The sequence below is a fragment of the Nonomuraea sp. NPDC051191 genome, from assembly GCF_044455665.1.
Taxonomy (GTDB): domain Bacteria; phylum Actinomycetota; class Actinomycetes; order Streptosporangiales; family Streptosporangiaceae; genus Nonomuraea.
The window spans coordinates 40,720-98,390 of the sequence record NZ_JBITEZ010000029.1 but is presented as its reverse complement, the minus strand read 5'-3'; the positions used below and the strand labels follow the sequence as shown (position 1 = coordinate 98,390).

The following is a 57,671-nucleotide window of genomic DNA, read 5'->3' as shown; positions in this document are numbered from 1 at the left end:
ACACGCCGCGCAGGGCGGCCAGGCCGTCGGCCGGGGCGCGGTCCCAGGCGCCGGGGCGGCGGGCCGCGCGGGCCAGCGCCGCGGTCAGGACGCGGGTGGGCCGGAGCGACGGGTGCGGGGGGCCGCCGTCCAACCGGATCGTGCCCTCGGCGGCCACACCGGCCAGGTCGCGGGTGTCCACGGTCCGGTCGGCGAGGGTGACGCTCTGCCACGCGGTGTCGGCGACGTCATCGCGCCGCCGCGTCCGGGCCGCGACGTACGTGCCGCTGCCGGGACGGGTGACCACCAGGCCCTCGGCGGCGAGCGCGGCGATCGCCCGCGCCACGGTGGCGGGGCCGACCTTGAAGCGCCGGATCAGCTCCCGGCTGCCCGGCAGGCGGTCGCCGGGCGACAGCTGGTCGATCATCGTACGCATCCTGGCCGTCAGCTCGGCCGAACTGCTACTGCCGGACATGAGAGAGGACAATAGCGCTTCCACTCGTGGGCGGACCCGCTTCTGGACCTCGCGGCCTGGCGCGCCGACGCTCCGGGCGCCGCGCGACGGGTTCCGACGGCGACTTACGGCGGTTCCTTCCATACATGTCCCAACTTGTGGCGAAATTCGCCAGAAGATCTAGACGTACGGGATTACGCGGGTGACAATCCGTTCGTCAATCGAAGATCGCCTGGTCCCGCGCGGACCTCTGGTCGACATGCGAGGACCGATGCGGGTTGTGCGTGGGCTGGTCGCGGCCGTCTTGGCATTCACGATCCCGGCGGTGCCGCCCGCCGGCGCGGAGCCGCCGGAGGCAGGCGCGCCTCCGGCGGCGAGCGCGCCCCCCATGTCGGAGACGGCCGCCACCACGCTGGCCAGGCGTACCGGGAAACCGGTCGAGATCGAGTCGATGCGCAGCGAGACCCGCCAGGTCTTCGCCCGTCCGGACGGCACCTTCGCCCTCGAACTGAACGCCCGCCCCGTCCGCGTCCGCCAGGCCACCGGCTGGGTGCCCGTCGACACCACCCTGCGCCTGCGCCCCGACGGCGCGGTGGAGCCGGTCGCGACGGCGGCCGGGCTGACCTTCTCCGGCGGAGGCGGCGGGCCGCTCGCCCGCCTGTCGCGCGGCGGCAAGGCCCTGGAACTGGCCTGGCCGGGCACGCTGCCCACGCCCACCCTCGACGGCGACACCGCCACCTACCCCGAGGTGCTGCCGGGCGTGGACCTGCGGGTCACCGCCGACGTGGACGGGTTCTCCCACGTCCTGGTGGTCAAGACGCGGGCCGCCGCGAGCGCGCTGCCCGACCTGGACTTCCCGCTGTCGGTCAGCGGCCTGTCGCTCAGCTCCGACAAGGCGGGCAACCTGGAGGCGGTCGACCGCACCGGCGGCACGATCTTCATCGCGCCCACCCCCACGATGTGGGACTCGACGGGCGCCACCACCCAGGCCGCGGTCAAGGAGGGCCGCGCGCCCGAGGCCCGCCAGGCCACGATGGGCGTCTCGCTCGAAGGCAGGAAGCTGCGGCTGCGGCCGGACCGGGCGATGATGAACGACCCGAAGACGCGGTACCCGGTGTTCCTGGACCCGTACTTCTCGGCCGCCCGGGGCGCCTGGACCGCCGTGTGGAGCAACTGGCCCAGCTCCAACTACCTCAACTCCAGCGACGTCGCCCGCGTCGGGCACGTCAACTCGCAGACCAACCGCTCGTTCTTCCAGATGAACACCGGCTCCACGATCCACGGCAAGCAGATCATCAAGGGCACGCTGCGCACGTACGAGACGTGGTCCTACTCGTGCAGCGCCCGCCAGGTCGAGGCGTGGTCCACCAACACGATCAGCAAGAGCACCACCTGGAGCAACCAGCCCAAGTGGGTCAAGAAGCTCTCCACCGTGAACGTGGCCAAGGGCTGGGGCGCGTCCTGCCTGCCCGGCGGCGTCGAGTTCGACGTCACCTCGCAGGTCGCGGACGCCGCCGCCAACAAGTGGGCCAACATCACCGTCGGCCTCCGCGCCACCAGCGAGACCGACCAGTACGCCTGGAAGAAGTTCCGCAACAACCCGAGCCTGGTCATCGAGTACAACTCGCTGCCCGCCGACCCGGTGGCGGCCGACGCCTGGTCCGACCCGGGCGGCCCGTGCGTCTCCGGCGACGGCCGGCCGGTCATCAGCACCCCCACGCCCAAGCTCTGGGGCCGGCTCAAGGACGTCGACAACTCCGTCAGGGGTCGCTTCGAGTGGTACCGGGCCGACGGGACCAAGGCCGGGGAGTACCTGACCCCCGTGGGCTCGACCGGCACGGCCTTCTCCGCCCTCGTCCCGCAGAGCCTGTACGCCGACGGCGCGCTGCTCCGCTGGCGGGTCCGCGCCGAGGACGGCAAGGCCAACAGCGCGTGGAGCCCCTGGTGCGAGGCGACCGTGGACGCCACCGCCCCCGGCCGGGAGCCCGAGGTGTCCTCCGAACGGTTCACCGAGAACGCCTGGAGCGACGGAGTCGGCCTGGCCGGCGGGTTCACCTTCGCCCCCAACGGCGTCACCGACGTCGCCGCCTACGTCTACGGCCTGGACACCACCCCCAAGACCGAGGTCCCGCCCGCCCAGGACGGCACGGCCGCGATCACGCTCACCCCGCGCCACGACGGCCCGAACGTCCTGTCGGTGCGCAGCAAGGACCGCGCCGGACAACTCGGCCCGATCCGCACCTACGTCTTCAACGTCAACGCCGGACGGGGACCGGCCGGTCACTGGCCGCTGAACGAGGGCCAGGGCGCCACCGCCGCCGACGCCGCCGGCACCCACCCCGCCACCCTGTACGGCGCCACCTGGACCTCGGGCCGCACCGGCGGCGCACTGCGGCTGGCCAACGCCTACGCCCAGACCGGCGGCCCGGTCGCCGACACCGGCCGCAACTTCGCCGTCAGCGCCTGGGTCCGGCTGACCGGCACCGCCGCCTCCGCCACCGCCGTCACCCAGGAGGGCGGCAGGACCGGCGCGTTCTCCCTGCAGTACAGCAAGACCGACAACCGCTGGGCGCTGGCCGTCACGAGCGCCGACGCCGACGCGGCCACCACCGTGCGCGCGCTGTCGGCCGCCGCGCCCCGGCTGAACGAGTGGACCCACCTGACCGGCGTCTACGACTCGGCGGCCGGCCAGATCTCCCTCTACGTCAACGGCCGGGCGGAGTCCACGGTCACCGTCCCCGCGCCGTGGAACGCCGCCGGCCCGCTGACCATCGGCCGCGGCAGGACCGGCGGCGCGGCGGCCGACTTCTGGCCCGGCGACGTGGACGACGTGCGGCTCTACGGCCGGGCCATGTTCGCCGACGAGGTCGCCGACCTGGTCAACAGCGCCGCCACGCTGGTCGGCCACTGGAAGCTGGACGATGAGGGCGGGCTGTCGGCCGCCGACTCCTCGGGCCGCGCCACGCCCGCCACCCTGGCCGGCGCCGCCACCTGGACCGACGGCTGGCTGGACGGCGCCCTCGCCCTTGACGGCGCCACCGGCTACGCCCAGGCCGCCGGGCCCGCGGTCGCCACCGGCTCCGGCTACACCGTCGCCGTCTGGACGCAGCTCGACTACCTGCCCGCCAAGGACACCGCCGCCGTCGCCCAGCCGGGCGCCAGGGCGGCCGGGTTCCAGCTCGGCTTCGACAAGGAACAGGGGCGGTGGACCCTCGGCATGGCCGCCGCCGACACCGACACCGCCGCCCTCGTCCGCACTCGCTCCGACGCCATCCCCGCCCCGCTGGAATGGACGCACGTCGCCGGCGTGTACGACGCCCTCGCCGGCGAGCTGCGCGTCTACGTCAACGGCCGTCTGTCGGCCACCACCGTCACCCCCCACGTGAGCACCTGGACCGCCACCGGCCCCCTGCAACTGGGCCGGACGAAATCCGCGGGCGTCTTCACCGGCTACTGGCCGGGGACCGTCGACGACGTCCGCACCTATGACGGCGTACTCAGCGCCGAGCAGATAGCCCAGCTAGCCGCCCAGTAGCCCCTCCCTGGGAGAAACCGTGGACAGTGAGTTAGATCTGCCAGAGCCCAACTGGAATCGTTTTCAGCAACCCGCCGAGGAACCCGACGCCCCCGACCCCCGCTGGAACCGCTTCGAGGGCGCCAAGCCCGAGAGCGCCTGGCCGCGCAGGCTGGCGACCGTGCTCTCGGTCGTGCTCCTGGCGCCCATGGCGTACGCGTTGCCCGCCTCGGCCGCGCCCCGCAAGGCGCCCGCGGTGCAGAAGGAGACGCCGGTCAAGGGCGGGAAGGTGCCCGTCCTGCCGCCGCTCGCCGATCCCGCGGCCGAACAGGCGTGGAAGGCCCCGCCCGCGGTCGCCTGGCCCGCGCCGCGGACGGCCGAGCTGGGCGGCGGCGTCAGCACGCTGGCCGCCGGGTTCCCGGTGCGCCTGGCCCCCGCCGACAAGAGCGCCGACAAGAGCGCCGACAAGAGCGCTGACAAGGGCGTGGCCGCGGCCGACGCCACCCCGGTCAAGGTCGAGCTGCTCAAGACCGACCTGCTCGGCGTCGCGATGCGCGTGTCGCCCGGCCAGGGCGTCGCGGCGGCCAAGGCGTCCGGGAAGACCCGGCTGGAGGTCGACTACTCCGGCTTCCGCTACGCCTTCGGCGGCGACTACGGCGCCCGGCTGCGCATGGTCAAGCTCGACGAGTGCGCGCTCGACGCCAAGGCCACCGCCTGCGCCGCGCCGCAGCCGGTCAAGAGCGACAACGACGCCAAGGCCGGCACGCTGACCGCCGAGGTCGAGACCACCGGCCTGTACGCCGTGACCGCCGCCGCCTCCGGCCCGTCGGGCGACCACGCCGCCACCTCGCTGGCCCCCTCGGCGAGCTGGAGCGTCGGCAACCAGTCCGGCGACTTCTCCTGGAGCTACGACCTGCGCATGCCGCCCGCCCTGGGCGGCGACGAGCCCGACCTGTCCCTCGACTACTCCTCCCAAAGCGTGGACGGCCGCACCGTCTCCACCAACAACCAGCCGTCCTGGGTGGGGGAGGGCTTCGACCTGAACCCCAGCGGCTACGTCGAACGCCGCTACAAGGCCTGCATGATCGACGGCAAGAAGACCGGCGACCTGTGCTGGGACCAGGACAACGCGACCCTGTCGCTCGGCAACTCCGCCGTCGAGCTGGTCAAGGACGCCACCACCAAGCAGTGGCGGCCCAAGCGCGACGACGGCACCCGCATCGAGTACCTCACCGGCGCCACGAACGGTGACAACAACGGCGAGTACTGGCGGGTCACGACCGCCGACGGCACCCAGTACACCTTCGGCCTGAACCGCCTGCCCGGCTGGGCGACCGGCAAGGCCGAGACCAAGTCGGTGCAGACCGTGCCGGTGTTCGGCAACAACAGCGGCGAGCCGTGCTACTCCAGCACCCCGGCCGACGCCTGGTGCCAGCAGGCCTACCGGTGGAACCTCGACTACGCGGTCGACACCCACGGCAACGCCACCACGTACTGGTACGAGAACGAGAAGAACTACTACGGCCGCAGCATGAAGCCCGAGCAGGGCACCGTGTACGTGCGCGGCGCCTACCTCACCCGCATCGACTACGGCTACCTGAGCAACGAGCTGTTCACCAAGGCCCCGGCCTCCCGGGTGGTCTTCGACGTGGCCGAGCGCTGCCTGCCGTCCGGCACCGTCACCTGCGCCGCCGACCAGCTCAAGAAGGAGACCGCGGCGTCCTGGCCGGACGTGCCGTTCGACCAGATCTGCGACTCCGGCGTCAAGTGCACCGACCGGCTGTCGCCGACGTTCTTCTCGCGCAAGCGCCTGGCCAAGGTCACCACGCAGATCCTGAACGCCTCCGGCCAGTACAGCCCGGTGGACTCCTGGACGCTGACCCACCAGTTCCCCGCCACCGGCGACGGCCTGAGCCCGTCGTTGTGGCTGGCCGCGGTCCAGCAGAGCGGCCACGTGGGCGGCACCCTCACCATGCCGAAGATCACCTTCAGCGGCGTGCAGCTGCCCAACCGGGTGGACGCCAACGAGGGACGCGCCCCGCTGGTCAAGTGGCGCGTGCAGGCCGTGAACAACGAGACCGGCGGCGAGCTGCGGATCAACTACGCCGCGGCCGACTGCAAGCCCGGCGACGTGCCGGCCGCGGCCGACAAGAACAACCGGCTGTGCTTCCCGCAGCGCTGGGCGCCGCCCGCCGAGGGCGAGGTCACCGACTGGTTCCACAAGTACGTCGTCACCCAGACCGTCGAGGTGGACCGCGTCGCCGGCTCGCCGAACGTGGTCACCGACTACGAGTACCTCGACGGCGGGGCCTGGCACTACGCCGACAACATCCTCGTCAAGCCCGAGCACCGCACCTGGTCGGAATGGCGCGGGTTCGGCCGCGTACGGGTCCGCGAGGGCGACGGCCAGGACACCAGGCGCACGCTCACCGAGTTCAGGTACTTCCGCGGCATGCACGGCGACAAGCAGGCCGACGGCTCCAAGCGCACCGCGCAGGTCGTCGACACCGAAGGCGGCAAGCTGGACGACCTCGACCAGCTCTCCGGCTTCGAACGGGAGGAGATCCTCTACGACGGCGACAGCGCCACGGTGCTGACCGCGACCGCCGAGGAGCCGTGGTCGCTCAAGACCGCCGAGTCCACGCAGGGCGGCGTCACCAAGACCGCGTACGTGGTCGAGCCCAAGTCGATGGTGACCCGCACGGCGCTGGCGGCGGGCGCGTGGCGTCGTACGGGCGAGGAGCGCTCGTACGACGCCAAGGGCCTGCTCACCCAGGTGGAGGAGAAGGGCGACCTGGCCACCGCCGACGACGACCAGTGCACCCGCTACACCTACGCCCGCAACGACACCGCCTGGATGCTCGACTACGCCAGCAGGGTCCAGAAGGTCGCCGCGGGCTGCGGCACCGCCGTCTCGGCCCTGGCCGCCGGCGAGGTCATCTCCGACGAGCGGGTCCAGTACGACAACAAGGCCTACGGCCAGGCGCCCACCAAGGGCGACGTGACCACCGTCCAGCAGCTCGGCGCGGCCGACGGCTCGACGATCACCGACAGCGTCCACACCTACGACGTCTACGGCCGTGAGACCAGCGAGAGCGACCCGGCCGGGACGAAGTCCATCACCACCTACAGTCCGGCCACCGGCGCCCCGGCCACGGAGATCGTCGAGACCAACCAGCTCGGCCACGTCGAGCGCACCCTCATCGAGCCCGCCTGGGGCGAGCCCGTCGCCGAGATCGACGCCAACGGCCGGCGCGTCGACATGGAGCACGACGCGCTGGGCCGCCTGGTCAAGGTCTGGCAGCCGGACCGCAGCAAGGCCGCCGGCCAGTCGCCCAGCACCGAGTACGCCTACACCATGCGCACCGACGGCCCCAGCATCGTCACCACCAAGACGCTGCGCGCCGACGGCGGCTACACCACCAGCCACGAGCTGTACGACGGCCTGATGCGCGAACGCCAGACGCAGGAACCGGCCCCCCGCGACGACCAGACGCAGGACCCGGCGCTGCGCGACGGGCGCACCATCACCGACACCTACTACAACTCGCTCGGCGAGGTGAGCAAGTCCAACACCGGCTACTTCGCCACCGGCACGCCCGCCACCGAGCTGCTCGCGGTCGCCGACACCGACGTGCCCACCCAGGTCGTGTCGGTCTTCGACGGCGCGGGCGAGGTCAACGCCCAGATCCTCAAGGCCAAGGGCGTGGAGAAGTACCGGGTCTCGGCCACCCAGCAGGGCGACCGCGTCAACGTGACGCCGCCGCCCGGCGGCACCGCGACGACCCGCATCGGCGACGCCGACGACCGGCTCATCGAGCTGCGCCAGTACAAGGGCGCCACCCCGACGGGCGCGTACGAGTCCACCAAGTACACCTACGATCCGGCCGGGCGCCTGGCCACGGTGACCGACCCCGCGGGCAACGTGTGGCGGCACACCTACGACGTGCGCGGCCGGGAGACCAAGTCGGAGGACCCCGACAAGGGCGTCACCACGATGACGTACAACGACGCCGACGAGCTGGTCAGCACGACCGACGCCCGCGGCAAGACCCTCTGGTACGTCTACGACGACCTCGGACGCAAGAAGGAGCTGCGCGACGGCTCGGCCACCGGCACGCTGCTGGCCGAGTGGAAGTACGACGGGCTGGCCAAGGGCCACATGAACGCCACCATCCGGTACGCGGGCGGGCAGGCGTACAAGGCGGAGATCAACGCCATCGACTCCGACTACCGCAGCCTGCGCGAGACCGTGACCATCCCCGAGCGGGAGGGCAAGCTCGCCGGGTCGTACGTGCTCAACACCCGCTACACCCTCGACGACCAGGTGCAGTCGGTCAGCTTCCCGGCCGCGGGCGGGCTGGAGGCCGAGTCGGTGGTCTACTCCTACGACGAGCTCAGCCAGCCGACCAAGGTCACCGGGCTGTCGTCGTACGTGACCGCGACCCGTTACTCCAAGCTCGGCGAGACCCTCCAGTACGAGCTGGGCTCCGGCGGCAAGAAGACCTGGCTCACCTACACCCATGACGAGTCCACCCGCAGGCTGACCAGGATGAGGCTGGACCGGGAGGGCGCCGCCGCGACCGACCTCGACCTCAACTACTCCTACGACGCCGCCGGCAACATCACCAAGATCGCCGAGAAGGCGGGCGGCCGCGACACGCAGTGCTTCACCTACGACCACCTGCGCCGGATGAGCTCGGCGTGGACGGCCACGGACGACTGCGCGAGCGGCACGCCGGCCTCGGACAAGATCGGTGGCGTGGCCCCGTACGCGGTCAGCTACGCCTACGACGCCACCGGCAACCGGGTCAAGGAGACCAAGCCGGCCTGGGGCGGCGCGCCCGAGAGCGTGCGCACCTCCGTCTACCCGGCGGCCGGCGGCAAGCAGCCGCACGCGCTGCAGAGCGTCGGGACCGACCTGTTCACCTACGACGAGACCGGCAACACCACCCGGCGCAAGGTCGGCACCTCCGACCAGGCCCTCGTCTGGGACGCCGAAGGCAACCTGGAGTCGGTCACGGAGGCGGGCAAGACGACGTCGTTCGTCTACGACGCCGACGGCGCCCGGCTGCTGCGCAAGACGCCCACGGACGCCACCCTGTACGTGGACGACATGGAGCTGCGCTTCGACTTCGCCAAGGACGCCGTCGAGCAGACCCGCTACTACACGATCAACGGCGAGCCGATCGCGGTCCGCACGCCCGACAACCAGGTCTACTTCCTGGCCGCCGACCACCAGGGCACCGCGCAGGCGGCCGTGAACGGCGGCACCGGGGAGCTGGCCGTACGGCGGATGACGCCGTTCGGCGAGGACCGGGGGTCGCCACCGCCATGGTGGCCGGGACAGCGGTCCTTCGTCGGTGGCACCAAGGACCCGACCGGGCTCGTCCACCTGGGCGCCCGCGAGTACGACCCGAAGAACGGCCGCTTCCTGTCGGTCGACCCCATCATCGACGAGGAGGACCCGCAGCAGCTCAACGCCTACGCCTACGCCAACAACAGCCCCGTCAGCATGAGCGACCCCGACGGCCAGCTGTTCTGGATCGTGGTCGGCATCGCGGCGCGGATCGCGGCGCGGATCATCGCCAGGAAGCTGGCGCAGGCGGCGGCCCGGCGGGCGGCGCTCGCGGCGGCGCGGGCGGCGGCGCGGCGCGCGGCCATCGCGGCGGCCAAGCGGCGGGCGGCTGCACTGGCCAGGAAGAAGGCGCTGGAGGCGGCCAAGAAGAAGGCCGCGGCGGCGGCCAAACGCAGGGCACTGGCCGCGGCCAAGAAGAAGGCGGCGGAGAAGGCCAGGAAGGCGGCCGCCGCGGCGGCCAAGCGACGGGCCGCCGCGGCGGCCAGGAGAGAGGCACGCAAGAAGGCCGCCGAGGCGGCGGCCAAGCGACGGGCCACGGAAGCCGCCAGGGCGCGCAACCGCTACCGGGCGGCCCAGGCCCGGCGCGCCCAGGCCGCGCGCCGACCGGCGAGCCGGCCGACCAGCCACAGGGCGGTCCAACGCCAGTCGCCGCCGAAGGCCACCAGGCAGCCGGCGCAGCCGAGACCCAGCCACGTCTACCGGAACGACGGCACCAGGCAGCCGACCCAGTCCTACTCCGTCTACCGCGACGGCAAGATGTACCCGGACGGGCCGCCGCCGCCCAGCCTGACCAGGCCCGGCGGCTCGGGGCAGGCTGAGAAGCAGATCTTCAGACCGGAGAAGATCGAGCCGGAGAACACCCGGACGGGCACGATCGCCGAAACCGGCGCCCGCGTCACCCGCTGGATCGACCAGAGCGGCCTGGACGACTTCCTGGGCGGCCTGTTCTGACCCCGGGCCCTGGGCGCGCGGACCGCATCCGGCCCTCGCGCCCAGGGCTCACCCCGCCGTCGCGGCCTGCGGCCCGTCGTGGGCCGAGGCGAAGGCGAGCAGGGACGCAGCCGTCCGGGCCGGGTCCTCCAGCATGGGGGAGTGCCCGGTCCCGGGCAGCAGTTCGACGGTCGCGCCAGGGACCGTCCGGTAGTCGGCGGCCGAGGACGAGCGCCATCTCCGGTCGTCCTGGCCGAAGAGCACCAGCAGCGGCTTGCCGAGATACTGTCCCCGCCTGCCCACCCCGCGGGCTTGTACGAATGTTCCCGGTAAGGCGGGGTCCCGGCCGGTTGGCCGTCCGGCGGGGTCCCGGCCGGTTGGCCGTCCGGCGGGGTCTCGGCCGGTTCGCGATCAGGCGGGGTTCGGGCGGTCGCGGTCAGGCCACGTCCCGGCGCAGCGGTCTCAGGACGGCGGCCGTGCTCGCCAGCGCCGCGTACGCCAGCAGGACCAGCGCCCCGGCGGCCGGTGACAGCAGCCGGACCGGCTCGCTGGACAACTGCGCGGCCAGCGCGTCGGCCACGGCGGTGAAGTCGGTCAGCGCCGAGGTGGCGCCGCCGGGCAGCCACGGGTACAGCTCCCGCACCCCGGGGATCATGATCAGCGCCAGTTCGCCGCCGTACAGGTAGCCGATCACCACGCACAGCGCGGCGACCTGGTTGCGGATCAGCGCGCCCAGGCCCACGCCGAGCACCACGTAGACCGCCATCGCCACCCCCAGCCGGGCCAGCAGCGCCACGATCGTCCCGGCCGGCAGCCCCAGCTCGACGCCGCGGGCCGCGGCCACGCCGAACAGCGCCGCCCCCGCCGTGAGGGCCAGCACCAGCCCGTACGCCAGGCCCGCCACGGCGTGGGCGGCGAGCTTGGCCACCAGCACCCGCCAGCGGTCCGGCGCGAACAGGAACGTGAAGTTCACCGTGCGATGCCGGTACTCCGACGTCACGGCGAGCGTCCCGGCGGCGGCCGGCACGAAGGCCGTGAACCCCAGGAACCCCAGGACGGCCCGCACCCCCGCCTCGGTGTCCAGCCCCGGCATCGGTGGCTCGAAGTTCTCCGGCCCGACCACGGCCAGCAGCCCGATCAGCCCGCCGCCGAGCAGGACGGCCACCAGCGGCATGCCCCACCACATCCGCGTGGCCAGCAACCGGCGGAACTCGGCCCGCACGAAACCCCTCACACGCCCGCCCTCCCACTCGCGCCCCGCTCCCGCGGGCCCGCCCCTGCACTCCCGTCGGCCCGCTCTCCCGGGCCTGTCCCTTCGCTCCCGTCCGCCCGCTCCCGCGCCCCCTCGCCGGTGAGTCCGAGGAAGAGACGTTCCAGGGTCGGGCGTTCGGTGGTCAGGCCGTGGACCGGCAGGCCGTGGGCCGCGGCCAGGGCGGCGACCCGCGCCGGATCGAGGCCGCGGACCCGCAGGTCGTGCGGCCCGGCCGGCTCCACCAGCTCGGCCTCGCCCGCCAGGACCGCGCGCAGGGCGGCGGCGTCGGGGGTGCGCACCAGCACGTCCGGCTCGGCGCCGCACAGCTCGCGCAGGCGGCCGGCGGCCAGCAGCCGCCCCCGCCCGATGACCACCACGTCGTCGGCGACCTGCTCCACCTCGGCCAGCACGTGACTGGAGACCAGGACGGCACGGCCCTCGGCGGCCATGCCGCGCAGGAACGAGCGCAGCCACGCCGCGCCCTCGGGGTCCAGGCCGTTGCCCGGCTCGTCGAGCAGCAGCACGCGGGGGTCGCCGAGCAGGGCGGTGGCCAGGTTGAGCCGCTGCCGCATCCCGGTGGACAGGGCGCCGGTCGCCCGCCCGGCGGCCCCCGCCAGGCCCACCAGGCCCAGCAGGTCGCCGACCCGGCGATCGGGATGGCCGCCCATCGCGGCGTAGATCCGCAGGTGGTCCCTGACCGAGTGCCGGGGATGGAAGGAGGCGGCGTCGAACGTCGCGCCCACCACGGTGGTCGGGCGCGGGAGGTCGCGGTAGCGCCGGCCGCCGATCGTCACGACGCCGCGGGTGGGGGTGACGTGGCCGACCATCATGCGCATCGTCGTGGTCTTCCCGGCGCCGTTGAGGCCGAGGAACGCGGTGACCGCGCCCGGCCTGACCGTGAAGCTGAGGTCGTCGACGGCGGTCAGCTCGCCGTACCGCTTGGTCAGGCCGCTGACCTCGACGCCGGTCACGTGACCACGGCCTGTACGGCGGCGGCGACCCGTCCGGCGTCGGGGACCGAGACGACCACCTCGTCGAACTCGCCGCCGGCCCCCGCGCGGTCCAGCAGCAGGTGCACCGCAGGCGTGTCACGGGTGACCGACACGAGCTGCCGCCGCCCCCCGAACAGCCCCCACACGCCGATCTTGACGTGGCCCGCCACGCTCAGCCCCTTCCGCGCGCCGCGCGGGACGCGCAACGGCTCACCGGCGACCCGCGCCTCCCGCACGGACGCGAGCGGGAACGTGTACCGGCCGTGACCGGTGAGGAACCGCTCCCAGGGACCGAAGACGATCGTGACCAGACCCTCGTTGACCATTACCGTTGCCACAGCTCAGCCTTCCTTCAGAGGGAGCAGGACCGTCGCCAGCAAGCGCGGCGTACGCCCCCCTCCCGGCTCGTTCGCCAGCAGGGGCCGCACCAGTTCGGCGAATCCCTGGGCGAAGGCGACGAACTCCTCGTCGTCCAGGTGGAGCACCATCTGCTGGTAGCCGGCGCCGTCGGCGGCCAGATCGACGCGCTCCCGGTCGAGATAGCGGGAGAACTCCGACAGCAGGGTCCCGGCGAACGCGGTGAACCACCGGGCGTGGTCCTCCGCCGTCGCCGTCGCCAGCGCCTCGGGGGACGGCGTCAGGCCGCCCTCGGGCACCGCGTACACCCGTTCGGTCGCTCCGCCGACCTTGTGCTCCTCGACCACCTCCAGCATCCCGGCCTTGGCCAGCGTCGCGATCTGCCGGTAGAGCGTCGCCTGCGGCACGTCGGGCAGCAGGCCCGCCAGGCCGGAGGCCGTACGGCGGCCCCCGGCGACGGCGCGCAGGATGCGGATCCGCACGGGATGCAGCGCCAGCTCGGCCCAGCGCTCTGTCGAGGTCGTCACACGCAAGACGTTATCACTATCGAGAATGAGAATGACAACTCTGTCGTGTTTCCGCATGTCACAGGCCCGGTGGGGGTAGATGGCGGCTGAGGGGGACCCGTGATGGGAGCGTCGGTCGACTACCAGGCGGCATTCGAGGCACTGCCGTGTCCCTGCATGGTGCTCACCCGCGGCCGGGTCGTGCTCGCCGTCAACGACGCCTACCTGCGGATGACCGGCCAGGACCGGGCGGAGGTCATCGGCCGCGCCCTGCTGGGCGAGGCCCCGGTCCTGGCGGACCTGAGCGCGTCCGGGGCGGCGAAGGTGCGTGCCTCGCTGGCGCGGGTGGCCGGGGCCGGCGTCGGCGACGTCGTGCCGCTGCTGCGGGACGACTGGGACCCGCCCGACCAGCGCCACTGGCGCCTCACACAGGCCCCGGTGCTCGACCCGGCGGGGGACGTGAAGGAGATCGTCGTCGTCTTCGGGGAGGTCAGCGGCCCGCTCGAATCCCGGCGTGCCGCGCCGGGCCCCACCGGCGGCCGGGTCTCCGGGCCGCTGAAGCCCAACGCGCTGCTCCACCAGGCCTACCGCCAGGAGCAGCAGAAGGTCTCGATGCTGCACGAGACGATCGAGCACCAGCAGCGGTTCGTCTTCGACGCCGCCCACGACCTGCGTAACCCGATCGCCGGCCTGCTGACCGAGTTGGAGGAGGCGCTGTCCGATCCCGGCGCCGACCTCCGCCGCACTCTGCACAGCCTGCACCGCGACGCCGAACGCCTCAACGACATCGTCGGCGACCTGCTCGCCCTGGCCCGCCTCTACACGGCCCCGCCGCCCGGCGCCGACCTCGTCGACCTCGCCCGCCTGGTCGTGGAGGAACTGGACGCCCATCCGCCGAGCGCGTCCGTCCTGACGCGGCTGGAGGAGAACGTGGTGGTCCGCGCCTCGCGGGTGCGGCTGGCACGGCTGCTGTCCAACCTGGCGGCCAACGCCGAGCGCCACACCACCAGCAGGATCGAGTTCGTGGTCGCCGCCGCGCCGCCGTACGCCGTCCTGGAGGTGCTCGACGACGGGCCCGGCATCCCGCCCGAGGAGCGGGAACGCATCTTCCACCGGCTGTACCGCGAGGAGCAGGCGCGCTCGCTGGACGCCGGCGGCTCCGGCTTCGGCCTGCCCATCGCCCGCGAGATCGCCCACGCCTACGGGGGCGACCTCTTTGTGGCCGACCATCAGGGCGGCGCCCGCTTCGTCCTGAGGCTCCCGCTGGCGACCTGACCGTCCGCGGACCCCAGGACTTATGCCGACGCACGGTCATAAGTCAGTCTCCAGCCGTCGAAGATAGACTTGGGGTCCTCTGAAGTGGCTGCCGTCATCGGCGGAGAGGCTGGTGTTGACTCTGGACACGCTCAACGGCGCGACGGCGGGGGCCGGCGCGCTGCTCTCCCTGCTGCGGGAAGGGCCTCCGCGCACCCGGACCGAGCTGGTCCAGCTCACCGGCCTGGCCAGGTCCACCGTGTCCCTGCGCCTCGACGCGCTGCTGCGGCACCGCTGGGTGCTGCCCGCCGACGACGTCGTCTCCTCGGGCGGGCGGCCGGCGGCCATGTTCGCCTTCAACCGCACCGCGCGGCTCGTCCTCGCCGCCGACCTGGGCGTCATGCACGAGCGGGTCGCGATCACCGACCTCGGCGGCACGGTGCTGGCCGAGCGCACCGCCGACGCGCCGATCGACCGGGGCCCGGAGGCGGCGCTCGGGCGGCTCGCCCGGACGTTCACCGACCTGCTCGACGAGAGCGGGCGCGACCTGGCCGACGTGTGCGGGGCGGGCATCGGCCTGCCGGGCCCGGTCGAGTACTCGACCGGGCGCCCGGTCAACCCGCCGCTCATGCCCGGCTGGGACCGCTTCCCGGTGCCGGAGTGGCTGGGGGAGCGGCTGGGCGTGCCGGTCCTCGTGGACAACGACGTCAACATCATGGCGCTCGGCGAGCACCGCGCCGGGCGGCAGCAGACCGGCCAGCTCGTCTTCGTCAAGATCGGCACGGGCATCGGCTGCGGCGTGATCTCCGACGGCCGCCTCCACCGGGGCGCCCAGGGCGCGGCGGGCGACATCGGGCACATCCGCGTCGCCACCGCCGACGACGACGTGCTGTGCCACTGCGGCAACGTGGGCTGCCTGGAGGCCCTGGCGGGCGGGGCCGCTCTGGCCGCCCGGATCGCCGCGACGGGCGTGCCCGCCACCGGCGGCCGGGACGTCGTCGCGCTGCTGCGCGCGGGCAACCGCGACGCCGCCCAGCTCGTCCGGCAGGCCGGGCGGGAGATCGGCGACGTGCTGGCCACGATCGTGAACTTCTTCAACCCGGCCGCCATCGTGATCGGCGGCGACCTGGCCGACGCCGGTGAGCACCTGCTCGCGGGCGTCCGCGAGGCCATCTACAAACGTTCGCTCCCGCTGGCCACCCAGCACCTGCGCATCCAGGTCAGCGAGCTGGGCGACCGGGCCGGCGTCATCGGGGCGGCCGTCATGGTGCTGGAGCACGTCCTGGCCCCGGAGGCGGTGGACAGCGCCCTCGCCGGCTGACGTCCACGCCCGAAGCCCCGCCCCGCGTCCGTCGCGCAGGGCGGGGCTTCGCCGTTCCGGCCAGGGCGTCAACCCGTTACGTCTAGGACTTAACAGACTTTCGTTGACAATCATCAAAAGTGAGATCTAATGTCCCGAGCTACGAAGGTTCTTCGATCGTCCGCCAATGGAACCCTCCTTCCCGGCCCACCCCCCACGGAAAGGGAACCTCCGCGATGCCCCCCAGCGGATCCACCCGCCTGTCCCGATGGACGGCGCGGACCAGCGCCCTGATCCTGGCCATGTCGGGCACGGTCGTGCTCACCGTGGCCGCCCCGCCCGCCCAGGCCCACGCCGCCATCGACCCCGCCGACTACCAGCGCGTCGAGCTGGCCAAGGGCGTCGCCGAGATGGGCGAGCCGATGACCATGGCGGTGCTGCCCGACCTGTCGGTGCTGCACACCGCGCGCGACGGCACGCTGCGCCGCACCGACGCGCGGGGACAGACCGGCGTGGTCGGCACGCTGTCCGTCTACACCCACGACGAGGAGGGGTTACAGGGCGTCGCCGTGGACCCCGGCTTCGCCACCAACCGGACCATCTACCTCTACTACGCCCCCCGACTGAGCACGCCGTCCGGCGACGCGCCCGCGACCGGCACCGACTGGTCGGCCTGGCAGGGCGTCAACCGCCTGGCCAGGTTCACCGTCAAGCCCGACTGGACGCTCGACCTGGCCTCGCAGCGGACCGTGCTCGACGTGGCCGCCGACCGCGGCATGTGCTGCCACGTCGGCGGCGACATGGACTTCGACGCCCAGGGCAACCTCTACCTGTCCACCGGCGACGACTCCAACCCCTTCGACTCCTCCGGCTACGCCCCCATCGACGAGCGGCCCGACCGCAACCCCGTCTACGACGCCCAGCGCAGCGCCGGCAACACCAACGACCTGCGCGGCAAGATCCTGCGCATCAAGGTCGATCCGGCGGACGGCACCTACACGATCCCCTCGGGCAACCTCTTCCCGCCGGGCACCGCGAGGACCAGGCCCGAGATCTACGCCATGGGCTTCCGCAACCCGTTCAGGATGACCGTGGACAAGGCCACCGGCGTCGTCTACGTCGGCGACTACGGCCCCGACGCCGGCAGCAGCGACCCGGGCCGCGGGCCCGCCGGGCAGGTCGAGTTCGACCGCGTCACCGGCCCCGGCAACTACGGCTGGCCGTACTGCACCGGGACCAACACCCTGGCCGAGACCTACAACGAGTACGCCTTCCCCTCAGGGCCCTCCGGCCAGAAGTACGACTGCGCCGCCGGCGGCCCGGCCAACGACTCGCCGCGCAACACCGGCCTGGCCAAGCTCCCGCCCGCCAAGCCCGCCTGGATCAGGTACGGCGGCGACGCCGGCTCGCCGCCGGAGTTCGGCAGCGGCTCGGAGTCGCCGATGGGCGGCCCGGTCTACCGCTACGACGCCGCCCTGAACTCCGCCGTCAAGTTCCCGCAGGACCTCGACGGGCACTTCTTCGCCGGCGAGTTCGGCCGCAAGTGGATCAAGGCGATCGACCTGGCCGCCGACGGCACCCGCGGCGAGATCGCCGCCTTCCCCTGGACCGGCACGCAGGTCATGGACCTGGCGTTCGGCCCCGACGGCGCCCTCTACGTCCTCGACTACGGCTCCGGCTACTTCGGCGGCGACGCCAACTCCGCCCTCTACCGCGTCGAGTACATCAAGGACAGGAACCGCTCGCCGGTCGCGGTCGCCACGGCCGACAGGACGTCCGGGAAACTTCCGCTCACCGTGGCCTTCTCCAGCGCCGGCTCCGCCGACCCCGAGGGCGGCGCGCTCACCTACGCCTGGGACTTCGGCGACGGCACCACCTCCACCGCCCCGAACCCCACCAAGACCTACACCGCCGAGGGACAGTTCTCCGCCACGCTCACCGTGCGCGACCCCCAGGGCAACTCCGGCACGGCCGGCGTGGTCGTCACGGCCGGCAACACCGCCCCCACCGTGACCATCGGCGCGCCCGCCGCCGGGACGCTGTTCACCTGGGGCGACACCGTGCCCTTCACGATCGGGGTGACCGACCCCGAGGACACCACGGTCGACTGCGCCAAGGTCCGGATGACGTACGTGCTCGGCCACGACAGCCACGGCCACCAGATCACCTCCAAGAACGGCTGCGCGGGCGAGCTGACGATCCCGGTCGACGGCGAGCACGACGACGCGGCCAACATCTTCGCCGTCTTCGACGCCGAGTACACCGACAAGGGCGGCCTGACCACCCACACCCAGAACGTCCTGCAACCGCGCCACCGCCAGGCCGAGCACTACACGACGATGTCCGGCGTCTCGCAGATCTCCAAGGCGGCCGCCCACGGCGGCAGGACGGTCGGCGACGTGCACAACGGCGACTGGATCGCCTTCAGGCCCTACCGGCTCGACGACGCCAGGACGTTCCGGGCCCGGGTCTCCTCCGGCGGCGTCGGCGGCTCCATCGAGGTGCGCGCCGGCTCGCCGACCGGGCCCCTGCTCGGCAAGGCCGCCGTCCCGGTGACGGGCGGCTGGGAGACCTTCACCGACGTGCAGGCCCCGCTGACCGGCGCGACGGCCGCGACCACCACGCTCTACCTGGTCTTCACCGGCGGCGCCGGGGCGCTGTTCGACCTCGACGACTTCACCCTGGCCAAGGAGGCGATCGCCACCGGCCCGATCCACGCCGCCGACGGCAGATGCGTGGACGTCGCCGGAGCCGCCACCGCCGACGGCACCAAGGTCCAGCTCTACTCCTGCAACGGTACGAACGCCCAGAACTGGACCATCGACGGCCAGACCGTCAAGGCGCTCGGCAAGTGCCTGGACGTGGCCGGGGCCGACAGCGCGGACGGCACCAAGGTGCAGATCTACACCTGCAACGGCACCGGCGCGCAGAAGTGGACCGCCGAGGGCGGCGCGCTGAAGGCGCTCGGCAAGTGCCTCGACGCCACCGACCCGGCCCAGCTCGTCATCCGGACGTGCAACGGCGGCGCGCCGCAGAGGTTCACCACGGCCACCCCGGCCGCCGGTGGCTCCGCCGTCCTGGTCTTCTCCCGGACGGCCGGGTTCCGGCACGACTCGATCGCGGCGGGCGTCCAGGCGATCAGGGACCTCGGGTTCGCCGTGACCGCCACCGAGGACCCGGCGGCGTTCACCGCGGCGAACCTGGCCGCCTACAAGGCGGTCGTCTTCCTCAACACCACCGGCGACGTGCTCGACGCCACGCAGCAGGCCGCGTTCGAGGCGTACGTCAAGGCGGGCGGCGGCTACGCCGGCATCCACGCGGCGGCCGACACCGAGTACGACTGGCCCTGGTACGGCGGCCTCGTCGGCGCCTGGTTCGCCGCCCACCCGGCGGTGCAGAAGGCCACGGTCAAGGTCGAGGACCGGGCGCACCCGGCCACCGCCCACCTGGACGCCTCCTGGCCGCGCACCGACGAGTGGTACGACTACCGGACCAACGCCAGGACCGGCGCCCACGTCCTGGCGACCCTGGACGAGTCGACGTACTCGGGCGGCACGATGGGCGCCGACCACCCGATCGCCTGGTGCAAGCCGTACGACGGGGGACGCTCCTTCTACACCGGCGGCGGGCACACCGCGGAGTCCTTCGCCGAGCCCGCCTTCCGGCAGCACCTGCGCGGCGGCCTCGCCTACGCCACGGGCCAGGCCAAGGCCGACTGCCGCCCCGAGACCGGCTACACCACCCTCTACAACGGCTCGACCACCGGCTGGGAGCAGGCCGGGCCGGGCGGGTTCGCCAACTCCGGCGGCACGCTGACCTCGCAGGGCGGCATGGGCCTGTTCTGGTACAAGGCCAAGGAGTACACCGCCTCCTACTCGCTCAAGCTCGACTGGAAGCTGGCCGGCGACGACAACTCCGGCGTCTTCGTCGGCTTCCCGCCCTCGACCGACCCGTCCTCGGCGGTGAACAACGGCTACGAGATCCAGATCGACGCCACCGACGCCCCGGAGAAGACCACCGGCTCGGTCTACGGCTTCAAGGCCGCCGACACCGCCGCCCGCGACGCCGCGCTGAACCCGCCGGGGGAGTGGAACACCTACGAGATCCGGGTCGAGGGCGAACGCCTGCAGGTCTTCCTCAACGGCGTGAAGATCAACGACTTCACCAACACCGACCCCGCCCGCTCGCTGAAGAACGGGCACATCGGCCTCCAGAACCACAGCGACGGCGACGAGGTGTCCTTCCGCAACATCCGCGTCAAGGACCTCGGGCCGCCCACCGGGGACTCCGTCGTCCAGGCGGAGACCTGGACGCAGGCGTCCGGCGTGGCCACCTACCCGCACACCCCCGCGCACGGCGGAACCGTGCTCGGCTACGTCAACCCGGGCGACTGGGCGGCCTACGACGTGGATCTCACCGGGGTCACCGCGTTCAGGGCCCGGGTCGCCTCGCCGGGGCCGTCGGGCGGCTTCGAGGTCCGTTCCGGTTCGCCGACCGGGCCGGTGCTCGGCGCGGTCACGGTCCCGAACACCGGCGGCTGGGAGTCCTACGCCGACGTCTCCACGGCGCTGACGGGCGTCCCCTCCGGCGCGGCCCGGCTGTACCTGGTGTTCACCGGCGCGAACTTCGACGTCGACGACTTCACCCTGGTCCGCGGCCCGGCCGGGAAGAAGACCGGACGGGCCGCCGGATAGCCGCCGGGCCGGTGGCCGCCATGGGGGACGGCCACCGGCCCGGTCAGGTCAGTTCAGGCCGGGGTCAGGTCAGCGCGTAGCCGAGGACCTGCTCGTGGATCAGGCCCTCGCAGCCGGCCTGGTCCGTGACGAGGTGGTCGCCGCTGGCGGCGCGGCACCGGTGCAGCGCGACCGAGCCGGGCACCTGGCTGGTGTAGATGTGGCCGACCGGGCCCATAGGGAACTGCCCCTCGCAGCCCGGGTCGCGGGTGAGCAGGGTGTGCGCGCCGACCTTGCACTCGTACAGGGGCACGGTGCCGGACGCCTGGTTGCGCAGCAGCTTCCAGACGCGTTCCTGGGTGAAGCCGGGCGGCAGCAGCCGGGAGCTGGCCACGTGCCCCTTGCTCGCCTGGTAGCCGCGCCGGAGCTGGGTGTGGGGCAGCAGCTCGAAGCCGCACGACAACTGCGGGGGCGACAGGTCGTTGCGGTTGGCCAGCGCCCACGTCGACCAGGCCGGCTTGGCCGAGCCGTCGGTACGGCGCAGCCCCACGCCGAGACCGGCGGCCGTCTCGTCCGGGTGGTCGCTCATGCGGTGCCAGACGTAGCTCTCGATGCCCGGCGTGCCGAGGACGTTGCGGAAGGAGTTGCACAACTGCGACGCCTGCGCGGCCTCGGACGAGGGCGACAACGAGTTCACGCCGCTCTCGGTGAGCTGCACCTGCCAGGCCGACGGCGTGTTCGGGAACTGCTGGCGCAGCCACCCGACCAGCACGCCGATGTTGCCGTAGGTGACCTTCGGGAAGTCGTCGGCGGAGAACTGCGGCGCCAGCAGGTTCGGCGGGTAGGGGTGGTAGGCCACCCGCCAGGCCCGGTTGCCGGCCCGCGCCGCCAGGCCCTTGAGCACGGTCATGCCCGACAACATCGCGTCGGAGGCGGCCGGCTGGTCGTAGGCGGTGCCGAAGTGGTGGTCGAGCGAGGTGAGCACCTTCGCGGTGGGCTGCTGGGCCATGACCGCGTCGTAGGCGGCGTTGTAGTTCGCGGCGATCGCGTCCAGCCAGGCGGTCGTGCCGCACGCCGTGCCCTGGCCGCAGCCGATGTCGAACCAGGTGTTGCTGTTGACCTCGTTCATGGCGACGAAGTCGGCGATGCGGCCGTTGCCGTGCTGCCCGTCGTAGCGCTGGGCCAGCATGCCGGCGAAGCGGCCGTAGTCGGCGGGGTTGTCGGGGACGCAGAACTTCTCGAACCCGGCGGCGGCGGGCGTGCAGGGACGGGCTCCGCGGGCCCAGGCCGGGGTGCCGTAGACGACGGCGGTGACGACGAGACCGCGGGCGGTCCAGTCCTTGATGGCGGCGTCGACGGCGGAGCCGACGGTGAAGCAGTGGCCGTCGAACTCCTGCGCGCCCGCCGCGCACGGCGGCGTCTTCACGCTGGGCTCCCACTCGGCCCAGATGAGGTTCATGGCGACGCCGCCGGCGTTGTTGCCGGCGATCTCGTTCTTGTCGGGCCAGAAGTCCGGTTGCAGGCCCTTGATGCGGTAGTCGGACCTGACCGGGTACGGCAGAGCGGCCGCCGCGGCGGCGACGGCCGGCGCGGCTGGGAGGAGAAGTAACAGGACGGCGGCGAGACGGGCAACCCAACGCATGGGACCTCCTGGGATTTAAACGTCTCAACAATGAGGCCCAGAAGGCGGCCAGGCAAGACCCGATTTCCTGCGGTAGGCCGAATTGAAACGTCACTGAGGGACGGTCGACGCCCTGACCATGAGCTCCGGCTGGAAGACGATCTCCTGGTGCCAGTGGTTGACGTCGCCCCGGGCGTCGGTGAGCAGCAGCTCCGCGGCCGCCTGGCCGAGCTGGTGCTTGGGCTGGCGGACCGAGGTCAGCGAGGGCGACAGCAGCTCGGCGAACTCGACGTCGTCGTAGCCCATCACCGCCATGTCGTGCGGGACGCGCACACCGCGCCGCTCCAGCCCGCGCAGCGCGCCCAGCGCCACCGTGTCGTTGACGCAGAACAGCGCCGTCGGCCCCTTGCGCGCGGGCAGCCGCCCCAGCGCCGCCTCGCCCTCGCGCGGGGTCAGCGCGGGCAGCGTGACCTCGGTGATCACCTCGTCGGGGTCGAGCCCGGCGGCCCGCACCGCCCTGGTCAGCCCCTCCCGCCGGTCGGCGCACTGGCGCACGATGTGCGGCCCGTTGAGGAAGGCGATGCGCCGGTGGCCGAGCCCCAGAAGGTGGGCGCCGGCCAGCTCGCCGCCCCTGACGTTGTCGACCGCCACCGCGCAGAGCTGGGCGTCGGCGCCCGGCCGGTCGAGCAGCACCATGCCGACCCCGCGCCTGCGCAGCTCCACCAGATGGGAGATGTCGGGCCCGGCGGGCGTGATGAGGATGCCGGGCACCCGGTGCTGCTCCAGGATCTGCAGGTAGTGGGCCTCCTTCTCGGCCGAGTCGCCGGAGCTGCACAACACCAGCAGCAGCTGCTCCTGCGACAGCCGGTTCTCGATGCCCGGCAGCACCTCGGTGAAGAACGGGTTGCCGATGTCGCGCACCAGGACGCCCACCGAGCGGCCGGAGCCGCCGCGAAGCTGCCGGGCGGGCGCGCTGGGCACGAAGCCGAGCGCCTTGATGGAGGCGCGCACCCGGCGCAACGTGCGCTCGGCCACCAGTTCGGGCCGGTTGAGCACGTTGGAGACCGTTCCCACGGACACGCCGGCATGGGCCGCGACGTCGACCATGCTGAGCCGCCGGCGCTCGGCCGGCTTGTGGATGTCGGTCACCGGTGGGCAGCCCTTCTGGTCACCTGGCAGAGAGAGCCAGTCTACTGGTTGAAATGTTTCAGCCAAACGACCCTGGCCTGCACATCTGGAACAGAGGCATTGACGGAAGTACCTCGGGGTGCCTACCGTGCGCATTGCTTGAAATGTTTCAACTAGCTTGGAGCCCCCTTGATGCATCTCGCCGTGACCGACCTGCGTGTCGAAGGACTGGCCGAACCGCTGGGCCTCGACGTGAGCGCGCCGGAGTTCTCCTGGCGGATCACCGGTGCCGGGCGAGGACGGTCGCAGAGCGCGTACCGGCTGGTCGTGGCCCGGGAATGCGATCCGGCCGGTGACGAGGCCGAGCTGGTCTGGGACAGCGGCGTGGTCGCCTCCGCGGCGACCTTCGACGTCCCCTACGGCGGCGCCGGGCTGCGGCCCCGGACGCGCTACCAGTGGCGGGTCAAGGTGGCCGACGAGAGCGGCCAGTGGTCCGGTTGGAGCCCCGCGCACTGGTTCGAGACCGGGCTCGGCGAGGCCGGCGGATGGATGGCGGGCTGGATCGGCACCCCCGTGGTGCCCGGCTCCGAGCGGTTGCCGTCCCTGGAGAACGTGCCGCGCATCTGGGTCGCCGGCCCGCTCGGCCCGTCGGCGTCGCCGGTGGGCGCGTTCCGGACGCGGTTCTCGGTGCCGGGCGGGGCCAGGCCGCTGTCGGCGTGGCTGGTGATCGGCGGCGGCGACGGGGTCGAGGCGTACGTCAACGGGGTGCGGGTCGCCGGGGAGCTCCGGGAGGGGGCGTTCGTGGCCGACGCGGGCGACCTGGTGGCCTCGGGGGAGAACGTGCTCGCGATCAGGGCTGCCGGGTCCGGGCTGTGCGTGCGGCTGGAGGTCGTGGTCGAGGGACGGCCCGCGCTGCCGCAGCTCGTCCCCGTGGCGGGCGAGGGCACGGTGACCGTCACCTCCGGCGGCCGGTGGCGGGCCGAGGACGGGCCGGTCGAGGGCTTCGAGCAGCCCGGCCACGACGACGCGGGCTGGCGGCTGGCCGAGGAGGTCGGGCTGCACGGCGACCCGCCGCTGGGCCGTGAGCCGGTCGGCGACCGGCCGAGCCCGTACCTGCGGCGCGAGTTCGGCGTGCCGTCGCCGGTGCGCCGGGCCAGGCTGTACGCCACCGCGCTCGGCGTCTACGAGATCCACCTCAACGGCGCGCGGGTCGGCGCCGACCACCTGGCCCCCGGCTGGACCGACTACCGTCACCGCGTCGCGTACCAGACCTATGACGTGACGGCGCTGGTGTCGGAGGGGCGCAACGCGATCGGCGCGGTCCTCGCCGACGGCTGGTACGCCGGCAACATCAGCTGGTTCGGCTCCTTCCAGTACGGCCGCCGCCTGGCCTTCCGCGCCGAGCTGGAGATCCTGCACGAGGACGGCTCCCGCACCCGGCTGCGCACCGACGCCGACTGGCGCGCGGGCTCCGGCGCGATCCGCTACGCCGACCTGCAGAACGGCGAACGCCAGGACCTGGCCGCCGAGCCGCTCGGCTGGACGGCCGCCGGGTTCGACGACTCGGGATGGGCGCCCGCGGTGCCGGTGAGCCCCCCGGCGGGCCGGGTGGCCGCCTCCGTCGCCCCGCCGATCCGGGTGCACGAGGAGGTGGAGCCGGTGGCGGTGTGGGAGTCCCGGCCCGGTGTGTGGATCGCCGACTTCGGCCAGAACCTGGTCGGCTGGGTCCGGCTCACCGGCCGCGCCGGCCGCGACCGCCCGGTGGTGCTGCGGCACGCCGAGGTCCTCGACCACGAGGGCGGCCTGCACCTGGCCAACCTGCGCTCGGCCCGCGCCACGGACGAGTTCCTGCCGCGCGGCGAGCAGGCCGAGACGTTCGAGCCCAGGTTCACCTTCCACGGCTTCCGGTACGCCGAGGTGTCGGGCCTGCGCGCCGCCCCGGAGTCGATCACCGCCAGGGTGGCCCACGCCGCGATGGAGCCGGCCGGCGAGTTCACCTGCTCCGACGAGCGGCTCGACCGGTTGCAGCGCAACATCGTGTGGGGGCAGCGCGGCAACTTCCTGGCCGTCCCCACCGACTGCCCGCAGCGGGACGAGCGGCTCGGCTGGACCGGCGACATCTGGGCCTTCGCCCCGACCGCGCTGTTCAACTACGACGCCGCCGCGTTCCTGCGGAGCTGGCTGACCGACGTGGTCGACGCCCAGGGCGACGACGGCGCGGTCACCCACGTGGTGCCCGACGTGCTGTCGGGCCGCGGCCTGTCGCCCAACCCCAAGGAGGCCGGCTCGCCCGGCTGGGGCGACGCGCTGATCATGCTGCCGTGGGCGCTGCACCGGCTGCGCGGCGACGCCGGCGTGGTCGCGGCCTGCTTCGAGCCGATGCTGCGCTGGCTGACCTACCTGGACCAGCGTTCCGACGGCGGCATCTTTCCGGAGGAGGGGTTCGGCGACTGGCTGTCGATCGGCGCCGAGACCCCCAAGCGGCTCGTCGGCACGGCGATCTTCGCGCTGTCGGCCCGGCAGCTCGCCGGGCTCGCCGCCGCGCTCGGTCGCGACGCCGACGAACGCACCTGCCTGGAGCTGTACGAACGCGTGCGCCGGGCCTTCCGCGCGGCCTTCGTCGAGGGGCCCGGCGTGGTGGCGAGCGGCACGCAGACCGCGTACGTGCTGGCCGTGACGGCTGGGCTGCTGGAGGAGCACGAGCTGCCCAGGGCCGCGGCCCGGCTGGCCGGGGACGTCGAGGCGCGCGGCGGCCACCTGTCGACCGGGTTCCTCGGCACGCCGTACCTGCTGGACGCGCTCACCTCGACCGGACGGCTGGACGTGGCCTACCGGCTGCTGACCCAGGACACCTTCCCGTCCTGGCTCTACCCGGTCGTGCACGGCGACGCGACGACCATGTGGGAGCGCTGGGACTCCTGGAGCCACCACCGCGGGCTGCACGACCCCGGCATGAACTCCTTCAACCACTACGCCTACGGCGCCGTCGGCGACTGGATGTACCGGACGGTCGGCGGGCTGGCCCCCGGCTCGCCCGGCTACGCCGACATCGTCGTGCGCCCCCGCCCCGGCGGCGGGATCGGCTGGGCGCGGACCGCCCACCGCACCCGGCACGGCCAGGTGGAGATCTCCTGGCGGCTCGCCGACGACGGCTTCGCCCTGGACGTCGTCGTGCCGCCCAACACCCGCGCCGAGGTGCACGTGCCCGCGCCGCCGGAGCGGGTGACCGAGGGCGGCCGGCCGGCGGGCGAGGCGGAGGGCGTAACCTTCGACCGCCTCGACGACGGGGCCGCGGTCTACCGGGTCGGCTCGGGCTCGTACGCGTTCCGCACCCTGTGACGGCTGAGAGGCATTGACGATCGTGACCAGCACAAAAGCGCGCCGCCGGATCCCTTGGGGCGTCTACCTCGTCCTCCTTCCCACCTTCGCACTGCTCGCGGCGTTCGCCTACTACCCCGCGCTCAACGGCATGCTGCACTCGCTCTACGAGTGGCGGCCGGGCTTCCAGTCGCCGTTCGTCGGCCTGGAGAACTACCTCACGATGCTCGGCGACGACCTGTGGTGGGCCTCCTTCCGCAACGCCGGGATCATCTTCGTCTGGGCCGTCACGCTCATGTGGGTCTTCCCGCTGCTGGCCGCCGAGCTGGTGATGTCGCTGTCCAGCGAGCGGCTGAGGTTCGTCTTCCGCACCCTGCTCATCCTGCCGCTGGCCTTCCCGGCCGTGGTCAACGTGCTGCTGTGGCAGTTCATGTACGACCCGCGCGACGGCGTCGTCAACAGCCTGCTGCGCGCGCTCGGCCTGGACGGGCTGGCGGGCAACTGGATCGGCGACCCCGCCACGGCGCTGGCCGCGCTGATGACGATCGGCTTCCCGTGGGTGGCGAGCCTGCCGTTCCTGGTCTTCCTGTCGGCGTTGCAGAACGTGCCGGCCGAGATCTACCAGGCCGCCGAGGTGGACGGCGCCGGCCGGCTGCGCCGCTTCTGGAGCATCGACCTGCCGATGATGTTCCGCGACGTCAAGCTGCTGTTCGTGCTGGCGGTGATCTCGGTGCTCCAGTACGGCATGCAGGCCCACATCATGACCAAGGGCGGCCCCGACAACGCCACGCAGGTGCCGGTGCTGCGCATGCTGGACGCCGCCTTCGTGGACACCAGCTGGGGGTACGCGGCCGCGCTCGGCACCGTGCTGTTCGCGCTGACCCTCGGGGTGAGCCTGGTCGCGCTGGCGCTCGGCAGGAGGTCCGCGTCGTGAACCGGACCCGCAGGACCGATCTCGTGGCCGGCGGCGTGCTGGCGGTGCTGGCCTTCGCCGGGCTGTTCCCGTACCTGTTCATGCTCGCCGCGTCGCTCAAGGACAACGAGCAGTTCTTCGCCAGCTACTGGTCTCCGGCCTGGCCGGTCCACCTGGACAACTACGCGGCGGCCTGGGAGCAGGTCAGCCCGTACCTGTTCACCTCGTTCGTGGTGGCGGCGCTGGCCATCGCCGGCACGATGCTGCTGGCCCCGGCGGCGGCGTTCGTGTTCGCCCGCTACCGCTTCCCGGGGCGCAACGCGCTGTTCGGGCTGGTCGCGGCGCTGCTCATGGTGCCCTCGATCACCAGCCTGATCCCGCTGTTCGTGCTGATGCGCGACCTCGGCATCCTGGACAGCCGGCTGGTGCTGATCGTCCCGCACGTCACCGCGAACACCGTCTTCGGGATCGTCGTCATGCGCACGTACATGGCGCAGATCCCCGAGGAGATCTTCGAGGCGGCGCGGGTGGACGGGGCCGGCGGCGTCCGGCTGTTCGCGGGCTTCATGCTGCCGCTGGCCCGGCCGGTGATCGGCACGGTGGCGCTGATGACGGTGCTGGGCGTGTGGAACGACTACTTCTGGCCGCTGCTCACCGTGCAGACCGATGCCTACCGGACGATCCCGGCGGGGCTGGCCTTCTTCGCCAACCAGAACGTGCAGCAGTGGGGCCCGCTGTTCGCCGGTTACGTCCTGGCCAGTCTCCCCTTGGTGGTGCTGTTCACGTTCCTGTCCAAGTGGTTCCTGGCGGGCATCCAGGGCGGCATCGTGTCCGGCAAGTGAGCCGCCGCCGCGATTGAAACGTATCAATAAGGAAAGGACCCCTACCCCGATGAGAACACCCCCCAAGAGCGGGCTGGCGGCCTCGGCCATGCTGCTCGCGCTGACAGGCTGCGGCCTGCTCGGCACCGGCGGCACGTCCGCCCAGGACGGCGGCGGCAAGGTGACGATCACCCTGGCCGGCCCCAACCAGTGGAACGCCAGCGGCAGCAGCTTCGGACCTGCCTGGGAGGCGCTGGTCGACTCCTTCGAGAAGCGCGAGCCCGGCATCGAGGTCAAGACGCAGGTCCTGCCCCTCGACGGCTTCATGCAGACGATCACCACCCAGCTCGCCGCCGGCACCGCGCCCGAACTGGTCTTCAACCAGCCGCCGCACAAGGCCCACGAGGTGCACGCACTCGACGACGAGCTGCAGAAGCCCAACCCGTACGTGCCGGGCAACCAGCGCTGGATCGACGTGTTCAGGAAGGAGTACTACGGCCCCGCCGTCTCCAAGGCGCTGAGCAAGGAGAGCGGCAAGCTGGAGTACATCCCCTTCAACCTGGTCGCCATCGGCCTGTTCTACAACAAGGACGCCTTCGCCAAGGCGGGCCTCGACAAACCCCCGGCCACCTGGGCGGACTTCAAGGGCGCCTGCGCCAAGCTCAAGGCGGCCGGCTTCGACCCCGTCGCCCTCGACAAGGGCGGCCTGGCCACCGGCTGGACGTGGGAGGCGGTCAGCACCCAGCTCATCGACAAGTACCACGACGACTGGAACTTCTTCGACGCCACCGGCAAGCCGGGCAAGGCGCCGACCGTGACCGAGAAGTCGATGAGCAAGGCCATCAAGGAAGGCACGCTCACCACCAAGACGCCGGAGGTCGCCGAGTCCCTGAAGATCTACAAGGAGTTCTTCGACTGCGGCACCCCCAACTGGACGGGCGTGGCCGACGGCGGTGCGACCGTGGGCTACCGCGACTTCGTCTCGGGCAAGGCCGCCATGTCGTGGGGCACCGACTTCGCCGTCGAGGCGTTGAAGACGGACGCCAAGTTCGCGCTCGGCACGATGCCGTTCCCGACGATCACCAAGGCCAGCACGCCGCTGTCGTCGGAGGCCCCGGCCCGTTACGGCGCCTCGATCGGCGGCACCAGCTACATGATCCCCTCGACCGTCAAGGGCGAGAAGTACGCGGCGGCGGTCAAGTTCCTGCAGTACATGAGCTCGCCGGCGATCAAGCCCTGGCTGGACGCGACCGGCGGCCTGCCCGCCGTCGAGGGCGTGCAGCCGTCGGCCGAGACCGCCGGGCTGCTGGAGGGCGAGTGGGGCAAGCCGTTCCGGGTGGTGGCGCTGCCGGGCGGCCCGGAGGGCACCTCCTTCCGCGACGTCTTCGACGGCTACCTGCTCGGCCGGCGCTCCCTGGAGGAGGAGCTGGCCGACCTGGACAAGTGGTGGAAGCGCGGCATCGAGGCCGGGATCAAGAAGAACGCCTGGGGCGACGAGGACTGGGCCAAGTAGGAGGAGATGACATGCGATTGTTGATGGCTCTGGCGCTGGCCGTCCCGATGCTGGCCGTCCCGGCGCAGGCCCCGCCCGCGCGCGCGGCGGCGGCCGGTGGGGTGAGCGGCGTCGAGGTCGGCGGGAGCACGATCACCGTCACCGGTGTCGCCCCGGGCCCGGCCGAGCTGTACGCGCTGGACACCTGGCAGGACTCGACCACGGGGGAACGGCCGGTCGCGACCGTCGAGGCGGGCCCGTTCCGCGTCGAGGTGCCCCGGATGGACGGGGACCAGGACCGGCTCTACGACAAGTTCCTCGCGGTGGGCGCGGACGGCCCGCTGGGAGAGGTGCACTACGCCGACGAACTGAGCTTCGCGTCGGCCACCCAAACCCCTTATCCCGAAATGTCGGGCAAAAAGGGGTTGCAGGTTCAGATGACCGACGACGCCGAGGAGATCGGCGTCCAGCACGCCGGCATCAACCTGGCCCTCGACTCGGTCATGATGGCCGGGCCGGGCGCCCCGGGCAACACCATCGAGTTCGTCTCGCAGGGCAAGACGTACTACTTCGACCGCGGCGCCGTCGCCGGGCTCGACGCCCAGGTCAAGCCGCTGTCGGACAACGGCGTCCTGGTCAACATGATCGTGCTGGTCTACAACAGCGGCGCCCCCAACTCCGCCGCCCGCACGCTCATCCACCCCGACGCCGAGCTGGGCAAGGGCACGGTGTACGCGTTCAACACCAAGACGGCCGAGGGCGAGGCGCACTTCACCGCCGCGATGGAGTTCTTCGCCCAGCGCTACAGCCAGGCCGACGGCCGCTACGGCCGGGCGTGGGGCTGGATCGTCGGCAACGAGATCGACGCCCAGCAGTTCTGGTACAACATGGGCCGCCAGGACCGCGACGTGTTCCTCGACCAGTACGCCCGCGCCATGCGGCTGACCTGGCAGGCCGTGCGCAAGGCCGACGCCGCCGCCCGCGTCTACACCTCGCTGACGCACTTCTGGACGGGCGCCGCCAACGACGACCCCAAGTACACCTACAAGGGCCGCGACGTGGTGGACGGGCTCAACGCCCTCACCAAGCGCCAGGGCGACTTCGACTGGAACATCGCCTACCACCCCTACCCGGAGAACCTGTTCAACCCGGCGTTCTGGAACGACAAGACCGCCACCGACAGCTTCGACACCCTCCGGATCACGTTCAAGAACATCGAGCTGCTGCCGCGCTACCTCGCCCAGGACCAGCTGACCTACAACGGGCAACGGCGGCGGGTGATCCTCTCCGAACAGGGCCTGAACTCCCAGGACTACTCCGCCAAGGAGCTGGAGCTGCAGGCCGCGGCCTACGCCTACGCCTACTACAAGATCGCCTTCGCCGACGGCATCGACTCCTTCATCCTGCACCGGCACGTCGACCACAAGCAGGAGGGCGGCCTCCGGCTCGGCCTGTGGACGTGGGACGAGGAGCACAGCGCGCCCTCCAACGCGGGCGAGCGCAAGCCGCTGCACGAGGTGTTCGCCGGCATCGACACCGACCGGTCGCTGGAGGTGACCGAGTTCGCCAAGAAGATCATCGGCATCTCCGACTGGAAGGACGTCATCCCCGGCTTCGACCCCGCCGAGCTGGCCGTCAGGAAGCCGCCCGCCGTGGCCGGCACGCAGCTCGACGCCAAGCCGGTGGCCGAGCGGGTGATCTCCGGCTTCGAGACCGACACCGGCGGCTGGCGGCCCTCGGACAACGCCGCCGCCGTCGAGCGGACGGCCGTGGACGGCGGGCACGCGCTGCGCGTGCGCTTCGACCGCGACCTGCCCGGCTGGTCGCGGTACGCCAAGTCGTACAAGGGTGCCGACGTGCTGTTCGACAAGCCGCTCGACGCCTCGCGCACGCCCTCGCTGTCGGTGTCGATCCGGGTGCCGGCCGAGGCCGACGACGGCTTCAAGCCGGGCAACGTCTTCACCGCCAAGGTCCGCGCGTACGGGCGCGGCGGCGCGGTGGCGGAGGGCGTCGGCACGATCGACCCCGCGCTCGGCTGGAACCGGCTCACGCTGGACCTGTCCCGCTGGGCCCCGCGCGCCGCGATCTCCCGGGTCAAGGTGTGGGTACGCGGCTCGGTCGGCTCCGACTGGGCGGGCTCGTACGACATCGACCGGCTGAGCCTCGCCGCGGCCGCGGTGCCCGGTCTCGCCCGGCGCAACGTCGAGGTGAGCGCGTCCACCGCCGAACGCGGCAGGATCGGCTCCAAGGTCACCTTCACCGTCACCAACCGGGACGTGCTGCCGATGGCCGGACGGGTCACGCTGTCGGCCTGCGACGGCGTGGGCGTCGATCCGGCCGCGCTGCGGGTGACCGGCCTGCGCACCGGCGAGAGCCGCACGTTCGAGACCGCGCTGACGGCGTACGCGCCCGCGAACCAGGAGTATCCGGTCGTGTGCGCGTCCTACCTGGGGCACACGGACCGGGTGACGTTCCGGCTGCCGCCGCAGGCCGCGTACGTGCCGCCGGCCCCCGACGCCTTCGCCAACCAGGAGCTGGCCGACGGCTTCGACCGGGCGGGCGACTACCAGGCGCACCGGGTGCTGCCGGAGGACAAGGAGCTGCCGCAGGTGACGTACGCGGACGGCGCGCTGTCGGCCGGGCACCCGTCGGCGTCCTGGTTCGGGCTGATGTCGTCGGGCGTCTCGCCGCGCAACCCGGCGTTCGCCACGGCGATCACGATCAGGAAGTTCCAGGGCGACTCCGCCGACATGGACACCGTCTACACGGGCCTGGTCAAGGACGGCAAGACGGACGTGGTGGCGTTCTACGTCAACAGCCAGAAGTTCGCCGGTTTCGAGGTGCGCGGCCCGCAGGTGCCGGGCGGGCTCGCGGTCTTCGGCGTCAAGCAGGGCGTGACCGTCCCCGACGGCGGCCGCTTCGCGCTGTCGCTGGTGGGCGAGCGGGCCGCCATGTACGCCGACACCGGCTCCGGCTGGGAGCTGGTGACCGCGGCCACGCTGGAACACCTGCCGGCGCTGTCGGACCCGGAGGTCAGGGCCGGTTACCGCTACGGTTTCGGCGTCCGCGGCGACCCCGGCTCCAGCCCGCTGGTGCTGGACGCCGTGGAAGGCCGCAGCATCTCCTGACGCCCATCGGCCCATCGGCCCATCGGCCACCGGACCGGCCCGTCGCGCGTCGCCGCGGCGGGCCGGTTCGCGTCCGGAGGCGGGCCGACCGGCGGAACCGGAGGGTTCAGGGCCACATGTCCTGGGGGAAGCCGGTCCAGCGGAGGTCGGCCGGCAGGTGGCTCAGGTCGTTGTACATCACCATCGTGGGCGGCAGCCCGGTGCGGTACTCGATGATCGTCAGCCCGGTGTTGGCGCTGTTCAGGCCGAGCCAGCGGGGCAACGGCGCGTCCAGCGCGTGCCGTACCAGCCACGCGATCTGACCGGCGTGCGTCACCAGCACCTCGTGCACGTCGGAGGCGGGCCCGTCGGGGGCGTGGGCGAAGCGGGCGACCAGGGCGTCGGCGAGCGCCCGCCCCGAGGCCGCCTCCGCCCGGTCGAAGCCGTCGAAGTACCCGGCCCAGGAAGCGGGCGTCTCGGCGGGCGCGGGGACGTACGGCACGTGGTCGACGAGCTCGGCGGCCTCGGCCACGGGGACGTCCGGAAGGCGCCGGGCCAGCTCGCGCGTGCTCTCGGCGGCGCGCGCCAGCGGTGAGTGCCACACGGCGTCGATCGGCATGCCCGCCAGCCGGTCGCCCAGCAGGGCCGACTGCCGCCGTCCCGCGTCGGTGAGCTGCCCGAACGCGTCGGCCGCGCCGTGGCGGGCCAGGTAGAGGTGTCGCGTCGTCATCGATGTCCGGGAAGCGCGCCCCGCGGGGCCGGCTCCCCTCTCCTCTCAGGTGTTCGGTCAGGCGGCGGTGACGGTGCCGGCGGTGCCGTCGACGGTGACGAGCGTGCCGTCCAGGAGCCTGCCGGTCGCGTCCGGGACGCCCAGGACGGCCGGGATGGCGTGCTCCCGGGCCACGATCGCGGCGTGGGAGAGCACGCCGCCGGTCTCGGTGACGACGCCGGCGGCCATGCGCAGCAGCGGCGTCCAGGCGGGGTCGGTGAAGGGGCAGACGAGCACGTCGCCCGGCAGCACGCGGGCGAAGTCGGCCGGCCCGCGCACGATCCGCGCGATGCCGGTCACGGCGCCACGGCTGCCCGGCGTCCCGACGAGCGCCCCGGCCGGTCCATCCGCGGCGCGGGTGAGCGGGTCGGCGAGCGGGGGAGCGGCGGTGACCGGGCGGGCCTGGAGGATCCAGACGCGGCCGTCGGCGACGGCCCACTCGACGTCCTGCGGCCCGCCGCGCAGGGCGGCGATCTCCGCGCCCAGCCCGGCGAGCCGGACGGCGGTCGCGTCGTCGATCGCCGCCCGCCCCCGGACGCCGGTCGGCACGTCACGGACGACGAGCCGCGCGCCCTCCCGGTCGAGCCGGGTGCGTTTGTCGGCGACGGCGCGTTCGACCGATCCGTCCCCGGCGACGCGGTAGGAGTCGGGGGTGACCGTGCCGCCCACGACGCTGGGCCCGAGCCCCCAGGAGGCCTCGATCCTGGTGGGCTCGTCCGGCCCGCCGGGGGTGAACATCACCCCGGACACCGCGGCGTCCAGGTGCCGCTGGACGACGACGGCCATCATCGGGTCGCCGCCCGACCGGTCGCCGACGGCGGCGCGGGGCGAGAACAGCGAGGCCCAGCAGGCGCGCACGGCCTCGGTGACCCCGGCGACCCCCCGTACGGCGAGGAAGCTCTCGTACATGCCGGCCGCGGAGGTCAGGCCGGTGTCCTCGTCGGCCGCCGACGACCGCACGGCCACCGGCGGGTCGCCGAGCCCGCCGAGCGCGCGCAACCCGTCCGCCAGCGCCGCCACCACCCCGGCGGGGACCGGCCGCCCCTCGATCGCCTGCCGCGCCGCGGCGAGCCCGTCCGGTCCGGCGGCGTGCCGCGCGAGGTCCAGGTCGCCGACCGCGGCGAGGTAGGCGGCGAACGGGAGCACGAAGCCGCCGGGAACCGGCAGCCCGGCCCGGATCAGCGCGCCGAGCGCGCCGCCCTTGCCCCCGCAGGTGTCGGCCACGGCCTCCTTGAGGGGTACGATCATCCGCCCCGCCTTTCAACAAAATGTTGACGATGTTCCGCCGATTGTGAATCATGTCCCGCATGGAACGCAACCACGACCAGGCTCACACCACGCGGGCCGACCATCTCCAGGCCCAGAGGGAGAGGGAGGCGCGCCGGCGTCTCCTGGACCTGGGCGCCGACCGGCTCGAACCCCGTCCCTGGCAACCGCCGCCCGTCCCGCCGTCGGCGGTCGACCTGGCCCGGTTCGCCGTCTGGCGCAACGCCGACCTGGACCAGCAGGACGCCCTGAGCGCGCTCGCCCTGCTGCCCGCCGCGCGCGCCGAGGTCGAGGCGATCGAGTCCGCCCTGCTGTTCACCGCCCGCAGCGCCGGGCTGACCTGGGCGCAGATGGCCGAGGCGATGGGGTTCAACTCGCCGCAGGCGTGCCAGCAGCACTACACCCGCCTGACCGCCCGTCAGGAGGCCGGCGCATGACCAGGAACTCCGCGCCCGACCTGCTGGTGCTGCACGCCGTACGCGTCACCGGCTTCGCCGACACCCCCGTGCTCGCCCGGCGGTACGCGCTCGGCGTGGCCGAGACCGAAGAGGAGCTGCGCGACGCCGAGGCGCGCGGCTGGGTGAGCCACACCGCGTTCGCCGGTACCGGCGGCTGGTCGCTGACCGAGTCCGGCCGGGCCGAGGACGAGCGGCGGCTCGCCGCCGAGCTCGAACTCGTCGGCGGCGCCGAGGAGGTCCACGGCGTCTACCGCGAGTTCCTCCCGCTGAACGCCCTCCTGCTGAAGGCGTGCACCGACTGGCAACTGCGCCCGGACGGCCGCGACCGGCTCGCCGCCAACGACCATTCCGACCCCGCCTGGGACGCCCGGATCCTGCACGAGCTCTCCGTCGTCGGCCGCGCGCTCCAGCCGCTCGCCGAACGGCTCACCGGCGTCCTGACCCGGTTCGGCGGGTACGACACCCGCTTCGCCGCCGCCCTGGCCCGGGCCCGCAACGGGGAGGGCGCCTGGGTCGACCGCACCGACGTCGACTCCTGCCACCGCGTCTGGTTCGAGCTGCACGAGGACCTGATCGCCACCCTCGGCATCGACCGCCACGCCCACTCCTGACCGCCGCGCCGGACGTGCCGGTGCCGTCAGGGTCAGTCGTCGGCCTCGGTGATGGTCAGGCCCGCTTCGGCGGCCGCCGCGTAGGCGTCGTCGATGTGCACGACGCGGTGTCCGGCGCGGGCGAGCAGGCTGGTCGCGGCGGCGGCCCGGTAGCCGGAGCCGCAGTGCGTCCACACCGTGCCGGCGGGCACGTCGGCGAGGCGGTGCGGCAGGTCGGGCAGGGGGATGTGGGTGGCGCCCTCGACGTGGCCGGCCCGCCATTCGTTGGTCATGCGCACGTCCAGCACGACGTCCGGGGCGGGCAGGTGCGCGGGGGCGCGCCCGGCCCGGACGGCGGCCAGATCGGCGAACGTGGCCACCGCCAGCTCGCCCAGCCGGTCGTCGTGGCCGCCGGCCCACTGATCCGGGTCGCCGGTCGCGGCGGCGGCCGGGCGGTCGACGCCGATGCGGGCCAGCTCGCGCTGGGCGGCGGCGACCTGCCCGGCGTCCTCGCCCAGGAGGGTGATCGGCGCGCCCCAGGGGGCCATCCAGGCGAGCCAGGTGGACATGGGGCCGTCCAGGCCGAAGCTGAGGGTGCCGGTCAGGTGGCGGCTGGCGAACGCCTTGCGGGAGCGCAGGTCGACCACCCATTCGCCGGCCTCGATGCGCTTCCTGAGCTCCTCGGGGTCGGCGGTCCGGACGGGCGTGAGGTCGATCGGGTCGCCGCCCTCGGAGTTGCGCGGGCCCATGTGGGCGTAGTACGCGGGGTAGGCGTCGAGACCGGCGAGGGTCTGGGCGACGAAGTCGTCGGCCTCCAGGCGCAGCGCCGGGTTGGCCTGCCTCTCGCGGCCGATCGTGGAGGCCGGGGCGTCGGCCTGCGTCGCCGAGCAGAAGCTGCCGAAGCCGTGGGTGGGCCACACCTGGGCGCCGTCGGGCAGCAGGTCGGCCAGGCGGCGCGCGGAGGTGTGCTGGCTGTGGGCCAGGGTGTGGGCGTGCTCGGCGCCGAGCAGGTCGGTGCGCCCGGTGGTGCCGAAGAGCAGCGAGCCGCCGGTGAAGACGCCCGCGGGGCCGTCCGGGCCGGTCAGGATGTACGACAGGTGGTGGAAGGTGTGACCGGGGGTGGCCACCGCTCGGACGGTCATCGCGCCGGACAGCGTGACCTCCTCGCCGTCGGAGATCGGCCGGCGGTCGAACCGCACGCTCTCGTCGGCGGCCACCAGATAGGCGGCGCCGGTCACCCTGGCCAGGGCCAGACCGCCCGAGACGTAGTCGTTGTGCAGGTGGGTCTCGGCCACGTGGGTGATGCGCACGCCGAGACGTCCGGCCAGGGCGAGGATCCGGTCGATGTCGCGCTGCGGGTCCACGACCAGGGCGACGTCTCCGTCGTGGGCCAGGTAGCTGCGGTCGCCCAGGGAGGAGGTCGCCACCACCTCGATGTGGATCGTGCTCATCGTCTTCGCCGCCTTCGTGTCGTCACGGTCGGTTCCCGGTCGGGGACGTTTCTAACCGGCGATACCCTAGGGGGTATACGTCAGGCAAAAACAAGGGCATACTCCGGCGTACGGCCCCCGCCGTCGCCTTCGGATGCCCTTGGGTGGGATCAGGACAGGGCCAGGAACAGCTTCTCCAGCCGCTCCGGCGTGATCGACGGCTCCTCGCCGCGCTCACGCGCCATCTGGCACTGCTGCAGGCCGGTTGAGATGATCTTGAATCCTGCCCTGTCCAGGGCTTTGGAGACCGCCGCGAGCTGGGTCAGCACCCGCTCGCAGTCGTCGCCGTTCTCGATCATGGCGATCACCCCGCCGAGCTGGCCGTGGGCCCGCTTGAGCCGGGTGAGCGCGTCGGCCAGGACGGCCGCGTCCATGTCCACTCGCTCCACCTCCACCGCCAATATACCCCCCGAGGTATTGTGCCGCGCACGCCCGGCCGCCGGCGGGACGGAGACGGTCACAGGGTGGAGGTGAGCCCTTCGGCGATCCTCCTCAGCTCGGCGGTGACGGCATCGGCGTCGCCCAGCTCACCGGCGTACACCGGGCTGATCATGATCTCCGCCCACTGCCGCTCGCCCATCTTGAGGAACAGGGTCGGCGTGCCCTTCATGCCGTCCTCGCCGACGTCCTGGACGACCAGGTATCCGGTGCGGTCGCCGACGGTCACCTCCTCGCCCTCCCCCTCGTCGCGGTGGGCCGCGATGCGGTCGGCGACCTCCTCGACGGTCGCCTGCTCGTACATGTAGATCTGCACGCGGTAGAAGCCCGAGTCGTCGCCCTCGTAACCGTAGGCAGTCGAGTACTTGTCGCCGAAGTTCACCGACCAGCGGGACCAGATCAGCCGCTTGGGCAGGTACCCCACCTTGACGTGCCCGAACGCCTTGCCGTCGCCCAGGTCGCCGAGGGTCGGCGGTTCGGATGGCTGGGGCGGGACGTCGTCGATGGCGGGCGGCTCCGGCGTCGCGGAGATCGTGACCTCGCCGCCCGTCGTCGTGGCCGAGCCCATCCCCAGGTACGCGACCGGCGCGGCCACGACGGCCACGGACGCCGACAACGCCGCGATCCGGCTCCGCGTCCTCCTGCGCCGGGACCCGCGCACCACCCGCTCCACCAGGTCGGGCGCGGCGTGCAGGCGCGCGGTCTCCTCCGTCATGAGCCGGAGGAGCTCCTCCTCAAGCGTGGGCATTCCTGATCACTCCTTCCACTGTCTCCCGTCCGAGGGCCGACCGAAGCTTGGCCATCGCCTTGGACGCCTGACTCTTGACCGTGCCGGTCGAGCAACCGAGGACCTCGGCGGTCTGCGCCTCGCTGAGGTCCTCCCAGTACCGCAGGACGATCACCGCCCGCTGCCGTGGCGGCAGGGCGCGCAACGCGTCCATGAGCACCTGGCGCAGGTCGGTGTCCGTCGCGCGATCCGGTGTGTCCGGCGGGCTGTGCATCGGGATGATCCGCAGGATCGCCCGGCGGCGGGCCCGGCTGATGGCGGCGTTGACGATGACCCGGCGCACGTACGGTTCGAGGCTGTCGTGGCGGACCCGGTCCCAGTTCCGGTAGGTGCGCTCCAGCGCGGTCTGCAGCAGGTCCTCGGCCTCGGCCTCGTCGCCGCAGGCGAGGTAGGCGACCCGCAGCAGGCTCGTGGCACGTGCGGCCACGAAGGCGCCGAAGTCGTGTTCCGAGGCGCTCATGGCTGTCTGTCCGAATTCACGCTTCCTTATACGCCTGGGCTTTCGCGGCGGTTGCCCACGGGGGCAGGTGAATGCGGCGGGCAACCGTTCGGGGGGCTCAGGCGTATGGAGGGGCATGACTTCGCATTCACGGGCAGGGACGGTGACGTTCCGCCGACTGATCATCTTGGGCGCCGGGCTGGCCGTGGGCGCCGCCCTGGGCGCGCCCGCGCCCGTCGTGGCGGCCCCGCCGGAGGGCGCCTACTGGCACGTCAAGGAACTGCTCACCATGCCGCAGCCCCGCCTGTTCGGCACCAGCTCCAACTCGTACTCGCTGGTCAAACGGCAGATCACCGAACGGTGGACCACCCCCGACGGCCGGGCCTGGTACGCCTACCGCGAACTCGGGACGACACCGGGCAGCGCGGCCGACAAGAAGGCGTGGCAGCGTGACGGCTCACCCAGCAGGTGGGGCAAGTCGATCGACGGGCAGACCGTGCGGTTGTCCACCGAGCCGACCAAGGGCCACCTGGGGAGCGTGCGCGAGCGCAACCAGTTCGAGCTGGCCGGGCAGTGGCTGACCTACGACGAGATCCAGCGCCTGCCCGCCGACCCCGCCCTGCTGAAGGACTGGCTCACCAGGGCGGGCCGGGTCGCCCAGATCCCCGAGACCGCCCTGCCCGGCTGGGTCGCCCAGACGTTGCCCCAGCTCCTGCACGTCCTGCCCGCGCCGAAGGAGGTGCGCAACGCCGCCTACCAGGGGATGCTCACCATGCCGGGCGTGCGCGCCGACGGCGTCGCCAAGGACGAGCTGGGCCGGTCGGGCGCCGCCGTCGTGATCGACACGGTGAACGGGACGGGCAAGGCGGCCGTGCCGGAGACCACCCGGCTGATCGTCGACACCGGCAGGATGGCCCTGCTGTCGGAGGAGCGGCGTGGCGGCAAGCAGCCGGGGAAGGCGTACGTCACGACCCTGGCCGAGGTCGGCTGGACCGACTCCCGGCCCGCCGTACCGGCCCTCCCCTGACCCTGCCCTGACCCTGCCTGACCCTGCCCCGAGCCGGCGCGGGGGCCCGGCACGGGGACTCGGCTCGGAGCCCCGGCTCAGGGACTCGGCCCGGGGCCGGCCGTCAGTCGCGGACGACCTCCACCCAGTAGCGGCCCTCGCCGTCGCGGTGGGCGCCGTGGATGTCGGTGGCCAGGTCGGGGAAGGCCCGGTCGAAGTCCTCCAGGGCCCGCAGGTACCTCATCAGCGGCCCGTCGGGCTCGCCGGTCGCCTCGCCGGGCATCAGCATGGGGATCCCGGGCGGAGTGACCACCACGGTCGCCGCCACGACCCGCCCGGCGAGCCGGGCCAGCGGGACCCGCTCGGTACGGGAGCGGATCATGGCCTGGTAGACGTCGGCGGGCGTCGAGACCGGCACCGGCAGCGCGGTGAAGACCTGGTCGAGCAGCGCGCCCACCTCCGAGTCACGCAGCCTGGCGTGGACCTCGGCGCAGAACGCGCGCAACGACACCCCGGACGGCCCGAACCCGGGCAGCACGTCCGCCAGCGGTTTGTCGTCGTCGTAGGCGTTCTTGAAGTCGGTGAGCGCGTCGATCAACGTGCCCCACTTGCCCTTGGTGATCCCCATCGAGAACAGCACCAGCAGCGTGTGGTCGCCGGTCTTCTCCACCACGATGCCGCGCCGCTGGAGGTAGGCGGCCACGACCTTGGCCGGGATGCCCCACTCCAGGGTGCCCCTGGCCGCGTCGGCGCCGGGGCAGGTGATCGTCACCTTGACCGGGTCGAGCATGGCGTAGGAGTCGGTCATCCCGTCGAACCCGTGCCAGGCGGCCCCGGGCTCCAGCACCCAGCAGCGCGGCTCGGCGCACAGCAGCGCCGGGTCGGCGTCGGCGAACGGCACGGCCGTGCCGGTGCGCGGGTCGATCACCGACGACGGCTGCCAGAGGCCGAAGAACCACTCGGGCCGGCGGCCGTCCTCGCGGACGCGGGCGGCCAGCCGGGTCATCGCCTGCCGGAACCGGACCGCCTCGACGATCGCCTCCCCGGTCAGGAAGGCCCCCGACGGGCCGTCCATCATCGCCGCGGCCACGTCGAGCGAGGCGATCATCGGGTACAGCGGCGAGGTCGAGGCGTGCATGAGGTACGTCTCGTTGAACGCGTCGTAGTCGACCGGCGCCCGCGGCGAGGGCCGGACGTGCAACATCGCCGACTGGGAAAGTGCCGCCAGCAGCTTGTGCGTGGACTGCGTGGCGAACACCGTGGGACGCTCCGGGCCGGGCAGCGTGCGCTCGTCGACCGACATGGCGTACCGGCGGGCGTAGAGCGGGTTGAACCGGCCGTAGGCGAACCACGCCTCGTCGAAGTGCAGCCGCGGCACGCTGGCGCCCAGCAGCTCGGCGACCCGGACCGCGTCGTGGCAGACGCCGTCGTAGGTGGAGTTCGTGACGACCGCGTACGACGGGTCGCCCGCCGCGAGAGGATGGGCGGCCAGCCGCGCCCGGACGGCGGACGCCTCCAGCGCGGCGGCCGGGATCGGCCCGGCCAGCCCCAGCCCGTTGCGCTCGGGAACCAGGTAGACCGGCCGCGCGCCGCTGATCGCCAGCGCGTGCTGGATCGACTTGTGGCAGTTGCGGTCGACCAGGACGGTGTCGCCGCGGGCGATCGCGTGGTGCCCGACGATGCGGTTGGCGGTGGAGTTGCCGTTGACCACGAAGAACGTGCGCTCGGCGCCGAAGACGCGGGCGGCGTTGTGCTCGGCCTCGCCGATCGGCCCGGTGTGGTCGAGCGGCGACCCCAGCTCGGTGACGGAGATCGACAGGTCGGTGCGCAGCAGCCGCTCGCCGTAGAAGTCGAAGAACGCCCGGCCCACGGGCGACTTCAGGAACGCCACGCCGCCCGCGTGGGCCGGGGTGTGCCAGGAGTAGGGGTGGTGGTCCTCCAGGTGCAGCAGCGCGCGGAAGAACGGCGGCAGGATCTGCTCGGCGTACTGGTCGGCGGCGTGCGCGATGCGCCCGGCGATGAACTGCGGGGTGTCCTCCAGCGGGAAGACGTAGCCCTGGATGACCTCGTACACCCACAGGGGGAGCTCCTGGTCCTGGGTGATCAGGAAGACCGGCAGGCCGCGGAAGCGCCTGGCCACCGCGGTCAGCAGGTCGTCGGCGCCGGGGGCGTCCCAGGCCGCCAGGATCGCCGTGAGCGAGGCGTCGGACCCGACCACCGCCAGGGCGTCGGCCGTGCGGTGGGTCCAGCGCACCTGCAGCCCGAGCTCGCCCATCTCGGCACACACCCGGCGGATCTGCTCGGCGAGCGCCGAGTCGGCGTCGGGGTGTTCGGTGACGGCGGCCAGAACCGTTCGCTCCATGCGGCACTCCATGATCGATCAGGGGAGGACGACCTTCCCGGATCGTAACGCCAAGGAATGACAAAATCACGGTCAGTGACGAATCTCGCCGAGCGGGAAGGCCCGCTCTTCGCGCCAGCGGCGGCCGTCGCCGACCAGCAGGCGCACCTCCCGCACCCGGGCCGTCAGGGGCAGCCCGGCGGCCAGCTCGGCCTCCACGTGGTCGAGCAGCTCCGGCTCCTGCCGGTCGGCGACCGTGAGGTGGGGGACGATCGAGGCGAACCGGCCTTCGTAGGGCGGGGCCTCGGGCCACCGGGCGGCGACCGCCTCCGTCAGCTCCCGGAACGGCCGCTCCGGGCCGGGCGCGGGGTAGAGCACGCCGGGGAACCTGCCGCATCCGGCGAACCGCACGTCGAATCCCGGCCGAGCGCCGTTCCGCCGGCTCGGTACGTGGTCGGTTCCGTGGGGGGCATGGTTCAGGTTCGCGGAGCGTCCGTGGCGCCGGCCATTGGATTACCGTCCGTCAGAGCAGGCGGCGCAGGTCGAGGGCGGCGGCGATGGCGTGGGCGCCCGCGTCGTCCGGGTGGAGGCCGTCCATGAAGACGTAGCCGGGTCTGGGCCGGTCCGGCGCGGCCGGGTCGGACATCGCGCGGTCGGCGTCCAGGACGACGTCATAGGCGCCGCTCGTCCGGATCCAGTGGTTGAGCGCCACCCGGGCCGCCTCGATCTCCTTCGTCCAGAACGGGAACAGCGCCCCTCGCAGCGGGATGACCGTGACGCCGACCGTCCTGATCCCGCGGGCGCGGGCGGCGGCGATGAGCCGCCGGTGGCCCGCGATGAGCTCCTCCACGCCCACCTTCGGATCGGGCTTGGCGCACGGGTCGTCGAGCCCCGGATAGGCCAGGTCGTTCGCGCCCAGGTGGACGACCACGGCCTTGACGCCCGGACGGTCCAGCACGTCACGTCCCAGACGGTCCAGGGCCCGGTCGCCGAAGCAGGGGGAGTCGTTCAGCAGCCTGCCGCCGGCGATCCCGGCGCTGACGACCGAGGCCGGGCTGCCCGCGGCGACGAGACGTTCGGCGAGCTGGTCGGTGAACCTGGTCTCGGCGCCCGGAGTGGAGCCGACGCCGTCGACGAGGGAGTCGCCGAAGACCACCACGGCGGGTGCGGCGGCGGCGACCTCCACCCCGGTCAGGTAGTACCAGGCGGCGGTGGACTCGGTGAACGCCCTGCCGCCCAGGTCCGACAGCCGGTCGCCGGCGGCCCGGTAGGAGGTCGCGGTGGTGAACCGGTGGAAGGTGGCCGGGCCGGTCGCCTCGGGCAGGCGCAGCGTCACGGCCAATCGTTCCAGCGGCGAGGTGGGCAGCGCGACCGGGTCGCTGACGGCCTGGCCGCCGGGCGGGATCTCGGTCCGCGTCCGGCCGCCGAAGCGCAGCGCGCGCGAGGTGCCCGGCCACACCGCCGCGCCGCCGGCCGACCTGCCGACCGTGGCGCCGGAGAGCTTGAGCGGCTTGGTGCCGTACCGGTTGGACAGGCGTACCCGCAGTTCGGGGGCCGCCGCCGTCACCCTGATCACCTGCCGGAGCGTGTGGTCGCCGAACCCGGACAGCGACCAGTTCGGGCCGGTGTCGGCGGCGCCCTTGGTGGGACGCTGCATCGCGCTGCCCCAGGTCGCCGTCCAGCTCCCGGCGTCGGCGCGTGCTCCCGCCGCCGCCGCGGGCTGGGCCGCGGCGGTCAGGATCAGGCAAAAGGCGGCGGCGGGCGCCAGTGCCCGCCGCCATCCGGTCGATCTCATGTCGAACTCCCTGCGTGACGTCGATGGTCACGGGAGATCTTCTTGATCGGCGCCGGGGGCCGGGATCAGCCGAAAGTGTGATCCTCCGCGCCGTTCGGCCGATCGGCCGCGCCGGGGCCGGGCAGCAGCTCGACGTCGCCCGCGTGCATCGGGGCGCCGCAGCGGGCGCAGCGCAGGTCCACCGCGCTGATCTCGCCGCAGGCGTGATGGCGGTAGAGCACGGGCGGCCCGGCCTCCCCGGCGAGCCATTTGTCCCCCCAGCCGGCCATGACCATGAGCAGGTCGACCAGCTCGGCGCCCTTGGCCGTCAGGTGGTACTCGTGACGCGGCCGCTGATCATAGGGACGGCGTTCGAGCACGCCCTGGTCGACGAGGTGGTTGAGCCGCTCGGTCAGCACCTTGCGGGAGATGCCCAGGTCGGCCTGGAGCTGGTCGAACCGTCGCACCCCGGCCCATACGTCCCGCAGGACCAGCGGCGACCACGGCTCCCCGATCACGTCGAGGGTGCGTGCGATGGAGCAGGCCATCTCCGCGAAGTTCGTGCGTTGCATGGCGGCAGTCTACCTCTTCGGGGTTCCCTGAGGGAACTTCAGGTGCTATGGTAATGGAGTCTCCTCAAGGAACTTCGTCAGACCGGAGAGAACCATGAAGCTCGACCCCGACGTGCGCGGCGTGCTCGACGGCACCCCCATCGCCCACCTCGCCACCCTCCTCCCCGACGGCGCCCCCCACTCCGTCCCCGTCTGGATCGGCACGCACGGCGACCACGTCGTGATCCTCACCGGCCCGCGCTCCCGCAAGGCCCTCAACCTGCGGCGCGACCCCCGGGTCGCGCTCTCGCTGACCCCGGTGGGCAACCCGTTCCAGCCGGTGCTCATCAGGGGCCGGGTCGTGGAGTGGATCGAGGGCGAGGCGGGCTGGGAGATCGTCGACCGGATCGCGGAGAAGTACATCGGCGGGCCCTACTCGCGCGAGGAGGAGCGCGTGGTGCTGGTCATCGAGCCCGACCGGCAGAGCGCGGGCTGAGCCGCGCCGTCCCGGACGGCGTCTCCCGGCGGCGCCGGTGGTAGCAGACGGTGGCGGTGGCCAGCGCGGCGCCCCAGACCGGCCAGAAGCACTCCGGCAGCCAGGCGCCCCACTCCTCCAGGGTGAACCGGCCGGCCACGGTCCAGCGGATGTAGGTGAGCCCGGCCACCGTGACGATGATCGAGACGAACGCGGCCGGGACGACCGCCAGCAGCGGCGGCACCCGCCGGCCGCGCAACCCCGGGATCCAGCGCGGGAAGACCTCGCCCCACCGCTGGACCAGCCCGAGGGTGAGCACGCCGCCCAACGCCCCGAACGTCGCCAGGTACGCCCCCGCCAGCCACAGCCCGTCCTCGCCCTCGGCCAGGAACTCCGCGCTCACGCCGAGTGGGATGCCCAAGGCCCAGGCCCACCGGGTGGCGCAGTAGACCAGCGGCACCGCGACCGCCACGTACACCGCGATCCGGCCGCGCGCCGGGGTGAACCAGCTCGCCCGGCCACGTCCGTGCTCCCGGGCGGCGGCGGCCAGCAGCAGGCCGCCCAGCACGCACACGAGCTGGTTGAGCACCGGCCACGGCCAGGCGTCGGCGAACGTCGCGCCGCCCAGCCCCCAGCCGAAGACGGGGGCGACCAGCAGCAGCGGCGTGTAGGCGACGCCCATCATCAGTCGCGAGTCGGGCACCACCAGCACCAGCAGCGCCGCGACCGGCCACGCCACCAGGACGGCCACCCGTCCCAGTGGCCCGCCCGGCCGCCGCCCCCCGCCACGAGGGCTCGGCCCCGCTCCGGTCGGCGGACGTTCCCCGCCTCGGAGGTCCGCCCCTGCTCCGGCCGGTGGGCGGGCGTCGCCGGGGCGGGTCAGGAGCAGCGCGGTCGCCGCCGTGAGGGCCGAGAAGGCCGCGATCCACCAGCCGAAGGCCGGCGCGGTGCCGGCCAGGATCGACAGCGCGCCGTCGGGGTCGGGATCGTTCGATCCCCAGGGGTAACCGGGCGCCCCGAGCGCCCAGGCCGCGCCGAGCAGGCCGTAGGCGACCGCCCACAGCGCCGCCGCGTGTCCGTACCGGACGGAAGTGAAGATCGTCATGCCGACGAGCCTTCCAGCGCGGGCGCACGGCGGGCAGATGCCGTTCGGCACCTCCTGGAGGCCGCGGCGGTGCCGTTCGGCACGTGGGGCGGGCCGGCGAGGGCGCATATCGTTTCCCGGATGAACGTGTTGTGGATGGTCGCCGCCTCCGTGCCGGCGGCGGTCGCCGTCGCCGTGGCGGCCATCGGGTTGTTCCTGGCCGGGGGCAGGGCCAGGTGGCTGCCCGTGCTGTCGCTGCCGGCCGCGGGCCTGTCCCTGGCGGTCACGGCCGGGTGGCCGGCCGCCGGAGGGCCGTCCACCCCGGCCGGCGGCGCGCTGGGCATGGTCGAGAGCGTGGCGCTGGCGGTCACGACCGGCCTGGTCGTCCGGTACGCGCCCGTCCGCCGGGCCGCGCCGGCGGCGATCCTGGCGGGGCTCGCCGCGGCCACCTGGCTGCTGCGCGTCTTCGCGCCGGCCTCGCCGCTGGAGGCGCTGGGGGCGTGCGCGTTCTGGGGGACGGGCGTGCTGGCGGCCGCCGCCGTGGGCGGCTACCTGCGCCTGCTCGACGTACGGAAGGACCGGGCGGTGGCCGACACCCGGACGGTCCTGCGGCTGCGGCTGGCCGGCGACCTGCACGACTTCCTGGCCCACGACATCAGCGAGATGGTCGCGCACGCCCAGGCGGGCACCGTCGCGGGCGATCCGCTGCGGGCGCTGGAACGCGTCGAGGCGGCGGGCCTGCGGGCGCTGTCCACGCTCGACCGCACGCTCGACACGCTCCACCACGACCGGCCCCTGGGTCCCGTCGGCGACCTGGGCGGCATCGCCGAGGCCGCCGACCGCTTCTCCGCCGCCGGGCCGGCGCGGATCGGCGTGCGGATCGACCCCGTCGCGGCCGTCCCGGCGGAGACGGCGGCGCTGGCCTACCGGATCGTCATCGAAGGGCTGACCAACATCCGGCGGCACGCGCCGCGCGCCGGGCGCGTCGAGCTGTCCGTCACGACGCCGGGCGACGTCCTGGAGATCACCCTGACCAACGACGGGGTGACCGGCGCGGCCCGCCGCCGCCGCGGCGGATCGGGGCTGCCCGCGCTGGCCGCGCTCGTGGCGGAGCAGGGGGGCGAGCTGGCCGCGCGGGCCGTACCGGACGGGTGGTCGCTGACGGCGCGGCTGCCGCTGCGACAATCTCCTGGGTGAGCACCCGCATCCTCGTCGCCGACGACCAGGAGGGCATCCGCGACGCCTTCCGCCTGATCCTCGACGCCCAGCCCGACATGACCGTGGTGGCCGAGGCGGCCGACGGGCGCACCGCGATCGACACCGCCCTCGCCGTCCGGCCGGACGTCGTGCTCGCCGACATCCGCATGCCCGGCGCCGACGGCATCGAGGTGACCCGCGCCCTGTCCGGCACCGGCATCCAGGTCGTGGTCGTCACCACGTTCGGGCTGGAGGAGTACGTCCAGGCGGCCCTGCGGCACGGCGCGGCCGGTTTCGTGCTCAAACGCTCGGGCCCCGCGCTGCTCGTGGAGGCCGTCCGGGCGGCCATGAACGGCGACATGCTCATCAGCCCGCAGCTCACCGTCCGGCTGCTGCGCGGGAGCGGCCCGCGACGGGAGGTCTCGGACGTGGTGCTCACCGAGCGGGAGGACGAGATCGTGGTCCTGGTGGCTCAGGGGCGGACCAACGCCGAGATCGCCGCCGAGCTCTTCCTGTCGCCCGGGACGGTGAAGAACCACATCGCCGCGGTCCAGCGCAAGATCGGCGCCAGGAACCGGGTCATGATCGCGGCCTGGGCGTGGGCGACCGGCAGGGCCCAGCCGTGACGGGGAGTGCCCGTCCGTGCCGTGCCGCCGGTCAGGGGAGGTGGCGGGCCAGGTAGAGAGCCGTCTCGACGTTCACCGTCACGTGCGCGCCGAGCGTGTCGAGGAGCGTGCCGAACAGCCTCTCTCGCACGTCCTCGTCCAGGATGCGGTAGGACGACTGGGTGGACAGCAGGGTGACGTAGTCGGCCACCGGGAGCGTGCGTTCCGACCGGTAGAGCCGGGTGCCGAGGTCCCCGAACTCGGGCGGTAGCCCCATCTCCGCGGCCCACTCGCGGGCCCCGGCCTCCTCGCCGATCGGCCTGGCGATCGGGCCGGTGTTGGGCCTGATGTGCGGGGCGAACCTCTCGTGCGCGGCCAGCAGCCTCGCGGTCACCCCGTCGTCGGCGGGCCAGTCGATGTTCCAGAACAGGGCGAGCCCGCCGCCGGGGGCGAGCGCCGCGGCGGCGCGCTGCCAGCGCACCTCCTTGTCGACCCAGTGCCACGCCTGGGCGCAGTACAGCAGGCCGAAGGCCCGCTCCGGGACGTACTCCTCGAACGTGGAGACGGTGACCGTCACGTTCGGCAGCCCGGCGGACCGCCGGGCCAGCACGGCGGCCATGGCCGGATCGGGCTCGGTGGCCACGATGTCGACGCCGCTCGCCGCGAACAGCTCCGTGGCCTTCCCGGTGCCCGCGCCCACCTCCAGCGCCGGGGCCCCGGCGTAGGCCAGCACGTCGGCCGCCAGCTGCGCCGGGTAGCCGGGCCGGACCCTGTCGTACTCGTCGGCGACCTCGCCGAAGACCCTTCCTTGTATCCATGGTGATGTCATGGAACCGATCCTGATTCATGATCGTCCGGGGTGGCAACCCCGGCGGCGCACATTGAGTACGCGCTACTCAGGCCCAACGGGCCCGGCGACCGCAGGCTTGGTCGCATGAAGACACACATCCTTCGCCCGGCGGCCGTCGTCGCCCCGCTCCTCGCCCTCGGTCTCGTCACCGCCCCGGCGCCCGCGTCGGCCTCGGCCGTGTGGGCCGCGTCCAACGTCCAGCTCGTGAACCGGCAGACCGGCAAGTGCCTGACCATCGCCGGGGGCGTCAGCACCGAGAACAACGTCCACGCCGTCCAGTACGACTGCGACAGCCATCCCTCCCGCCGCTGGGACGTCTGGGGCTACTCCAGCGCGGCCCTGCAGGTCAGGAACCGCCAGACCGGCAAGTGCCTGACGATCGCCGGGGGCGTCAGCACCGAGAACAACGTCGTCGCCCTCCAGTACACCTGCGACACCCACCCCTCGCGCTACTGGGCGCTCGGCAACCGCGTCGGCCAGTACGTCGAGTTCCGCAACGTCCAGACCGGCAAGTGCCTGACGATCGCCGGAGGGGTGAGCCCCGCCAACAACCTGGAGGCCGTCCAGTTCACCTGCGACGGCCACCCCTCCCGGTTCTGGGAGATCCGCGACTACTACGTGAGCTGACCCGGGCTGCGGCCCGCGCGGGGAGGCCGTTTCCTGGTGGCCGCCGGTCAGGCGGTGGACGTGCCCAGGAGGGGCAGCCAGACCTCGTCCACGATCTCGACGATCGACTCCTCGGGCACCCCGCGCATCGTCACCAGCATGTCGTGCCGCAGCAGGTCCAGCGGCAGGTTCACCACCCTGGACGAGCGCGGCACGCCGGGCAGCTCGCCGCGCTCGACCGCGCGGCCCACGATCGTCTCGAAGGCGGTCGCGTGGCCGGGCGGGAGCAGGGTGTCGCGCAGCTCGGTCAGGCTGGTGCCGCTGTCGCGGAAGTAGTCGGCGAGCTGCACGCTCATCAGCGTCAGCATGCCCGCGCGGTCGGCGCCGGCGTTGCGCAGGAACCCGATCGCGTCGTCGCGCAGGCTGCCGGTGTCGGGCACGTCGATCAGCCGCCAGAACTTGGCGAGGGTGGCCAGCAGCAGGTCGTCGCGCCGCGGCCAGCGCCGGTAGAGCACCGGGCGGCTGGTGCCGGCGCGGGCGGCGACGGCTTCGTAGGTGAAGCCGTGGTAGCCGTGCTCGACCAGCACGTCCCAGGCGGCGTCGAGGATCGCGTCCGCCAGCGCGGAGCCGCGCCGGCGGGAGGCGCCGCCGGGGGCACGGTGCTTGAGATTCACTTGCGTATCTTATCGCGGGACTCTACGGTGACCTGAATTAGATACAGCTCTGTACTTTAAGGAACGTCACATGATGTTCGACGTCATCGTCGTCGGCGGCGGCCCGGCCGGCCTCTTCCTCGCCTGCGAGCTGCGCCTGGCGGGCGCCCGGCCGCTGGTCCTGGAACGGCGTCCGGAGCCGGACCTGTCGGACAAGGCCCACGGCCTGGCCGGTCAGGTCGTCCGGCTCCTGGACCACCGCGGCCTGTACGAACGCTGCGGCGGCCGGGGCGTCCCGGCGCCCGCGCCGGGCTTCTTCTTCGGCGGGATGCCGTTGCCGCTGCACGAGCTCGGCGCGGAGAACCCGATGCACCTCCTGCCCTGCGACCAGCGCGACCTCGAACGGGTGCTCGGCGAGCGCGCGGCCGAACTCGGCGCGGACGTGCGGCGCGGCTGGGAGGTGCTCTCCCTCGCCCAGGACGACGACCGGGTCGAGGTCGTGACCCGCGGCCCCGGCGGCGTCGCGACGACCCTCACGGCCCGCTACCTGGTCGGCTGCGACGGCGGCCACAGCATGGTCAGGAAGGCGGCGGGCATCGCCTTCCCCGGCGTCAGCGACGACCACGTCGTCGACCGCTCGGCCCTCGTCGGGCCGGGCGAGCACTTCCGGATGCTGCCCGGAGGGCGCGTCCTGATCGACGGCCTCGGCGAGATCCCCGCGCACTTCCACCGCACCGATCGCGGCGTCTTCACCCTCCTGGCCCACGACCCGCGGCGGCCGCTGATCAACACGGCCGAGTGGGAGGACCACCCGGCGGGCAGCTTCCCGGGGCCGGGCGCGCCGATGACGCTGGCCGAGATGGAGAAGAGCGTCGAACGCGTCCTCGGCGTGCGCCTGCCCCTGAGCCCGCCGCCCGAGGGCGCACCGTCGATGCTGCGCCGCCTGTGCGGGCGCAACACCCGGCTCGCCGACCGCTACCGCGCCGGACGGGTCTTCATCGCCGGCGACGCCGCCCAGGTCAGCCACGGGCCCACCCTGAACCTGGCGCTCCAGGACGCCGCCAACCTGGCCTGGAAGCTCGCCGCCGCGCTGCGCGGACAGGCCCCCGAAGGGCTCCTGGACAGCTACGAGGCCGAGCGCCGCGCGTGCGCCGAGCGCGTGGTCACCCACACCCTGGCCGCGACCGCCCTGCTGGCGCCCGGGGCCGAGGTCACGGCGCTGCGCCGGCTGTTCGGCGAGCTCCTGGGCCGTACGGAGAACCTGCGCCTGGTCGCCGACCTGATGGCGGGCAGCGACGTCCGGTACGACATGGGGGAGGAGCGGCCCGCCGCGCCCTCCGGGTGGTTCGCGCCGTCCCTCGCCCTGACCGCCGGCGACGGGCGGCCGGGGCGCCTGGCCGAGCTGCTGCGTGACGCCCGCCCCCTGCTCCTGGACCTGACCGGACGCGACGCCCTCGCCGCCACCGCATCGCCCTGGCTCGACCGGGTGCGCCACGTGGCCGCGACCGCCGCCGGCGCCCCCGCCCCTGCGCTGCTCGTCCGGCCGGACGGTTACGTCGCCTGGGCGGGCGCTGACCCCGACGGCCTGGAGGCGGCCCTCACCCGCTGGTTCGGGGATCGTCCTCGACGGGCCGCGACCCCCGCCTGACGAGGTCACTCCGGGCTGGTGATCCGCGCCAGGACGATGCCGCCGACGATCAGCGCCAGCGCGGCCATCCGCCCGATCGACATCGGGTCCTTGTGGACGACGACGCCCAGCGCGATCGCGCCGACCGCCCCGATGCCGGTGAAGACCGCGTACGCGGTGCCGACCGGCAGGGTCTTCATCGAGTACGACAGCAGCCAGACCGCCGCCACCATGAGGACGAAGCAGAGCAGGGTGGGCAGCGGCCTGGTGAACCCCTGGGTGGGCTTGATGCTCTGCGCCCAGGCGATCTCGACCAGCCCGGCCAGCCCGAGGACGAGCCAGCTCATCGTCAGAACTCCTTGCCCAGGTCGCGGGCGCCGCGCAGCGCGGCGGCGTACAGCTCGTCGTGCCGGGAGCGCAGGTGGGCCAGGTCGGGGTCGACGCGGGAGTTGGCCAGCTCGGCGGTGACCACGGTGGTGTCCTCGACGGCGAAGTGGCCGGCGAAGAAGTCCCGCAGGTAGCGCTCCTGGTAGTCGAACTTGGCCTTGGGGGCGCCGGGCGAGTAGGCCCCGCCGCGCGCCGTGGTGACCACGAAACGCCGCCCGGCGAGGGACATCTTGGGGAAGGTCACCTGGTCGAGCCACGCCTTCAGCGCCGACGGGATCGAGTAGTTGTACATCGGGGTGGCGATCAGCACCACGTCCGCGGCCACCAGTTCGGCCAGCAGCGGCTCGATGACCGCCCAGGCCGCGGCCTGCTCCGGGGTGCGGGCGGCCTCGTGGTAGCGGCCGATGTCGGTGATCCGGTTGGCCATGACGTAGTCGCACAGCTCCGTCCAGGCCTCCCCGATGTGCGGCACGGGCTCGGCCGCCAGGTCGCGGTGGACGTAGGTGCCCTCGGGGTGGGCGGACCGCCACGCCTCGGCGAAGGTGTCGCCGAGCTCGCGGCTGATCGAGCGGCGTCGGGCGCTGGCGTCCAGGTGGAGCAGAACGGTCATGAGGGGCTCCTCGAAATAAGTGGACATTGCGTCCGCTTTGGGGGTCGGCATGACCGTAGCAACTAAGCGGGCACGTTGTCCACTTATCGTGGTGTGGGTTAGAGTCGCCGCCATGGAGCCCCGTACCGAGTTGCTGACCGGACGTCCCGTGGAGGAGGTGGGCCGCCCGCGCGAGCGCGCCGACGCCGCACGTAACCGCGCCAAGGTGCTCGCCGCGGCGGCCGAGCTGTTCGCCGCCCGAGACCCGCGCGGCGTGACGATGGACGACATCGCCAAGGCCGCCGGCGTGGGCCGGGGCACGCTCTACCGCCGCTACCCCGACACCGTCTCGATCGCGCAGGCCCTGCTCGACGAGCACGAGCGCGTGTTGCAGGAACGCCTCCTGTGCGGCGACCCGCCGCTCGGCCCCGGCGCGCCTCCCGCCGACCGGCTCGCCGCCTTCTACGCCGCGATGGTCGAGCTGCTGGACGAGCACATCTCGCTCGTCCTGGGCGCCGAGCAGGGCGCGGCGCGGTACGCCACCGGCGCCTACGGGTTCTGGCGGGCGCACGTTCGGGTGCTGCTGGCCGAGGCGGCGATCCCGGAGCCCGACGCGCTGGCCGACATCCTCCTCGCCCCGCTGGGGCCCGACGTCTATGCCGAGCAGCGCAGGCGGGGGCTCACCCCGGAACAGATCACCGCCGCCCTGACCCGCCTGGCCCACGGCATCGTCGAACGCGCCGGCTAGCCCGCCCCGGGCCGGCGCCTTCCTCTTCGCAACACGACATGTTGGGTGTGACTTTTTGATCCGCCCTATATATGGTGTCTCCCGCAGCCGGTTCGGCCCGCCCAGCCAGGGTGGCCGAGGCAAGAGGGAACCTGGTGGAAATCCGGGACTGCCCCGCAGCGGTGAGTGGGAACGACCGCCGTCAGACGCACTGGGCCATGGGCCCGGGAAGCGACGGCCAGTAGGCAGCGACAGCATGCCCACGAGTCCGAAGACCTGCCGGCGCGCCGCGCACGATCATGCGTGCGTGGCTGCTCCGAGGCCGCGCGGGACGGCGGACGGTACCGGCGAGAGGGCTGTGGCGCCTCGCCGTCTGCCTCCTGCGCGTGTTCTCGGCACCTGACCGAGTTCACGAGGGGAGAGCGAAGTGACGGTCACAGGGGACCCGATGACGGACCTGGCCGAGGCGGCGGGGGCGGACGACGGGAGGCCCGCGCCGCGGCGCGTCCAGATGCAGGTGCGCAAGCGCAACGGCACCGCCGAGCCGGTCGACGTCAACAAGATCGTACGCGCGGTGGAGCACTGGGCGACCGATCTGACGGACATCGACCCGATGCGGGTGGCCACCAAGACGATCAGCGGGCTCTACGACGGGGCCACCACCGCCGAGCTGGACCGGCTGTCCATCCAGACGGCCGCCGAGATGATCGGCGAGGAGCCGCAGTACTCGCGCCTGGCCGCGCGGCTGCTGTCGGGCTACATCGACAAGGAGGTCCGCGGGCAGGGCGTGGCCTCCTTCAGCCAGGCGATCCGGCTGGGCCACGCCGAGGGGCTCGTCGGCGACGAGACCGCCGAGTTCGTCAACGCCAACGCCCGCAAGCTCGACGACGCCATCGACGTCACCGCCGACCTGCGGTTCGAGTACTTCGGGCTGCGCACGGTCTACGACCGCTACCTGTTGCGCCACCCGTCCACCCGGCTGGTGGTGGAGACGCCGCAGTACTGGCTGCTGCGCGTGGCCTGCGGGCTGGCCGAGACGCCCGCCGAGGCCGTCGGGTTCTACCGGCTCATGTCGTCGCTGGCCTACCTGCCCAGCTCGCCGACGCTGTTCAACTCCGGCACCCGGCACACCCAGATGTCATCCTGCTACCTGGTCGACTCCCCCCGGGACGAGATCGGCTCCATCTACGACCGCTACGCCCAGGTGGCGCAGCTGTCGAAGTTCGCCGGCGGGATCGGCATCTCCTGGTCGCGGGTGCGCTCGCGCGGCGCGCTGATTCGCGGCACGAACGGGCACTCCAACGGCATCGTCCCGTGGCTGCGCACGCTCGACGCGTCCGTGGCCGCCGTCAACCAGGGCGGCCGCCGCAAGGGCGCGGCCTGCGTCTACCTGGAGCCCTGGCATCCGGACGTCGAGGAGTTCCTGGAGCTGCGCGACAACACCGGCGAGGACGCGCGCCGCACCCACAACCTCAACCTGGCCAACTGGATCCCCGACGAGTTCATGCGCCGCGTCGAGGCCGACGAGCCGTGGTCGTTGTTCGACCCCGACGAGGTCCCGGAGCTGCCCGACCTGTGGGGGGAGGCGTTCGAGGACGCCTACCGCGCCGCCGAGCGCGCCGGGCGGTACGTCCGGCAGATCAAGGCCCGCGACCTGTACGCCAAGATGATGCGCACCCTCGCCCAGACCGGCAACGGCTGGATGACCTTCAAGGACGCCGCCAACCGCCTGTGCAACCAGGCCGCCGAGCCCGGCAACGTGGTGCACCTGTCCAACCTGTGCACCGAGATCATCGAGGTGTCCAGCGACGCCGAGACCGCGGTCTGCAACCTGGGCTCGGTCAACCTCGCCGCCCACCTGACCGGCGACGGCATCGACTGGGAGCGGCTGCGCGCCACCGTCCGCACGGCGGTCACGTTCCTCGACCGCGTGATCGACATCAACTACTACCCGAGCGAGCAGGCCGCGGCCAGCAACCCGCGCTGGCGTCCGGTCGGCCTGGGCGTGATGGGCCTTCAGGACGTCTTCTTCGCCCTGCGGCTGCCGTTCGACTCGGCCGAGGCCAAGGAGCTGTCCACCCGGCTCGCCGAGGAGATCTATCTGTCGGCGCTGGAGACCTCCGCCGGCCTGGCCGAGCGCTTCGGCGCCCACCCGGCCTACGAGCAGACGTGGGCGGCACGCGGCAGGCTCCAGCACGACCTGTGGGGGGAGAGCGGCACCCAGGCCGAGCGCTGGGACGCGGTGCGCGCGCGGATCGCCGCCCACGGCCTGCGCAACTCGCTGCTGATCGCGATCGCGCCGACCGCCACCATCGCCTCGATCGTCGGCTGCTACGAGTGCGTCGAGCCGCAGGTGTCCAACCTGTTCAAGCGCGAGACGCTGAGCGGCGAGTTTCTCCAGATCAACAACGCGCTGGTGGCCGAGCTCAAGTCGCGCGGGCTGTGGAACGAGCGCGTCAGGGCCGCCATCAAGCAGGCCGAGGGGTCGGTGCAGGGCATCGCCGAGCTGCCGGAGGACGTGCGCCGGCTGTTCCGCACCGCCTGGGAGCTGCCCCAGCGCGCGCTGATCGACATGGCCGCCGCGCGCTCGCCGTACATCGACCAGAGCCAGTCGCTCAACCTGTTCCTGAGCGCCCCGACGATCGACAAGCTCTCCTCGATGTACCTGTACGCCTGGAAGTCCGGCCTGAAGACCACCTACTACCTGCGCTCGCGCCCGGCCACCCGGATCCAGCAGGCCACCGTGCCCCTCGCGCCCCCCGCGCCCCTCATGAACAAGTCCGAGGAGGCCCTGGTCTGCTCCCTGGAGAACCCCGAGTCGTGCGAAGCCTGCCAGTGACCCCCGAGGAGAACGTGATGTTGCTCGACCCGGGCATGAGCCTGACCCTGCGGCCCATGCGCTACCCCCTCTTCTTCGACCGCTACCGCGACGCGATCAAGAACACCTGGACCGTCGAGGAGGTGGACCTGCACTCCGACCTGAAGGACCTGGCCAGGTTGTCGGCGGCCGAGCGCCACCTGGTCAGCCGGCTGGTCGCCTTCTTCGCCACCGGCGACACGATCGTGGCCAACAACCTGGTGCTCAACCTCTACCAGCACGTCAACGCGCCCGAGGCGCGCCTCTACCTGAGCAGGCAGCTGTTCGAGGAGGCGGTGCACGTCCAGTTCTACCTGAACCTGCTGGACACGTACGTGCCGGACGAGGAGGAGCGGTTCGCGGCGTTCGCGGCGGTGGAGAACATCCCGTCCATCCGGCGCAAGGCCGAGTTCTGCTTCCGCTGGATCGACTCCATCGGCAGCCTCCAGCGGCTGGAGACCCGCGACGACCGGCGGGCGTTCCTGCTCAACCTGATCTGCTTCGCCGCCTGCATCGAGGGCCTGTTCTTCTACGGCGCCTTCGCCTACGTCTACTTCCTGCGCTCGCGCGGCCTGCTGAACGGGCTGGCCTCCGGCACCAACTGGGTGTTCCGCGACGAGTCCATGCACATGGCCTTCGCCTTCGACGTGGTCGACGTCGTACGGCAGGAGGAGCCGGACCTCTTCGACGAGGAGATGGCCCGTCAGGTCAGGGAGATGCTGGCCGAGGCGGTGGAGTGCGAGGCCCAGTTCGCCGAGGACCTGCTCGGGCAGGGCGTGCCGGGCATGTCGACCGCTGACATGCGGTCCTACCTGGAGCACGTGGCCGACCGGCGGCTGGCCCAACTCGGCATCGAGCCGCTGTACGGGTCGAAGAACCCGTTCGCGTTCATGGAGCTGCAGGACGTGCAGGAGCTGTCGAACTTCTTCGAGCGGCGGGTGTCGGCGTACCAGGTGGGGGTGACCGGCTCGGTCAGCTTCGACGCCGACTTCTGACGGCTCCACGTGGTGCGCAGGCCCGGCGGGGGTTCACCCCCGCCGGGGGGCCGCGGCCGCGCCCGCGGGGGCGGCCCGCCGCCGGGGGGGGGGGGGGGCGGGGGGGGCGGGGGGGGCGGGGCGGGGGGGGGGGCCGCCCC

Annotated in this window: 44 protein-coding genes and 1 riboswitch (1 of these 45 running past the window's edge); of the genes, 21 read left to right on the top strand and 23 right to left on the bottom strand. The window is 72.9% G+C overall.

Going from position 1 to position 57,671, the window contains the following annotated elements; all coding sequences use genetic code 11:
• On the bottom strand, window positions 1–454 hold the 5' portion of the coding sequence (locus ACIA8R_RS49700) for a PLP-dependent aminotransferase family protein (RefSeq protein ID WP_397044959.1). 950 nt of this gene lie to the left of the window's left edge; the window shows 454 of its 1,404 coding nt (coding positions 1–454); the start codon lies at window positions 452–454; its stop codon lies off the left edge, out of view.
• Between the two features lie 250 nt (window positions 455–704).
• On the opposite strand from ACIA8R_RS49700, the gene ACIA8R_RS49695 reads away from it, so the two are divergent.
• Together ACIA8R_RS49695 and ACIA8R_RS49690 are read left to right on the top strand one after the other, a co-directional pair.
• Window positions 705–3,968, top strand: coding sequence for a LamG-like jellyroll fold domain-containing protein (locus tag ACIA8R_RS49695; RefSeq protein WP_397044957.1), 3,264 nt, complete (start codon window positions 705–707; stop codon window positions 3,966–3,968).
• Window positions 3,969–3,987: 19 nt separating this feature from the next.
• Entirely contained in the window at window positions 3,988–10,257 is a 6,270-nt protein-coding gene (locus ACIA8R_RS49690; protein WP_397044955.1) for an RHS repeat domain-containing protein, read from the top strand.
• Window positions 10,258–10,305: 48 nt separating this feature from the next.
• On the opposite strand, the gene ACIA8R_RS49685 is transcribed toward ACIA8R_RS49690, so the two are convergent.
• The 5 genes from ACIA8R_RS49685 to ACIA8R_RS49665 form a co-directional block, all read right to left on the bottom strand.
• The gene (locus ACIA8R_RS49685) at window positions 10,306–10,539 is read right to left on the bottom strand and encodes an alpha/beta fold hydrolase (RefSeq protein WP_397044953.1); all 234 of its coding nucleotides are present in this window, start codon (window positions 10,537–10,539) and stop codon (window positions 10,306–10,308) included.
• Between the two features lie 133 nt (window positions 10,540–10,672).
• Entirely contained in the window at window positions 10,673–11,470 is a 798-nt protein-coding gene (locus ACIA8R_RS49680) for an ABC transporter permease (RefSeq protein ID WP_357708490.1), read from the bottom strand.
• The gene (locus ACIA8R_RS49675) at window positions 11,467–12,459 is read right to left on the bottom strand and encodes an ATP-binding cassette domain-containing protein (RefSeq protein ID WP_364102735.1); all 993 of its coding nucleotides are present in this window, start codon (window positions 12,457–12,459) and stop codon (window positions 11,467–11,469) included. Before ACIA8R_RS49675 ends, ACIA8R_RS49680 begins: the two co-directional genes overlap by 4 nt.
• Window positions 12,456–12,818, bottom strand: coding sequence for a hypothetical protein (locus ACIA8R_RS49670; protein ID WP_397044950.1), 363 nt, complete (start codon window positions 12,816–12,818; stop codon window positions 12,456–12,458). The genes ACIA8R_RS49675 and ACIA8R_RS49670 overlap by 4 nt, the downstream gene beginning before the upstream one ends.
• A 3-nt stretch (window positions 12,819–12,821) precedes the next feature.
• On the bottom strand, window positions 12,822–13,364 hold the full coding sequence (locus ACIA8R_RS49665; RefSeq protein ID WP_397044948.1) for a helix-turn-helix domain-containing protein: 543 nt from the start codon (window positions 13,362–13,364) through the stop codon (window positions 12,822–12,824).
• Between the two features lie 102 nt (window positions 13,365–13,466).
• On the opposite strand from ACIA8R_RS49665, the gene ACIA8R_RS49660 reads away from it, so the two are divergent.
• From ACIA8R_RS49660 to ACIA8R_RS49650, 3 genes are all read left to right on the top strand, one after another.
• Window positions 13,467–14,618, top strand: coding sequence for a sensor histidine kinase (locus ACIA8R_RS49660; protein ID WP_397044987.1), 1,152 nt, complete (start codon window positions 13,467–13,469; stop codon window positions 14,616–14,618).
• Window positions 14,619–14,730: 112 nt separating this feature from the next.
• Window positions 14,731–15,918 carry an ROK family transcriptional regulator gene (locus ACIA8R_RS49655; RefSeq protein WP_357708482.1) on the top strand — a complete coding sequence of 396 codons (1,188 nt, stop codon included), beginning with the start codon at window positions 14,731–14,733 and terminating at the stop codon, window positions 15,916–15,918.
• Window positions 15,919–16,133: 215 nt separating this feature from the next.
• Entirely contained in the window at window positions 16,134–20,591 is a 4,458-nt protein-coding gene (locus ACIA8R_RS49650; RefSeq protein WP_397044946.1) for a ThuA domain-containing protein, read from the top strand.
• A gap of 64 nt (window positions 20,592–20,655) precedes the next feature.
• Here ACIA8R_RS49650 and ACIA8R_RS49645 read toward each other — a convergent pair whose 3' ends face one another.
• Both ACIA8R_RS49645 and ACIA8R_RS49640 read right to left on the bottom strand, forming a co-directional pair.
• Window positions 20,656–22,212, bottom strand: coding sequence for a DUF5722 domain-containing protein (locus ACIA8R_RS49645; protein ID WP_397044944.1), 1,557 nt, complete (start codon window positions 22,210–22,212; stop codon window positions 20,656–20,658).
• A gap of 90 nt (window positions 22,213–22,302) precedes the next feature.
• Window positions 22,303–23,340 (bottom strand): LacI family DNA-binding transcriptional regulator, encoded by a 1,038-nt coding sequence (locus tag ACIA8R_RS49640; protein WP_357708474.1) that lies wholly within the window; start codon window positions 23,338–23,340, stop codon window positions 22,303–22,305.
• 171 nt (window positions 23,341–23,511) lie between these two features.
• On the opposite strand from ACIA8R_RS49640, the gene ACIA8R_RS49635 reads away from it, so the two are divergent.
• Genes ACIA8R_RS49635 through ACIA8R_RS49615 form a run of 5 tightly spaced genes read left to right on the top strand, consistent with a single transcriptional unit; the run spans window position 23,512 to window position 32,991 of the window.
• Window positions 23,512–26,658 carry a family 78 glycoside hydrolase catalytic domain gene (locus ACIA8R_RS49635; protein ID WP_397044942.1) on the top strand — a complete coding sequence of 1,049 codons (3,147 nt, stop codon included), beginning with the start codon at window positions 23,512–23,514 and terminating at the stop codon, window positions 26,656–26,658.
• 22 nt (window positions 26,659–26,680) lie between these two features.
• Window positions 26,681–27,571 (top strand): sugar ABC transporter permease, encoded by an 891-nt coding sequence (locus ACIA8R_RS49630; RefSeq protein ID WP_357708470.1) that lies wholly within the window; start codon window positions 26,681–26,683, stop codon window positions 27,569–27,571.
• Window positions 27,568–28,392 carry a carbohydrate ABC transporter permease gene (locus ACIA8R_RS49625; protein ID WP_397044940.1) on the top strand — a complete coding sequence of 275 codons (825 nt, stop codon included), beginning with the start codon at window positions 27,568–27,570 and terminating at the stop codon, window positions 28,390–28,392. Before ACIA8R_RS49630 ends, ACIA8R_RS49625 begins: the two co-directional genes overlap by 4 nt.
• A gap of 49 nt (window positions 28,393–28,441) precedes the next feature.
• On the top strand, window positions 28,442–29,884 hold the full coding sequence (locus ACIA8R_RS49620; protein ID WP_397044938.1) for an ABC transporter substrate-binding protein: 1,443 nt from the start codon (window positions 28,442–28,444) through the stop codon (window positions 29,882–29,884).
• 11 nt (window positions 29,885–29,895) lie between these two features.
• Entirely contained in the window at window positions 29,896–32,991 is a 3,096-nt protein-coding gene (locus tag ACIA8R_RS49615; protein ID WP_397044936.1) for a DUF5722 domain-containing protein, read from the top strand.
• A 106-nt stretch (window positions 32,992–33,097) separates the two neighbouring features.
• On the opposite strand, the gene ACIA8R_RS49610 is transcribed toward ACIA8R_RS49615, so the two are convergent.
• Both ACIA8R_RS49610 and ACIA8R_RS49605 read right to left on the bottom strand, forming a co-directional pair.
• Window positions 33,098–33,700 (bottom strand): histidine phosphatase family protein, encoded by a 603-nt coding sequence (locus tag ACIA8R_RS49610; RefSeq protein ID WP_357708464.1) that lies wholly within the window; start codon window positions 33,698–33,700, stop codon window positions 33,098–33,100.
• A 57-nt stretch (window positions 33,701–33,757) separates the two neighbouring features.
• On the bottom strand, window positions 33,758–34,987 hold the full coding sequence (locus ACIA8R_RS49605; protein WP_397044934.1) for a PEP/pyruvate-binding domain-containing protein: 1,230 nt from the start codon (window positions 34,985–34,987) through the stop codon (window positions 33,758–33,760).
• A gap of 59 nt (window positions 34,988–35,046) precedes the next feature.
• Here ACIA8R_RS49605 and ACIA8R_RS49600 point away from each other — a divergent pair, with 59 nt between their 5' ends.
• Window positions 35,047–35,442 carry a DNA-binding protein gene (locus ACIA8R_RS49600; RefSeq protein WP_364102704.1) on the top strand — a complete coding sequence of 132 codons (396 nt, stop codon included), beginning with the start codon at window positions 35,047–35,049 and terminating at the stop codon, window positions 35,440–35,442.
• Complete coding sequence (locus ACIA8R_RS49595) at window positions 35,439–36,074, top strand: transcriptional regulator (RefSeq protein WP_364102701.1); 636 nt, start codon at window positions 35,439–35,441, stop codon at window positions 36,072–36,074. The genes ACIA8R_RS49600 and ACIA8R_RS49595 overlap by 4 nt, the downstream gene beginning before the upstream one ends.
• Before the next feature lie 32 nt (window positions 36,075–36,106).
• On the opposite strand, the gene ACIA8R_RS49590 is transcribed toward ACIA8R_RS49595, so the two are convergent.
• The 4 genes from ACIA8R_RS49590 to ACIA8R_RS49575 form a co-directional block, all read right to left on the bottom strand.
• Window positions 36,107–37,504 carry a rhodanese-like domain-containing protein gene (locus tag ACIA8R_RS49590; RefSeq protein WP_397044931.1) on the bottom strand — a complete coding sequence of 466 codons (1,398 nt, stop codon included), beginning with the start codon at window positions 37,502–37,504 and terminating at the stop codon, window positions 36,107–36,109.
• Between the two features lie 149 nt (window positions 37,505–37,653).
• Window positions 37,654–37,917 carry a metal-sensitive transcriptional regulator gene (locus ACIA8R_RS49585; protein ID WP_397044985.1) on the bottom strand — a complete coding sequence of 88 codons (264 nt, stop codon included), beginning with the start codon at window positions 37,915–37,917 and terminating at the stop codon, window positions 37,654–37,656.
• 83 nt (window positions 37,918–38,000) lie between these two features.
• On the bottom strand, window positions 38,001–38,729 hold the full coding sequence (locus ACIA8R_RS49580) for a hypothetical protein (protein WP_397044929.1): 729 nt from the start codon (window positions 38,727–38,729) through the stop codon (window positions 38,001–38,003).
• Window positions 38,716–39,228 carry a SigE family RNA polymerase sigma factor gene (locus ACIA8R_RS49575; RefSeq protein ID WP_357708456.1) on the bottom strand — a complete coding sequence of 171 codons (513 nt, stop codon included), beginning with the start codon at window positions 39,226–39,228 and terminating at the stop codon, window positions 38,716–38,718. The genes ACIA8R_RS49580 and ACIA8R_RS49575 overlap by 14 nt, the downstream gene beginning before the upstream one ends.
• 115 nt (window positions 39,229–39,343) lie before the next feature.
• Here ACIA8R_RS49575 and ACIA8R_RS49570 point away from each other — a divergent pair, with 115 nt between their 5' ends.
• Complete coding sequence (locus ACIA8R_RS49570) at window positions 39,344–40,234, top strand: hypothetical protein (protein WP_357708454.1); 891 nt, start codon at window positions 39,344–39,346, stop codon at window positions 40,232–40,234.
• A 103-nt stretch (window positions 40,235–40,337) separates the two neighbouring features.
• On the opposite strand, the gene ACIA8R_RS49565 is transcribed toward ACIA8R_RS49570, so the two are convergent.
• The 4 genes from ACIA8R_RS49565 to ACIA8R_RS49550 form a co-directional block, all read right to left on the bottom strand.
• Window positions 40,338–42,575 (bottom strand): Orn/Lys/Arg decarboxylase N-terminal domain-containing protein, encoded by a 2,238-nt coding sequence (locus ACIA8R_RS49565; RefSeq protein WP_397044927.1) that lies wholly within the window; start codon window positions 42,573–42,575, stop codon window positions 40,338–40,340.
• A gap of 72 nt (window positions 42,576–42,647) precedes the next feature.
• Window positions 42,648–43,034 (bottom strand): 2'-5' RNA ligase family protein, encoded by a 387-nt coding sequence (locus tag ACIA8R_RS49560; protein ID WP_397044983.1) that lies wholly within the window; start codon window positions 43,032–43,034, stop codon window positions 42,648–42,650.
• 43 nt (window positions 43,035–43,077) lie between these two features.
• Window positions 43,078–44,349: a GDSL-type esterase/lipase family protein gene (locus tag ACIA8R_RS49555; RefSeq protein WP_397044925.1), complete on the bottom strand. Its 1,272-nt coding sequence runs from the start codon at window positions 44,347–44,349 to the stop codon at window positions 43,078–43,080.
• A gap of 65 nt (window positions 44,350–44,414) precedes the next feature.
• Entirely contained in the window at window positions 44,415–44,900 is a 486-nt protein-coding gene (locus tag ACIA8R_RS49550; RefSeq protein WP_364102683.1) for a helix-turn-helix domain-containing protein, read from the bottom strand.
• A gap of 94 nt (window positions 44,901–44,994) precedes the next feature.
• Here ACIA8R_RS49550 and ACIA8R_RS49545 point away from each other — a divergent pair, with 94 nt between their 5' ends.
• Entirely contained in the window at window positions 44,995–45,375 is a 381-nt protein-coding gene (locus ACIA8R_RS49545) for a PPOX class F420-dependent oxidoreductase (RefSeq protein ID WP_397044922.1), read from the top strand.
• Here the strand turns inward: ACIA8R_RS49545 and ACIA8R_RS49540 are convergent.
• Window positions 45,344–46,459, bottom strand: coding sequence for a hypothetical protein (locus ACIA8R_RS49540; RefSeq protein ID WP_364102677.1), 1,116 nt, complete (start codon window positions 46,457–46,459; stop codon window positions 45,344–45,346). The two genes, ACIA8R_RS49545 and ACIA8R_RS49540, sit on opposite strands and share 32 nt — an antisense overlap.
• Window positions 46,460–46,579: 120 nt before the next feature.
• Here ACIA8R_RS49540 and ACIA8R_RS49535 point away from each other — a divergent pair, with 120 nt between their 5' ends.
• Window positions 46,580–47,635, top strand: coding sequence for a sensor histidine kinase (locus tag ACIA8R_RS49535; protein ID WP_397044920.1), 1,056 nt, complete (start codon window positions 46,580–46,582; stop codon window positions 47,633–47,635).
• The gene (locus ACIA8R_RS49530; RefSeq protein ID WP_357708442.1) at window positions 47,632–48,261 is read left to right on the top strand and encodes a response regulator transcription factor; all 630 of its coding nucleotides are present in this window, start codon (window positions 47,632–47,634) and stop codon (window positions 48,259–48,261) included. The genes ACIA8R_RS49535 and ACIA8R_RS49530 overlap by 4 nt, the downstream gene beginning before the upstream one ends.
• A 31-nt stretch (window positions 48,262–48,292) precedes the next feature.
• Here ACIA8R_RS49530 and ACIA8R_RS49525 read toward each other — a convergent pair whose 3' ends face one another.
• Window positions 48,293–49,069 (bottom strand): class I SAM-dependent methyltransferase, encoded by a 777-nt coding sequence (locus tag ACIA8R_RS49525; protein WP_397044917.1) that lies wholly within the window; start codon window positions 49,067–49,069, stop codon window positions 48,293–48,295.
• A gap of 105 nt (window positions 49,070–49,174) precedes the next feature.
• On the opposite strand from ACIA8R_RS49525, the gene ACIA8R_RS49520 reads away from it, so the two are divergent.
• Window positions 49,175–49,717 (top strand): RICIN domain-containing protein, encoded by a 543-nt coding sequence (locus tag ACIA8R_RS49520; RefSeq protein WP_364102668.1) that lies wholly within the window; start codon window positions 49,175–49,177, stop codon window positions 49,715–49,717.
• 47 nt (window positions 49,718–49,764) lie between these two features.
• On the opposite strand, the gene ACIA8R_RS49515 is transcribed toward ACIA8R_RS49520, so the two are convergent.
• A complete protein-coding gene (locus ACIA8R_RS49515; RefSeq protein ID WP_397044915.1) occupies window positions 49,765–50,370 on the bottom strand; it encodes a TetR/AcrR family transcriptional regulator in 606 nt (201 codons plus the stop codon).
• Window positions 50,371–50,440: 70 nt separating this feature from the next.
• Here ACIA8R_RS49515 and ACIA8R_RS49510 point away from each other — a divergent pair, with 70 nt between their 5' ends.
• Window positions 50,441–51,997 (top strand): FAD-dependent monooxygenase, encoded by a 1,557-nt coding sequence (locus ACIA8R_RS49510; RefSeq protein ID WP_397044913.1) that lies wholly within the window; start codon window positions 50,441–50,443, stop codon window positions 51,995–51,997.
• A gap of 5 nt (window positions 51,998–52,002) precedes the next feature.
• On the opposite strand, the gene ACIA8R_RS49505 is transcribed toward ACIA8R_RS49510, so the two are convergent.
• Window positions 52,003–52,323, bottom strand: a complete 321-nt coding sequence (locus ACIA8R_RS49505) for a multidrug efflux SMR transporter (protein WP_364102659.1) — start codon at window positions 52,321–52,323, stop codon at window positions 52,003–52,005.
• Window positions 52,324–52,325: 2 nt separating this feature from the next.
• The gene (locus ACIA8R_RS49500) at window positions 52,326–52,973 is read right to left on the bottom strand and encodes an FMN-dependent NADH-azoreductase (protein WP_397044911.1); all 648 of its coding nucleotides are present in this window, start codon (window positions 52,971–52,973) and stop codon (window positions 52,326–52,328) included.
• Window positions 52,974–53,085: 112 nt separating this feature from the next.
• On the opposite strand from ACIA8R_RS49500, the gene ACIA8R_RS49495 reads away from it, so the two are divergent.
• The 3 genes from ACIA8R_RS49495 (at window position 53,086) to ACIA8R_RS49485 (ending at window position 57,531) form a co-directional block, all read left to right on the top strand.
• Window positions 53,086–53,700, top strand: coding sequence for a TetR/AcrR family transcriptional regulator (locus tag ACIA8R_RS49495; protein ID WP_397044909.1), 615 nt, complete (start codon window positions 53,086–53,088; stop codon window positions 53,698–53,700).
• Window positions 53,701–53,771: 71 nt separating this feature from the next.
• Window positions 53,772–53,978: riboswitch (cobalamin riboswitch) on the top strand.
• Window positions 53,979–54,106: 128 nt separating this feature from the next.
• Window positions 54,107–56,518, top strand: a complete 2,412-nt coding sequence (locus ACIA8R_RS49490) for a ribonucleoside-diphosphate reductase subunit alpha (protein ID WP_397044907.1) — start codon at window positions 54,107–54,109, stop codon at window positions 56,516–56,518.
• A complete protein-coding gene (locus ACIA8R_RS49485) occupies window positions 56,500–57,531 on the top strand; it encodes a ribonucleotide-diphosphate reductase subunit beta (RefSeq protein WP_357708426.1) in 1,032 nt (343 codons plus the stop codon). The genes ACIA8R_RS49490 and ACIA8R_RS49485 overlap by 19 nt, the downstream gene beginning before the upstream one ends.
• Window positions 57,532–57,671: the final 140 nt, after the last annotated feature.

Coding starts and splice junctions, on each gene's coding strand:
- ACIA8R_RS49695 (WP_397044957.1), top strand. CDS start 705: ATGCGGGTTGTGCGTGGGCTGGTCGCGGCCGTCTTGGCATTCACGATC.
- ACIA8R_RS49660 (WP_397044987.1), top strand. CDS start 13,467: ATGGGAGCGTCGGTCGACTACCAGGCGGCATTCGAGGCACTGCCGTGT.
- ACIA8R_RS49650 (WP_397044946.1), top strand. CDS start 16,134: ATGCCCCCCAGCGGATCCACCCGCCTGTCCCGATGGACGGCGCGGACC.
- ACIA8R_RS49645 (WP_397044944.1), bottom strand. CDS start 22,212: ATGCGTTGGGTTGCCCGTCTCGCCGCCGTCCTGTTACTTCTCCTCCCA.
- ACIA8R_RS49635 (WP_397044942.1), top strand. CDS start 23,512: ATGCATCTCGCCGTGACCGACCTGCGTGTCGAAGGACTGGCCGAACCG.
- ACIA8R_RS49620 (WP_397044938.1), top strand. CDS start 28,442: ATGAGAACACCCCCCAAGAGCGGGCTGGCGGCCTCGGCCATGCTGCTC.
- ACIA8R_RS49615 (WP_397044936.1), top strand. CDS start 29,896: ATGCGATTGTTGATGGCTCTGGCGCTGGCCGTCCCGATGCTGGCCGTC.
- ACIA8R_RS49610 (WP_357708464.1), bottom strand. CDS start 33,700: ATGACGACGCGACACCTCTACCTGGCCCGCCACGGCGCGGCCGACGCG.
- ACIA8R_RS49605 (WP_397044934.1), bottom strand. CDS start 34,987: ATGATCGTACCCCTCAAGGAGGCCGTGGCCGACACCTGCGGGGGCAAG.
- ACIA8R_RS49600 (WP_364102704.1), top strand. CDS start 35,047: ATGGAACGCAACCACGACCAGGCTCACACCACGCGGGCCGACCATCTC.
- ACIA8R_RS49595 (WP_364102701.1), top strand. CDS start 35,439: ATGACCAGGAACTCCGCGCCCGACCTGCTGGTGCTGCACGCCGTACGC.
- ACIA8R_RS49590 (WP_397044931.1), bottom strand. CDS start 37,504: ATGAGCACGATCCACATCGAGGTGGTGGCGACCTCCTCCCTGGGCGAC.
- ACIA8R_RS49585 (WP_397044985.1), bottom strand. CDS start 37,917: ATGGACGCGGCCGTCCTGGCCGACGCGCTCACCCGGCTCAAGCGGGCC.
- ACIA8R_RS49580 (WP_397044929.1), bottom strand. CDS start 38,729: ATGCCCACGCTTGAGGAGGAGCTCCTCCGGCTCATGACGGAGGAGACC.
- ACIA8R_RS49575 (WP_357708456.1), bottom strand. CDS start 39,228: ATGAGCGCCTCGGAACACGACTTCGGCGCCTTCGTGGCCGCACGTGCC.
- ACIA8R_RS49570 (WP_357708454.1), top strand. CDS start 39,344: ATGACTTCGCATTCACGGGCAGGGACGGTGACGTTCCGCCGACTGATC.
- ACIA8R_RS49565 (WP_397044927.1), bottom strand. CDS start 42,575: ATGGAGCGAACGGTTCTGGCCGCCGTCACCGAACACCCCGACGCCGAC.
- ACIA8R_RS49555 (WP_397044925.1), bottom strand. CDS start 44,349: ATGAGATCGACCGGATGGCGGCGGGCACTGGCGCCCGCCGCCGCCTTT.
- ACIA8R_RS49550 (WP_364102683.1), bottom strand. CDS start 44,900: ATGCAACGCACGAACTTCGCGGAGATGGCCTGCTCCATCGCACGCACC.
- ACIA8R_RS49545 (WP_397044922.1), top strand. CDS start 44,995: ATGAAGCTCGACCCCGACGTGCGCGGCGTGCTCGACGGCACCCCCATC.
- ACIA8R_RS49540 (WP_364102677.1), bottom strand. CDS start 46,459: ATGACGATCTTCACTTCCGTCCGGTACGGACACGCGGCGGCGCTGTGG.
- ACIA8R_RS49535 (WP_397044920.1), top strand. CDS start 46,580: ATGAACGTGTTGTGGATGGTCGCCGCCTCCGTGCCGGCGGCGGTCGCC.
- ACIA8R_RS49525 (WP_397044917.1), bottom strand. CDS start 49,069: ATGACATCACCATGGATACAAGGAAGGGTCTTCGGCGAGGTCGCCGAC.
- ACIA8R_RS49520 (WP_364102668.1), top strand. CDS start 49,175: ATGAAGACACACATCCTTCGCCCGGCGGCCGTCGTCGCCCCGCTCCTC.
- ACIA8R_RS49510 (WP_397044913.1), top strand. CDS start 50,441: ATGATGTTCGACGTCATCGTCGTCGGCGGCGGCCCGGCCGGCCTCTTC.
- ACIA8R_RS49505 (WP_364102659.1), bottom strand. CDS start 52,323: ATGAGCTGGCTCGTCCTCGGGCTGGCCGGGCTGGTCGAGATCGCCTGG.
- ACIA8R_RS49500 (WP_397044911.1), bottom strand. CDS start 52,973: ATGACCGTTCTGCTCCACCTGGACGCCAGCGCCCGACGCCGCTCGATC.
- ACIA8R_RS49495 (WP_397044909.1), top strand. CDS start 53,086: ATGGAGCCCCGTACCGAGTTGCTGACCGGACGTCCCGTGGAGGAGGTG.